Annotated in this window: 52 protein-coding genes, 2 pseudogenes and 1 riboswitch (1 of these 55 running past the window's edge); of the genes and pseudogenes, 22 read left to right on the top strand and 32 right to left on the bottom strand. The window is 65.9% G+C overall.

Annotation, left to right across the window (positions count from 1 at the left end):
* A partial coding sequence (locus ABZW16_RS15990; RefSeq protein WP_354956429.1) for a glycosyltransferase family 4 protein occupies window positions 1-1,209 on the bottom strand: 1,209 nt, incomplete at its 3' end.
* Entirely contained in the window at window positions 1,206-2,282 is a 1,077-nt protein-coding gene (locus ABZW16_RS15995) for a glycosyltransferase family 4 protein (protein WP_354956531.1), read from the bottom strand. The genes ABZW16_RS15995 and ABZW16_RS15990, both read right to left, overlap by 4 nt.
* Window positions 2,283-2,437: 155 nt before the next feature.
* On the opposite strand from ABZW16_RS15995, the gene ABZW16_RS16000 reads away from it, so the two are divergent.
* The 6 genes and pseudogenes from ABZW16_RS16000 to ABZW16_RS16025 all read left to right on the top strand — a co-directional run bounded on the left by ABZW16_RS16000 (window position 2,438) and on the right by ABZW16_RS16025 (window position 7,714).
* On the top strand, window positions 2,438-2,818 hold the full coding sequence (locus ABZW16_RS16000; protein ID WP_354956431.1) for a hypothetical protein: 381 nt from the start codon (window positions 2,438-2,440) through the stop codon (window positions 2,816-2,818).
* A gap of 114 nt (window positions 2,819-2,932) precedes the next feature.
* On the top strand, window positions 2,933-4,285 hold the full coding sequence (locus tag ABZW16_RS16005) for a polysaccharide pyruvyl transferase family protein (RefSeq protein ID WP_354956433.1): 1,353 nt from the start codon (window positions 2,933-2,935) through the stop codon (window positions 4,283-4,285).
* Window positions 4,286-4,291: 6 nt separating this feature from the next.
* Entirely contained in the window at window positions 4,292-5,128 is an 837-nt protein-coding gene (locus ABZW16_RS16010; protein WP_354956435.1) for a glycosyltransferase family 2 protein, read from the top strand.
* Window positions 5,091-5,192: pseudogene (locus tag ABZW16_RS16015) on the top strand (hypothetical protein); the annotation flags it as partial. The gene ABZW16_RS16010 and the pseudogene ABZW16_RS16015, both read left to right, overlap by 38 nt.
* 80 nt (window positions 5,193-5,272) lie before the next feature.
* Window positions 5,273-6,508, top strand: a complete 1,236-nt coding sequence (trpB, locus tag ABZW16_RS16020; RefSeq protein ID WP_354956437.1) for a tryptophan synthase subunit beta — start codon at window positions 5,273-5,275, stop codon at window positions 6,506-6,508.
* Window positions 6,509-6,547: 39 nt separating this feature from the next.
* Window positions 6,548-7,714 carry a hypothetical protein gene (locus tag ABZW16_RS16025; protein WP_354956439.1) on the top strand — a complete coding sequence of 389 codons (1,167 nt, stop codon included), beginning with the start codon at window positions 6,548-6,550 and terminating at the stop codon, window positions 7,712-7,714.
* Between the two features lie 65 nt (window positions 7,715-7,779).
* Here ABZW16_RS16025 and ABZW16_RS16030 read toward each other — a convergent pair whose 3' ends face one another.
* Together ABZW16_RS16030 and ABZW16_RS16035 are read right to left on the bottom strand one after the other, a co-directional pair.
* Entirely contained in the window at window positions 7,780-8,415 is a 636-nt protein-coding gene (locus ABZW16_RS16030) for an MspA family porin (RefSeq protein ID WP_354956441.1), read from the bottom strand.
* A 100-nt stretch (window positions 8,416-8,515) separates the two neighbouring features.
* On the bottom strand, window positions 8,516-9,625 hold the full coding sequence (locus tag ABZW16_RS16035) for a methyltransferase domain-containing protein (protein WP_354956443.1): 1,110 nt from the start codon (window positions 9,623-9,625) through the stop codon (window positions 8,516-8,518).
* Window positions 9,626-9,639: 14 nt separating this feature from the next.
* Between ABZW16_RS16035 and rfbC the strand changes: the two genes are divergently transcribed.
* Window positions 9,640-10,215 (top strand): dTDP-4-dehydrorhamnose 3,5-epimerase, encoded by a 576-nt coding sequence (gene rfbC / locus ABZW16_RS16040; RefSeq protein WP_354956445.1) that lies wholly within the window; start codon window positions 9,640-9,642, stop codon window positions 10,213-10,215.
* Here rfbC and ABZW16_RS16045 read toward each other — a convergent pair.
* Genes ABZW16_RS16045 through ABZW16_RS16060 form a run of 4 tightly spaced genes read right to left on the bottom strand, consistent with a single transcriptional unit; the run spans window position 10,178 to window position 13,936 of the window.
* Entirely contained in the window at window positions 10,178-11,227 is a 1,050-nt protein-coding gene (locus ABZW16_RS16045) for an SDR family oxidoreductase (protein WP_354956533.1), read from the bottom strand. The two genes, rfbC and ABZW16_RS16045, sit on opposite strands and share 38 nt — an antisense overlap.
* A gap of 17 nt (window positions 11,228-11,244) precedes the next feature.
* Window positions 11,245-11,895: a PIG-L family deacetylase gene (locus ABZW16_RS16050; protein ID WP_354956447.1), complete on the bottom strand. Its 651-nt coding sequence runs from the start codon at window positions 11,893-11,895 to the stop codon at window positions 11,245-11,247.
* Window positions 11,892-12,671 (bottom strand): glucose-1-phosphate cytidylyltransferase, encoded by a 780-nt coding sequence (locus ABZW16_RS16055; RefSeq protein ID WP_354956449.1) that lies wholly within the window; start codon window positions 12,669-12,671, stop codon window positions 11,892-11,894. The genes ABZW16_RS16050 and ABZW16_RS16055 overlap by 4 nt, the downstream gene beginning before the upstream one ends.
* The gene (locus tag ABZW16_RS16060) at window positions 12,668-13,936 is read right to left on the bottom strand and encodes a class I SAM-dependent methyltransferase (RefSeq protein WP_354956451.1); all 1,269 of its coding nucleotides are present in this window, start codon (window positions 13,934-13,936) and stop codon (window positions 12,668-12,670) included. Before ABZW16_RS16060 ends, ABZW16_RS16055 begins: the two co-directional genes overlap by 4 nt.
* 486 nt (window positions 13,937-14,422) lie before the next feature.
* Between ABZW16_RS16060 and ABZW16_RS16065 the strand changes: the two genes are divergently transcribed.
* Window positions 14,423-15,934 carry a sugar transferase gene (locus ABZW16_RS16065; RefSeq protein ID WP_354956453.1) on the top strand — a complete coding sequence of 504 codons (1,512 nt, stop codon included), beginning with the start codon at window positions 14,423-14,425 and terminating at the stop codon, window positions 15,932-15,934.
* Between the two features lie 42 nt (window positions 15,935-15,976).
* Here the strand turns inward: ABZW16_RS16065 and ABZW16_RS16070 are convergent, their stop codons facing one another.
* Window positions 15,977-16,639, bottom strand: coding sequence for a biliverdin-producing heme oxygenase (locus ABZW16_RS16070; RefSeq protein ID WP_354956455.1), 663 nt, complete (start codon window positions 16,637-16,639; stop codon window positions 15,977-15,979).
* A 66-nt stretch (window positions 16,640-16,705) separates the two neighbouring features.
* Window positions 16,706-18,268 (bottom strand): threonine/serine exporter family protein, encoded by a 1,563-nt coding sequence (locus ABZW16_RS16075; RefSeq protein WP_354956457.1) that lies wholly within the window; start codon window positions 18,266-18,268, stop codon window positions 16,706-16,708.
* Between the two features lie 178 nt (window positions 18,269-18,446).
* On the opposite strand from ABZW16_RS16075, the gene ABZW16_RS16080 reads away from it, so the two are divergent.
* Window positions 18,447-19,301, top strand: coding sequence for a TIGR03619 family F420-dependent LLM class oxidoreductase (locus ABZW16_RS16080; protein WP_354956459.1), 855 nt, complete (start codon window positions 18,447-18,449; stop codon window positions 19,299-19,301).
* 54 nt (window positions 19,302-19,355) lie between these two features.
* Here the strand turns inward: ABZW16_RS16080 and ABZW16_RS16085 are convergent, their stop codons facing one another.
* The 4 genes from ABZW16_RS16085 to ABZW16_RS16100 all read right to left on the bottom strand — a co-directional run bounded on the left by ABZW16_RS16085 (window position 19,356) and on the right by ABZW16_RS16100 (window position 24,652).
* Window positions 19,356-21,272 carry a VWA domain-containing protein gene (locus ABZW16_RS16085; protein WP_354956461.1) on the bottom strand — a complete coding sequence of 639 codons (1,917 nt, stop codon included), beginning with the start codon at window positions 21,270-21,272 and terminating at the stop codon, window positions 19,356-19,358.
* Between the two features lie 178 nt (window positions 21,273-21,450).
* The gene (locus tag ABZW16_RS16090) at window positions 21,451-23,088 is read right to left on the bottom strand and encodes an ABC transporter permease (protein ID WP_354956463.1); all 1,638 of its coding nucleotides are present in this window, start codon (window positions 23,086-23,088) and stop codon (window positions 21,451-21,453) included.
* The gene (locus ABZW16_RS16095) at window positions 23,085-24,017 is read right to left on the bottom strand and encodes an ABC transporter ATP-binding protein (RefSeq protein ID WP_354956465.1); all 933 of its coding nucleotides are present in this window, start codon (window positions 24,015-24,017) and stop codon (window positions 23,085-23,087) included. Before ABZW16_RS16095 ends, ABZW16_RS16090 begins: the two co-directional genes overlap by 4 nt.
* On the bottom strand, window positions 24,017-24,652 hold the full coding sequence (locus ABZW16_RS16100; protein ID WP_354956467.1) for a TetR family transcriptional regulator: 636 nt from the start codon (window positions 24,650-24,652) through the stop codon (window positions 24,017-24,019). The genes ABZW16_RS16095 and ABZW16_RS16100 overlap by 1 nt, the downstream gene beginning before the upstream one ends.
* A 246-nt stretch (window positions 24,653-24,898) precedes the next feature.
* On the opposite strand from ABZW16_RS16100, the gene ABZW16_RS16105 reads away from it, so the two are divergent.
* The gene (locus ABZW16_RS16105; RefSeq protein WP_354956534.1) at window positions 24,899-26,836 is read left to right on the top strand and encodes an acyl-CoA dehydrogenase; all 1,938 of its coding nucleotides are present in this window, start codon (window positions 24,899-24,901) and stop codon (window positions 26,834-26,836) included.
* An 18-nt stretch (window positions 26,837-26,854) separates the two neighbouring features.
* Here ABZW16_RS16105 and ABZW16_RS16110 read toward each other — a convergent pair whose 3' ends face one another.
* From ABZW16_RS16110 to ABZW16_RS16125, 4 genes are all read right to left on the bottom strand, one after another.
* Window positions 26,855-27,523: a phosphatase PAP2 family protein gene (locus ABZW16_RS16110; RefSeq protein ID WP_354956469.1), complete on the bottom strand. Its 669-nt coding sequence runs from the start codon at window positions 27,521-27,523 to the stop codon at window positions 26,855-26,857.
* Window positions 27,524-27,720: 197 nt separating this feature from the next.
* Window positions 27,721-28,623 carry a nuclease-related domain-containing protein gene (locus tag ABZW16_RS16115; RefSeq protein WP_354956471.1) on the bottom strand — a complete coding sequence of 301 codons (903 nt, stop codon included), beginning with the start codon at window positions 28,621-28,623 and terminating at the stop codon, window positions 27,721-27,723.
* Between the two features lie 90 nt (window positions 28,624-28,713).
* The gene (locus ABZW16_RS16120) at window positions 28,714-30,162 is read right to left on the bottom strand and encodes a DUF2252 domain-containing protein (protein WP_354956473.1); all 1,449 of its coding nucleotides are present in this window, start codon (window positions 30,160-30,162) and stop codon (window positions 28,714-28,716) included.
* A 176-nt stretch (window positions 30,163-30,338) separates the two neighbouring features.
* A complete protein-coding gene (locus ABZW16_RS16125) occupies window positions 30,339-32,033 on the bottom strand; it encodes a GMC family oxidoreductase (protein WP_354956474.1) in 1,695 nt (564 codons plus the stop codon).
* Window positions 32,034-32,326: 293 nt separating this feature from the next.
* Between ABZW16_RS16125 and ABZW16_RS16130 the strand changes: the two genes are divergently transcribed.
* The 7 genes from ABZW16_RS16130 (at window position 32,327) to gcvP (ending at window position 39,623) form a co-directional block, all read left to right on the top strand.
* A complete protein-coding gene (locus ABZW16_RS16130; RefSeq protein ID WP_354956535.1) occupies window positions 32,327-32,911 on the top strand; it encodes a CDP-alcohol phosphatidyltransferase family protein in 585 nt (194 codons plus the stop codon).
* 116 nt (window positions 32,912-33,027) lie between these two features.
* Window positions 33,028-33,426: a glycine cleavage system protein GcvH gene (gcvH, locus tag ABZW16_RS16135; protein WP_354956476.1), complete on the top strand. Its 399-nt coding sequence runs from the start codon at window positions 33,028-33,030 to the stop codon at window positions 33,424-33,426.
* Window positions 33,427-33,596: 170 nt separating this feature from the next.
* Window positions 33,597-34,082 (top strand): FHA domain-containing protein, encoded by a 486-nt coding sequence (locus ABZW16_RS16140; RefSeq protein ID WP_354956478.1) that lies wholly within the window; start codon window positions 33,597-33,599, stop codon window positions 34,080-34,082.
* A gap of 73 nt (window positions 34,083-34,155) precedes the next feature.
* A complete protein-coding gene (locus ABZW16_RS16145; protein WP_354956480.1) occupies window positions 34,156-34,992 on the top strand; it encodes a MerR family transcriptional regulator in 837 nt (278 codons plus the stop codon).
* A 160-nt stretch (window positions 34,993-35,152) separates the two neighbouring features.
* The gene (locus tag ABZW16_RS16150; protein ID WP_354956482.1) at window positions 35,153-35,626 is read left to right on the top strand and encodes a bifunctional nuclease family protein; all 474 of its coding nucleotides are present in this window, start codon (window positions 35,153-35,155) and stop codon (window positions 35,624-35,626) included.
* 187 nt (window positions 35,627-35,813) lie between these two features.
* Complete coding sequence (locus ABZW16_RS16155) at window positions 35,814-36,413, top strand: MerR family transcriptional regulator (protein ID WP_354956484.1); 600 nt, start codon at window positions 35,814-35,816, stop codon at window positions 36,411-36,413.
* 133 nt (window positions 36,414-36,546) lie between these two features.
* Window positions 36,547-36,647: riboswitch (glycine riboswitch) on the top strand.
* Window positions 36,648-36,818: 171 nt separating this feature from the next.
* Entirely contained in the window at window positions 36,819-39,623 is a 2,805-nt protein-coding gene (gene gcvP, locus ABZW16_RS16160) for an aminomethyl-transferring glycine dehydrogenase (RefSeq protein ID WP_354956486.1), read from the top strand.
* Window positions 39,624-39,676: 53 nt separating this feature from the next.
* On the opposite strand, the gene ABZW16_RS16165 is transcribed toward gcvP, so the two are convergent.
* The 4 genes from ABZW16_RS16165 to ABZW16_RS16180 form a co-directional block, all read right to left on the bottom strand.
* Entirely contained in the window at window positions 39,677-40,159 is a 483-nt protein-coding gene (locus tag ABZW16_RS16165) for an SRPBCC family protein (RefSeq protein WP_354956488.1), read from the bottom strand.
* The gene (locus tag ABZW16_RS16170) at window positions 40,156-40,491 is read right to left on the bottom strand and encodes a metalloregulator ArsR/SmtB family transcription factor (RefSeq protein WP_354956490.1); all 336 of its coding nucleotides are present in this window, start codon (window positions 40,489-40,491) and stop codon (window positions 40,156-40,158) included. The genes ABZW16_RS16165 and ABZW16_RS16170 overlap by 4 nt, the downstream gene beginning before the upstream one ends.
* Window positions 40,492-40,971: 480 nt before the next feature.
* Window positions 40,972-41,652 carry a hypothetical protein gene (locus ABZW16_RS16175; RefSeq protein WP_354956492.1) on the bottom strand — a complete coding sequence of 227 codons (681 nt, stop codon included), beginning with the start codon at window positions 41,650-41,652 and terminating at the stop codon, window positions 40,972-40,974.
* Window positions 41,653-41,700: 48 nt separating this feature from the next.
* Window positions 41,701-42,288: a TetR/AcrR family transcriptional regulator gene (locus ABZW16_RS16180; RefSeq protein ID WP_354956494.1), complete on the bottom strand. Its 588-nt coding sequence runs from the start codon at window positions 42,286-42,288 to the stop codon at window positions 41,701-41,703.
* A gap of 60 nt (window positions 42,289-42,348) precedes the next feature.
* Here ABZW16_RS16180 and ABZW16_RS16185 point away from each other — a divergent pair.
* Both ABZW16_RS16185 and ABZW16_RS16190 read left to right on the top strand, forming a co-directional pair.
* A pseudogene (locus ABZW16_RS16185) lies at window positions 42,349-42,486 on the top strand (hypothetical protein); the annotation flags it as partial.
* A 298-nt stretch (window positions 42,487-42,784) separates the two neighbouring features.
* Entirely contained in the window at window positions 42,785-43,744 is a 960-nt protein-coding gene (locus ABZW16_RS16190) for an ATP-binding cassette domain-containing protein (protein ID WP_354956496.1), read from the top strand.
* A 925-nt stretch (window positions 43,745-44,669) separates the two neighbouring features.
* On the opposite strand, the gene ABZW16_RS16195 is transcribed toward ABZW16_RS16190, so the two are convergent.
* The 6 genes from ABZW16_RS16195 to ABZW16_RS16220 form a co-directional block, all read right to left on the bottom strand.
* Window positions 44,670-46,334: a VWA domain-containing protein gene (locus tag ABZW16_RS16195; protein ID WP_354956498.1), complete on the bottom strand. Its 1,665-nt coding sequence runs from the start codon at window positions 46,332-46,334 to the stop codon at window positions 44,670-44,672.
* A 119-nt stretch (window positions 46,335-46,453) separates the two neighbouring features.
* Window positions 46,454-46,723: a WhiB family transcriptional regulator gene (locus ABZW16_RS16200; RefSeq protein WP_354956500.1), complete on the bottom strand. Its 270-nt coding sequence runs from the start codon at window positions 46,721-46,723 to the stop codon at window positions 46,454-46,456.
* Between the two features lie 27 nt (window positions 46,724-46,750).
* On the bottom strand, window positions 46,751-47,296 hold the full coding sequence (locus tag ABZW16_RS16205) for an HNH endonuclease (RefSeq protein WP_354956502.1): 546 nt from the start codon (window positions 47,294-47,296) through the stop codon (window positions 46,751-46,753).
* A gap of 238 nt (window positions 47,297-47,534) precedes the next feature.
* The gene (locus tag ABZW16_RS16210) at window positions 47,535-48,431 is read right to left on the bottom strand and encodes a cutinase family protein (protein WP_354956536.1); all 897 of its coding nucleotides are present in this window, start codon (window positions 48,429-48,431) and stop codon (window positions 47,535-47,537) included.
* A 405-nt stretch (window positions 48,432-48,836) separates the two neighbouring features.
* Window positions 48,837-49,103: a hypothetical protein gene (locus tag ABZW16_RS16215; protein ID WP_354956504.1), complete on the bottom strand. Its 267-nt coding sequence runs from the start codon at window positions 49,101-49,103 to the stop codon at window positions 48,837-48,839.
* Between the two features lie 13 nt (window positions 49,104-49,116).
* Window positions 49,117-49,335, bottom strand: coding sequence for a hypothetical protein (locus ABZW16_RS16220; RefSeq protein WP_354956506.1), 219 nt, complete (start codon window positions 49,333-49,335; stop codon window positions 49,117-49,119).
* 531 nt (window positions 49,336-49,866) lie between these two features.
* Between ABZW16_RS16220 and ABZW16_RS16225 the strand changes: the two genes are divergently transcribed.
* Window positions 49,867-50,244, top strand: a complete 378-nt coding sequence (locus ABZW16_RS16225) for a DUF4232 domain-containing protein (protein ID WP_354956508.1) — start codon at window positions 49,867-49,869, stop codon at window positions 50,242-50,244.
* Window positions 50,245-50,249: 5 nt separating this feature from the next.
* Here ABZW16_RS16225 and ABZW16_RS16230 read toward each other — a convergent pair whose 3' ends face one another.
* From ABZW16_RS16230 to ABZW16_RS16245, 4 genes are all read right to left on the bottom strand, one after another.
* Entirely contained in the window at window positions 50,250-51,539 is a 1,290-nt protein-coding gene (locus ABZW16_RS16230; protein ID WP_354956510.1) for an acyl-CoA dehydrogenase family protein, read from the bottom strand.
* A gap of 2 nt (window positions 51,540-51,541) precedes the next feature.
* Window positions 51,542-52,168 carry a TetR/AcrR family transcriptional regulator gene (locus ABZW16_RS16235; protein ID WP_354956512.1) on the bottom strand — a complete coding sequence of 209 codons (627 nt, stop codon included), beginning with the start codon at window positions 52,166-52,168 and terminating at the stop codon, window positions 51,542-51,544.
* A gap of 158 nt (window positions 52,169-52,326) precedes the next feature.
* The gene (locus ABZW16_RS16240; protein ID WP_354956514.1) at window positions 52,327-53,376 is read right to left on the bottom strand and encodes an alcohol dehydrogenase catalytic domain-containing protein; all 1,050 of its coding nucleotides are present in this window, start codon (window positions 53,374-53,376) and stop codon (window positions 52,327-52,329) included.
* The gene (locus ABZW16_RS16245) at window positions 53,373-54,122 is read right to left on the bottom strand and encodes a glucose 1-dehydrogenase (protein ID WP_354956537.1); all 750 of its coding nucleotides are present in this window, start codon (window positions 54,120-54,122) and stop codon (window positions 53,373-53,375) included. Before ABZW16_RS16245 ends, ABZW16_RS16240 begins: the two co-directional genes overlap by 4 nt.
* A 262-nt stretch (window positions 54,123-54,384) precedes the next feature.
* Between ABZW16_RS16245 and ABZW16_RS16250 the strand changes: the two genes are divergently transcribed.
* Together ABZW16_RS16250 and ABZW16_RS16255 are read left to right on the top strand one after the other, a co-directional pair.
* Window positions 54,385-56,568, top strand: a complete 2,184-nt coding sequence (locus tag ABZW16_RS16250; RefSeq protein WP_354956516.1) for a malate synthase G — start codon at window positions 54,385-54,387, stop codon at window positions 56,566-56,568.
* Window positions 56,569-56,988: 420 nt separating this feature from the next.
* Window positions 56,989-57,452, top strand: the 5' portion of a protein-coding gene (locus ABZW16_RS16255) for a hypothetical protein (protein WP_354956518.1). 94 nt of this gene lie beyond the right edge of the window; the window shows 464 of its 558 coding nt (coding positions 1-464); its start codon is at window positions 56,989-56,991; its stop codon lies beyond the right edge, outside the window.

The following is a 57,452-nucleotide window of genomic DNA, read 5'->3' on the forward strand; positions in this document are numbered from 1 at the left end:
GGTAGCGGAGCGTAACCACGTAGGGCCCCGCGAGCGCCGCCGATTCGATACAGCGCCGTTGCGTTGGGTGGTGACGGAGTCGAGAAATTCTGCGACTGTGTGCGCCGATTTCTCGATGTCGAAATCTCTGGCTCGGATGCGGCCCGCCGTGGCGAGGCGGGTGCGCAGGGCCGGGTCGCCGATGAGGGTGTCGAGTGCGGTGGTGAGTTGGTGCTGGTCGCCGCCGTCGACGAGCAATCCGTTGATGCCGGATTCGACGATTTCGGCGGGTCCGCCGGGACCGGAGGCGATGACCGCGCAGCCCGCGTGCATGCCCTCGACCACGACCTGTCCGAACGGTTCGGCGAGTACCGAGGAGTGCACCAGGATATCGGCGTCGCACAGATTGCGGCCGGGGTCCTCGACGTGTCCGGTGAAGGTCACCGGCAGCCCGAGTTCGGTTGCCATCCGTTCGAGTTCGGCGCGGTAGGGCTCCTCATCGAAGAAGGTGCCGCCGATGATGAAAACGTGCCGCGGTGGCACTTTCGCCGCCGCGATCGCGCGCAGCAGCACATCCTGGCCTTTCCACGGCGTCAGCCTCCCGACGGCAGCGAGCACCGTTTCGGTCGGTGCGCGTTGTGGCGCGCGCTCGGTGTCGTCGCCGAATTCCACACCCGGGTACGCCACTACGGCGGGGCGGCGTCCGATCCGCAAGGTGTGCAATGTGGTTCGGCTATTGGCGATATATCCGCGCGCCATCAATCTGCCGAGCAGCTGGATAACCATGGTCGGCAGTCGGCCGAAGTAGTCCACCGCGATCCGGTCGTGTACCTGCCAAACCAGCGGAATGCCTGCGCGCCGCGCCGCCACCGACCCCATCACCAACGCCTTGGTGCTCTCCGCGACGAGCACATCGGCACCGAGTTCGCGGGCGGTCGCGCCGAGGGTCCAGCCCACCCGCAGCAGTGCCGCGAATCCGGCGAGCAGGCGCAGCGGACCGGACCCGATGGTCATGGCGCGGCTGTCGAATCCGCCACGCAGCACGCGGGTATCGACCCCGCGTGCCCGCATGCGTTCGACCATCGGGCCGTCCTCCGTATAGATCTGTGCCACGTCGATGAGCCGCATCGTGCGCAGCGCGGCCAGCAACCGCAGCGTCGCCAGTTCGGCGCCGGAAGGCGCCGCGGTATGCGCTAGGAAGAGGGCCTTGGTCGTCCTCGATGGGGTCATCGCCTTAATTCCTCATACATCGTCAGATGGCGCTGCGCTGTGACATCCCATGAGAAAGTTTCTGCGTGCGAGCGACATTGCTCGGGTGTGGGTAGCGTGCCGTTGAGTGCGGCCACAATTCGCGCGCCGAGTGCGTCGGCGTCGCGGGCGGGCACGATCAGTGAAGAATCCAGTCCGCGTACCGAATCCGGCAGTCCGCCACAGTCGGTGACGATCGGGGGCCGCCCCGCGGCCAGGGATTCCAGGGCGATGAGCCCGAATCCTTCCAGGGCGGTGGTCGGGACAACGGTGAATTCGGCCTGTTCGTAGTGCTCGGTGAGCTGTTGGTCATCGACGTTGCCCGCGAAGGTGATCGAATCGCCCAGTCCGGCGCCCGCGGCCTGGGCACGCAATTCGGCTTCGGCGCCACCGGTTCCGACCAGGACCAGGCGGGCATCCGGATGTTCGGCGACCACGCCCGGCCAGCAGCGCAAAAGGGTATCGATGCCCATGCGGCGCTCGAGTCTGCGCACACACAGGACGGTCCGGTGGGGGCCGGCCGGTATCGGCGAGACGCGGAAACGCATCAGGTCGACACCGGGCGGGATGACCCGGATCCGATCGGCGGGCACGCGATAGTCGAGGCTGAGTACGTCGCGAAAGTGGTTGGACAGCACCACGAATCGGTCCGCGCCGGCGTAGCGGATCCGCTCGAGCAGATACTTCGCGCGCGCGCCGAGTTCACCTTGTCCGGTGAGTCTGCTCTCGGCGGCCCATGGTCCGTGGAAGTGCACCACCAGCGGCACCCGCCCGGCGCGGGTGCGGGCCGCGGGACCGTAGAGCGCGAAGTGTCGATCCAGCACATCCGCGCGGTGCAGTTCGGCCCGCTCCAGAAATGCGGTGCGGGCCCGGGCGATGGTCGAACCGCCGGTTGGCCCCCATGACCGCGCGCCGGGCGGATCGTCGGGGGCGACCGCACCGAACGCGGACGCCGATATCGCTACTTCCGGTTGCCGCGCGAGTGCGTGGAACAGTTCGGTGAAGTATCGATTGAGTCCGCCGGGGGCCGTTGAGAACCATTCTGAACCCGTCATATGCACACGCAGTGCCCCGGTTGCTGCCGTCACCGCGGCCCCCTACTCCTGGCGATGCTGGGGCGAGTCCGCCACCTGAACTCGCTTCCCGCGCAACAGTGTAGGGGAGTTCGGTGCGCCCGGTCCGGCGTAGAGATCATCTGCGATCAGGGCGAATGACCAGTTTGCTGCCGGTCGGCCGCCCTCCAACCGACCGGCCGCAGTCGCCGGCCGAGATCGAACAGATTCGGCTGCCCGGCCCGGTAGCGCGCGGCGTCCTGTTGCCCATGGTCCTGGTGCTGGCCACGTACTACGAGGTGCTCAACGGCCCGACCAATGCGGCCTGGCTCGATCGTCCGGATGATCGGCCGCCCGCGGAGATCATCGATATCTTCGCGCTGTCGGTGGTCGGCATGTTGGAGCGGGTGATCGTCGAGAAACAGGGGGATCGTCTCGACGTGCCGATCGACGATCTCATCGACTATTGCGCCGACTTCGCCGCGGCATCTTTGCCTGCGGTCTACAAGGGCCAGATATCCAAGCGCCCAACGGATTAGCGAGTGGCCGACATCTCTCGGGTGCGGTAGATTTCACATCGAGTTCGTGCCCGGCACGGACCGACCCGCGGGGGACCAGCGGGAGGGACTAGGACAGTGGGGACCACGGGGTCTGTGGCTGAGCGCAATGATATCGCCGAGCGCGAGATACGGGTGCTGGTCGAGAACGGCGAATACTGGCTACGTAATCGCGGCGATATCGCGATGATGGTCATCACCGTCGAGCGCATCCGCGCGCGGTGGCCGCGGGCGCGCATCGGCGTGCTCACCCATCAGCCCGGCGTATTGCGGGCTTTGGTGCCGGAGGCCGAGCCGATCTGCGGCCCCGAGTGGAGTTGGGGTTCCGACGGCTGGCACGGATTGTTGAACCGCACGGCCGGAACGAAATTGGTCGGACCGGCGGCGCTGTGGTGGCGGGCGAACACCGACGGACCTAAGGACCGATTGCGGGCGATCCGCGCGCGCGGACGCGGCGAGACCGCGGACCCGCAGGAGCATGCGGTGGCACCGGAACTCGAATTTCCGGTGGAGATCCCCGCGGCGGTCGAACAGGCGTCGCTGGTGCTCGCGAACGGCGGCGGCTATCTGACCGATGTCGACCGCTACCAGGCCCAGCGCACCCTGAATCTGCTGGAATACGCATCTGCGCTCGGCATTCCGACGGCGCTGATCGGGCAGGGCATGGGGCCCGTGCGTGACCCATATCTGGTACGGCGAGCTGCCGGGGTGCTGCCGAAGGTCGACTTCGTGGCCTTGCGTGAGGGGCGGCGCGGCCCGGAACTGCTCGCCAAATTCGGTGTCGCGCCGGACCGGATACTGGTCACCGGCGATGACGCGGTGGAATTTGCCTATCGCAGCCGCGATGCCAGGATCGGCGCCGATATCGGAGTATGTCTGCGCGTCGCGGACTACGCGCAGGTCAGCCTGGAGGCGCAGGGAATTGTCGGGCAGGTGGTGCGCACCCGCGCCGCGGAATTGGATGCCGGACTGGTGCCGCTGATCATCTCCGAATACGCCTCCGAGGATCGGCTCTCGACGTTGCCACTGCTGGTGGGCGCGGCCAAGCCGCTGCCGCCGATCGGTCGCGGCGGCACCCCGGCCGATGTGGCCCGGCAGGTCGGGCGGTGTCGGGTGCTGGTGACCAGCGCCTACCATCTGGCGGTCTTCGCACTGTCGCAGGGCATTCCGGCCGTCGGCATCACGGCCTCGGAGTATTACGACGATAAATTCCACGGGCTGGCGCAGATGTTCGGGACCGGTCTGCGGGTGGTGCACCTGAATGATCCCAAACTGGAACAAGAACTGACCATGGCGCTGGACGAGCTGTGGGACGATGCACCTGCGCTCCGGGATCCGCTGCAACAGCGGGCCGTCGACCAGATCGACGCGGGCCGGAGCGGATTGGAACGAGTTTTCGGATTGGTGGAAAACGGACCGGTCCGGCCGGTGCAACGATCAGGGGGATAGACTGTCGTGACAACGCTGTCGGTGTGTGTGCCCGCCTACAACTCCGGCCGGACGCTCGCGACTACCCTGCGTTCGATTCTCGATCAGGACGCGGAGTTCGAACTGGTCGTCCTGGACAATGCGAGCACCGATGACACCTCGGAGGTAGCGAAGTCCTTCGACGATCCACGAATCCGGTTATTGCGCAATGACATCGTGCTGAATATCGGCGATAACTGGGATAAGGCGATCCGCGCCTGCACCGGCGAACTGGTCAAGGTCGTCTGCGCGGACGATGTGCTGCGACCGGATGCCATCACCACACAGCTCGCGGTGATGGCGGATCCATCGATCGCCATCTCCTCCAGTCGCTTCGAGGTGATCGACGAGGCGGGGGCGGTGCTGGAGACCGGCCTCGGCCTGGCCGGTCTGCTCGGCAGGCAGACCCCGCGCACGTTGGCCCGGACCATCGTCCGCCGCGGTCCGGCGGATTTCGGCCCGACCGCCGCGGCCATGTTCTACCGCGAGCACTACGACCGAGTCGGCGGGTTGCGCGGTGATCTGGTGTTCCCCATGGACGTCGACCTGTTCGCGCGGGTCTCGTCCTTCGGCGTCTTCTTCGGCATGACCGAAATTCTGGCCGCCTGGCGCAACTCATCCTTCAACCTGTGCAGCCGAACCTCCACGGTCAGCAAGCTGACCGATATGTACCGCTTCCACCACCGCATCGCCAACGACTATCCGGATCTGGTCCACCGCGGCGACGTACTGGCGGGTGACGCCCGGCTGGCCCGGGCGGCGCTGCACCGCCTGCGGGTCCGCACGGTGGCCACCGTCCGCAAGCGCCCGGATCTGCTGGTCTGATATCGAAGTTCGCGTAGCGGCGCGGTGTATGACGTATCCACTACCTAAAGAAACCGTTAACTAATCCGTTGCGGGTGCGCGCGATCCGGCGAGACGAAGTAGAACAAGGGGGCGGGGGTCTCGCGGCAGGAAGCGTTGATGTGGATGGTTATTGATCATGTATCGCATGGCACCCTGCTATCGGGCCGACTCCCGGATGAGCGGGGGCGTTTCGGTGAATTCGGCGGCAGGTATGTGCCCGAAGGCCTGATGGTCGCGTTGCTGGAGCTGGAAGAGGCGTATGCGCTGGCGCGCACCGATTCCGGATTCCGTGATGAGCTCGGCGAATTGCTGCGCACCCGGGTGGGTCGTCCGACGCTGCTGCATCAGGTACCGCGCTTCGCGCGATCGCTGGCGGTGCCGGGGGTGCGGGTGTATCTGAAGCGCGAGGATATGACGCATACCGGTGCACACAAGATCAATAACGCGCTGGGACAGGGTTTGCTGGCCAAGCGGATGGGTAAGACGCGGATCATCGCCGAGACCGGTGCCGGTCAGCACGGTGTGGCGGTCGCGACCGTATGCGCGATGCTCGGACTGACGTGCGTCATCTATATGGGCGCCCACGATATGCGGCGACAGGCCTCCAATGTCATGCGAATGACCCTGCTCGGCGCCGAAGTGCGTCCCGTGGAGACCGGCAGCCGCAGGCTCAAGGAAGCGATCAGCGAATCGGTGCGCGACTGGGTTTCGAACCTCGGTACCACCCACTACCTGTTCGGCACATCGGCCGGACCCGCGCCCTATCCGATGATCGTGCGCGATCTGCAAACGGTGATCGGCAAGGAAACCAGGACCCAGATCCTGAAATCCGAAGGCCGACTGCCGGATTACCTGGTGGCCTGTGTCGGCGGCGGCAGCAATGCCATCGGCCTGTTCCATCCCTTCGTCGACGATCCGGCGGTCCGCTTGATCGGCGTCGAGGCCGCGGGCCTGGGTGTCGAAACCGGTCAGCATGCCGCCACGCTCAGTATGGGCAGTCCGGGCGAAATGGACGGCGCCTACAGCTATCTCCTCCAGGACGACGACGGCCAGGTCACGCCGACGCACAGCATCGCGGCGGGCCTGGACTATCCCGGCGTCGGCCCCGAACTCAGCTACCTCAAGCACACCGGTCGCGTCGCCTACCGCGCGGCCACCGATGCCGTGGCCCTGCGCGGCCTGCATACCCTTACCCGCACCGAAGGCATCATTCCCGCCCTCGAATCCGCCCATGCCGTCGGCTATCTGCTCGAACTGGCCGAACACGGCGAGCTCCCCACCGACTCGATCGTTGTGCTCGGTCTGTCCGGGCGTGGCGATAAAGATCTCGCCATCGCGGCGGAACGGTTGGTCGGATAGACGGTTCACCGATCGGCCGCCGCATGCCAGGATGGCCGAATGACCAACGGGGTGAGCTGTATTGCCGAGCATACGGTCGAGCTGATGATGGATTACGGCCAGTTCTACCTTGATGGCGGCTTCGGTGATCCGGATTCCGAACTGGCCCTGCTCGATCAGGCGCACGCTGCGCAACCCTGCGCGGGAGACGGCGCCATGCTGGTGGTATTGAGCCCGCATCAGAACAATTTCGAGATGTCCATCGCGGTGCAGGTGTGGACCGGCAGGCCGCCGCATGATCGTGCACAGTGGCAGCAGGTGTGCGAGGGGCGCTTGCGGGTGGATTCCGATGGGGTACTGAGTATTTCGTCACCGACCGATGGTTGGGCGGACCCGTGTCCGGTTCCGCCGGGGGACTATCTGATCGAAGTGAGTGGTCGCGGATTCGTGAATTACGGATGGCCGGGTTCGACCATGCCCGGCGATGTCTGGCGGATTCGGCTATGGCCCGATGACGGTGGCGACCTCCTGCCGCACCAACAGTGGGATATGCCCGGGTATGGCATTCCCGAAAATGTGCCGATACCCGAGCGAACCGATACCGAGGAGGACCCGGAGTCGCAATGGGTCGCCGTGATGGACTCCGAAGGCACCCGGTATCTGACCGTCGGCGAGCTGGCGGCGGAGGGGGTGGCGGCCGAGCGCGCGCAATGGGGTGGTGATCCGATACCGGAACTGCGCGAATACTTTTCGGCTCCAGAGCTGGCCGGTTTCGATCGCCCGCTGGTCGAGGCGATCGCTGCCATGGACGAGCCGACCTTGCGGCGGCTGGCTCATCGGTGCGCCGTCAAGGCCTGCGAACTGGCCGCGATCGCCGAAAGATCCTGGGTGGCACCGGCATTGGCGGCATTGCGGGAGGGACGGCCGCTACCCGCGCCGTTCGATGACATGCAGACCGCCTTCGACCGACTGCACGACGAGGAGTTCGGAGCGGTCGAGGACGAATCGCGCCAGCTCGTCGCGACGATCGGTCGACCGGTGCGGTCGGAGTCGAATCCCTTCGATATCGGGCCCGTGCATCGACCTTCCTTCGCGCTCGGCGCCATTGAACACGCCACCGATCCCGACTCATTGGCGGCGGCGATAGAAACACTGCATACCGCCGCCATCACTTTCGGCGCCGATGCCCGCGTGCTATTCGCCGAAATCGGCGACGAGTTCCGCTGATCGATGGTCGGCAAAGGCGTTGTGGCACCCGAAGCTCAGGCGCCACAACGCGTTTCGTCGCTTGCTCAGATCGTCCAGAGTCTGCCGTAGGTGTAGACCGCATCACCATTGGCGCTGATCACCCGTACGAACGGACGAATCGTGGTCTGCCCGAGGACACCGGTAATGGTGCCATGGAAGCCCGACATCCGAATGAAGCCTTCCGCGCCGAAGACATCACCGCCCGTGCACTCGAAGGTCTGGATGCCCGGACCGAAGCCGACCTCGAGTTCGACGCCGGCGCGCGGGATCAGACCGCCCAGCTTGAGCACCGCGCCGTCGGCGCCGCCGAGATCGACGCCGACATCCGGTGTGTACCACTGGAATCTGATCCGCCCGTTCACCGTGGCCGGATATCCGACCTGATAGCCGATGGTGATGTGGCCCGACCAGTCCTGGGCGTTCGCCCCGGTGACGCGGTAGGCGGCCTCGCCGTTGTGAAACCACTCGCGGGTCAGCGGGTTGCCGTCCAACGGTGGCACGAAATCGATCCGGGTATCGGATTGGATCGCCTCGACCGTGCGATCCTGCCGGTCGACTATCTGACTGCTGCTGTCGATTGCCGCGGATGCGGCGCCCGTGGTAAAGGCCAGCCCCGAGGCCATTACCGAGGCCAAAACGAACGCGCACAGACTCCGACTACGGAGTGTTTTCTCCCTCATCAGGTATTTCCCCTTGTTCCCCAATAACAGATGTCTTGACAGCAAAACGCGCGGCGCCGACGACGAACCCCGCTGCGGCGCAGCGAATTCACAGCATTTGTCACCGCCCTTCCGAGGGGCCGGCCGGGTCATCGAGGACCCAGCGGCCGTCGAGTTCGGGAAACCTGGCACGGACTTCCGGGAGCAGATCGCGCAAGGCCAACAGCACGAAATCCGGTTGGGCGCGGACGAGTTCGGCAGGGGAGATGATCGGTATATCGGTGCCGGGCATCCGGCGGCCCTGTTTCGCGGGCGAGGCATCGGCGACCGCGGCGATGAGCCCGCGGTGTACCCCGGCGAGGCTGAAGAGCGCGACCGCACGAGAGGCCGCGCCATAGGCGTAGACCCGCCTGCGACGCGCCGCCATCGCGTCGAGCCAGTGTCGCAAGAGCCGGGCATGCTGGTCGGTCGTGCGCTGCAGGCCCTGCAGCGCACCGAGATCGGTGTGCTCCGACTCCGCGGCGCGGACGGCGCGCACAGCATCATCCGGTTCCACCGCACCGTGCACCGCGCCGATGAGCACCGTGCCGTCGTAAAGATCGAACTGCCACGCCATCGCCACGCTCATTCCCACGGCCTCCAGTAGGCGCTGCAGCGCCGCCACCGAGTAGTACGCGAAATGCCCGTGCCGCAACGCATTCCACTGACCGGCCGCGACAATGGTGGCCAGCGAGTGATACTGGAGCAGCAGCACGCCGGTCGGCGCGGTGGCGGCGGCCCGCTGCGCGAAGGCGGCCCGCTGATCGGGTTCGTGCATGATGCCGAAGCAGTCCAGCACCACATCGGCGACGCCGTCGACGTCTGCGAATCCGCGCTCGACGAGTAATGGCAACCAGGTCCCACCGTGCGGACTGCCGAATTCGCGCACGGTGCGCCCGCGCAACAATCCGGCGCGCGCGACCCGCGCCACGGCGTCGGCGGCCTGATCGCGCAGCGCCTGCGGTTCGATACCGCGCGGCTCCTCGGTGCGGGTGTCGTCCTCGGCCAATTGCGCCAGCCCGCAGGCACCGCACACATCCATGCGCAGCGGATGTGCGATCTCCGCGCCGTCGATTGCGCTCCCGGCCAGCGGGAAGTGGTCGGCGGCGGGGACCTTGCCGAGATCGAGCACCGGGGTGAGTTCGGTACCGCGGCAGCCCCGGCAACCGCGACCCATGACCGTGCCGTTCATGTCACGATGGCCTGGTGCGCATCGAACAGACCGATCTCGCCGATGTCCTGGTGCTGGTGCCCGAACCGTTCCGGGACGAGCGCGGCCTGTTCACCCGCACCTTCGACGCCACCGAATTCGATGCCTACCTCGGCGCACCCGGAATCGCGGCCGCGTTCGTGCAGGATTCGCAATCCCGTTCGGCGCGCGGGGTGATCCGGGGCATGCACGGGCGGTCCGGGCGGGGTGAGACGAAGCTGGTGCGCTGCGCGCATGGCGCGGTGCACGACGTCCTCGTCGATATCCGGCCCACCTCGCCGACCTTCGGACGCCAGCAGGCGTTTCGGCTGGACGACACCGAATTCCGCCACCTGTATGTGCCGCCGGGCTTCCTGCACGGCTTTCAGGCGCTGACCGCCACCGCCGACGTCTGCTACCGCATCGATCGCCCGCACGATCCGGCCGAGGATATCGGCGTCGCCTACGACGATCCGGATCTGGCCATCGCATGGCCGCTGCCGGTCACCGTCGTCTCCGCCCGCGACCGGGCCGCGGGCAGCTGGCGGCAGTTGTTCACGAAGGTGCGGGCAGCTCTGCCGGAGGGGCGCTGATCCGGCGCATCGACGCATCGAGCACCCCGGTCTGTCGCAATTTCTCCAGATGCGGCAGCCGGGTGAACCGGCGGAAGAAGTCGTCACTGGTCAGTCCCCTGGCGGTGTATTCGCGAGACAGCTGCTCGGCTCCGGCGGCCACCGTCCATGTCGCGTGGTAGCCGAGAGCCGAACGGGCAGCGGAGAAATCGACGCGGTAGGACCTCGGGTCCGCGCCGCTTTCACCGGTGATGGACAGCCGGGAACCCGGCACCGCGTCCACGACGGCCTTGGCGATATCGGCGACGGTGAGGTTGTTCGCCTCGGTGCCGATATTGAATGCCCGACAGTTGATCGCGGCCACCGGCGCGGTCAGACAGGCCGCGAAGGCGTCGGCGATATCGGCGGCATGCACCAGCGGCCGCCACGGTGTCCCATCGGAGAGCACCTTGACCTCGCCGGTGAGTACCGCGTACCCGACCAGATTATTGAGCACGATATCCGCGCGCAGCCGCGGCGAGAAGCCGAATGCCGTTGCGTTGCGCAGGAATACCGGTGTGAAGTCGCCATCCGCGAGTGCGGCGACATCGTCCTCGACGCGCACCTTGCTCTCGGCATAGGGCGTGATCGGGTGCAGCGGTGCGTCCTCGGTGACGAGTTCGTCGCCCGCGGCGCCGTATACCGAACAGGTCGAGGCGTACAGAAACCGCTGCACCCCAGCGTCTTTCGCGAGTCGGGCCAGTCGGACCGACGCGTGATGATTGATGGCATAGGTGATTTCGGGATCGAGTGCGCCGAGCGGATCATTGGACAGCGCCGCGAGATGGATCACCGCATCGAATCCGGTGAGCTGCTCGACGGTCACATCGCGCAGATCGACCGCGAGCCCGGGCGGATCATCCGGCAGTCGACCGAGTACGCAGTCGGCGAAGAATCCCGTATCGAGTCCGATCACCTCATGCCCCGCGGCGCGTAGCACCGGAGCCATGACCGTGCCGAGATAACCCTGATGTCCGGTGAGCAGAACGCGCATGCCCGTGTCTCCAGTTTTCATGACAGCTCGAAACCGACGACAACTTTGTCGACAATGAATGCTTCGGCATGCTGAGCCCGGCATTGCACCCCACGCAGCCGGGACAGACCGGTGAACGACTGCCCGTCGAACCAGTCCCGCCCCACTTGTGAAGGGTAGTGCTTCTGCAGCAGCCGCGCCTTTTCCTCGGCGAATTCCGTTGATATCGGAACGAATACGGTCGGGTGTGGCGTATCGGTCTCCCATTTGAGGATCTCGTAGCCGAGCACCAGATGGTCGCGGAATTCGGTGGGTACGAGTTCGGCGAGGAGCCGATGGTCCTGATGCGCGTCACCGCGCTGCGGTGCGAAGACCAGATCCGGCTCGGTGCCCGCGCGAAAGGTGGACAGCGCCTGTTTGATCCGATCCCAGTGCGCCGGAGCGCGACCATCGGGCAGATCGAGCACCGTCACCTCGAGTTCGGCGCCGGGACAGAAGGCGGCCAGTGCGGCGCGTTCCTCGTCCGCACGCACCGTGCCCGCGCCGGAGAGCACCAGCGCGCGCACCCGAAGTCCGCGGTACCGGTGCGCCAGCGTGCGCAGCGTCGCGCCCATTCCGATCGCGATATCGTCGCAGTGCGCGCCGAGTATCGCGATTTCGTGCAATGGCCCGGTGGTCAGCGCGATCATGCGAACTGCTTCTCCCAGACCATCCACGGCCGGATGCCGGACCGGTACGCGGCGTCGAGTTCGGCGCGTTCCTTGAAGGTGTCGGCGGGCTTCCAGAAGCCGAGATGCTGATAGCCGTAGAGCCGTCCCTGCCCGGCGAGCCTGCCGCACGCGTCGGCCACCAGATCGCCGCCGGGCGGCAGCAGATCGAGCACCTCATGGCTGAGCACGAAGTATCCGCCGTTCTCCCACAGCGGCATCGACGAGACCGGGCGGATCTCCTTGACCTCGCCATTGGGCTTGATATCGACGCAGTGGAACGACTGCTGCGGCGGTACCACCATCATCGAGGCGGCCGCGCCGGAGGCGGTGAAGCGCTCGATCATCTCGTCCAGCGGTGCGTCGGTGAGCACGTCGGCGTAGTTGGCCAGGAAGGTCTGCTCGCCCTCGAGATGCGGGCGCACCCGGCGCAGCCGCTCGCCGATGGCCGAGTCCAGGCCGGTGTCGACGAAGGTGATCGACCAGTCGCTGATATCGGTGCGCAGCAGCTCCACCGAGCCATCGCGGATGACGAAGTCGTTGGAGACCGACTCCTGGTAGGTCAGGAAGAAGTCTTTGATGTGCTCGGCGCCGTAGCCGAGGCACAGGATGAAATCCTTGTGGCCGTAGTGCGCGTAGTAGCGCATCACATGCCAGAGCAGTGGCCGCGGACCGACCAGTTGCATCGGTTTCGGGAGCATGTCGGAGCCGTCGCGCATGCGCATCCCATAGCCGCCGCAGAACAGCACAACCTTCATCGTGCGTGCCTTCCCCTCGTTTCAGCGTTATTCGATTCCCCGAGCACCGCGCTGTGCAGAGTTGGTAGTGGATAGACCAGTTCGCCGCCCCACTCGGCGATATGGCCCAGTTGTGCGGAGATCTCGGCTTCGAGGTTCCACGGCAGGACCAGCACCACATCGGGTCGATCGAGATCGATGCGTGCGGTCGGATAGATCGGGATCCGGGTGCCCGGGGTGAATCGCCCGTGCTTATAGGGATTTCGGTCGACCGTATAGCTCAGCATGTCCGGACGGATCCCGCAATAGTTGAGTAGTGTGTTGCCCTTGCCGGGCGCGCCGTAGCCGACCACCCGTTTGCCCTGGGCCTGTGCGTCGAGCAGAAAACGCAGCAGCTCCTGACGCACATGCCGGGCGCTGGACTCCAAATGCTGGTAGCCCTCGACCCGGTGCAGGCCCGCGGCCTGCTCGCGCCGCAGCACCTCGTGCACCCGGGGGCTCGGCGCATCCGCGACCGCCTCCGGGCGGGCCCACAGGCGGATCGAACCGCCGTGTGTGGCAAGCAGTTCGACATCCACCACGGCCAATCCGGCCGTTGCCAGTGCACGCTGGGCCGAGAGCACCGTGTAGTACTGGAAGTGTTCGTGATAGATGGTGTCGAACTGGGCCAGTTCCATCAGGTTCAGCGCATGGTGCACCTCGATCGAGAGCCAGCCGTCATCGGCCATCAGCTCGCGCAGTGCGCGGGTGAAACCGCGCAGGTCGGGGACGTGCGCGTAGACATTGTTGGCGACCACCAGATTCGCGGGCCCATGCTGGCCGCGGATCCGCTTGGCGAATTCCTCGTCGAGAAACGCCGTTTCGGTCGGCACGCCGATCTTGCGAGCGGCCGCGCCGACATTCACCGAGGGCTCGATGCCGAGGCACGGTATGCCCGCGGCGACGACGTGGCGCAGCAGATAGCCGTCATTGCTCGCGACCTCGATCACGAACGAGTCGGTTTGCAGGCTCAATCTTTCGACGGCCTCGGAAACGAAAACTTCGGCATGTTCGACCCAACTATCGGAATATGATGCGAAATATGCGTACTCGGTAAAGGTTTCCGCTGGTGTGATCAATGCGGGGATCTGCAACAGTAGGCAGTCATCGCAAATTCGCAGATGTAGCGGGTAGGTCGGCTCCGGAAGATCGAGTTCGTCCGCCGCGAGAAACTTCTCACACGGCGGTGTGGCCCCGAGGTCGAGCACGCTCGAAAGACGCTCGGATTCACAAAGTCGACAACGCATCCTGGCCCCTGCCTCCCGCCGCGTGGGTCGTCCGGCGAATAACCGGCATGCCCAGCACGTCGCTGCGATCAAGTGAGACGTTACAACGAATCGCTTGCGTATCACCCCCCAAATCGATTGGGGGGTAGCGGTTTCCGGACGATTTTGGGGCTATTCCGAGGGATGGCATTCGAGTGGCAAACAGTTCGATGGGGGGTGGATCCCCCACTATCGCTTCCGGATGGTCGGGCTGCGGGTGCGCCACCTGCCGACTTTCTGCATGTTGCCTTTCGATCACGGGCCCAAAAAACCGACCGTCCGAATGTTGGCTACTGCGTGGAATACGCTGCGGCCCTTTCTGTTCGGTGGATGAATGGGATTGTGTTCTGTAACAATCGCGTTCTGGCCGCCGACTGAAGGAACACCCCGGGCGGTCAGATTGCGTCGAGGGGACCGGTCGACGGGGATCGGGGGCAACAAATACTCCCAGGGGGAGGTGCGTGTTCAATGAGCTTCGAGCTCACCGATGATGACGACCTGGACGTCACGGGTCCGTCCCGAACACTGCCGCGCTCGGAGCGCGAACGCTGGCAGGCAGAGTATGTAAGGCGCTTGGCCACAACGGATTTCGCGGTGATCGCCGCGTCGGTCGGCCTGGCGCAGCTGATCCGATTCGGCGGCCCCGTCGCGCCCCCGCTGGCATGGCCCATGCCGTACGAGGTCGGCTATACCGTGGTTTCGGTATTGCTCGCGCTCACCTGGCTCGCCTTCCTGGCCGCATGCAATACCCGATCGCCCCAGGTGGTCGGGAGTGGGGCAGAAGAATACCGCCGGTTGGTTTCGGCCACCCTGCGGCTGTTCGGGGCATTGGCGATCATGTCGCTGATATTGCAGATCGAGTTCGCGCGTGGATATCTCGCGATCGCGCTGCCGCTCGGTCTATTCGGATTGATGTCGAGCCGATTGCTGTGGCGGCTGCACACCCGGCAGCGGCGCAGCGTCGGCGAGTACCGGACCTCGGTGCTGGTGGTCGGCTGTGCGGAGGCGGCGCAGGCGATGGCGGCCGCATTCTCCCGCGATCCGGCCTCCGGATATCGAGTTGTCGGGGTGTGCCTTCCGGATGGCGGCACCGATACCACCGAATACGCGATCCGGGCGTCGGGAAAATCGTTTTCGGTGGTCGGCGACGACCGCTCGGTACTCGACGCGGTGCGCCGCAGCGGTGCCGATACCGTCGCGGTGACGGCGACCGATCACCTCGGGCCGGTCGAATTGCGCCGGATGGCTTGGGATCTGGACCCGCTTGGTGTCGAGCTGATCGTCGCGCCCGGTGTCGTCGATATCGCGGGCACCCGGTTGACGAACCGCCAGGTCGCGGGCATGCCGATGCAGCACATCGCCAAACCGCAGTACGACCGTGCGAAGTCGACCGGTAAGGCGGTATTCGATGTGTGCTTCGCCGGTGGGGTGCTGCTCGCCATCCTGCCCGCGCTGCTCGCCATCGCGATCCTGGTCAAACTGACCAGTCCCGGGCCGGTGTTCTACCGTTCGGAACGAATCGGCCGCGGCGGCAAGCCGTTCCAGATGATCAAGTTCCGCAGCATGTACTTCGACGCGGACCGTCAGGTCGCGGCACTCATCGAATCCCATGGCGGCAATCCGGTGTTCTTCAAGATGAAAGACGATCCGCGAATCACCCCGATCGGTAAGATTATTCGCAAGTTCAGCCTGGATGAGCTGCCGCAGTTCCTGAATGTGCTGCGCGGTGAGATGAGCGTGGTCGGGCCGCGCCCGCAGGTGCAGCGCGAGGTCGACACCTACGACGGCGATATGCGGCGCAGGCTGCTGGTGAAGCCGGGCGTGACCGGCCTGTGGCAGGTGAGCGGACGATCCAATCTTTCGCTGGAGGATTCGGTGCGCCTGGATCTGTCCTATGTCGAAAACTGGTCCATGATCCTGGATCTGCTGTTGATCGCCAAGACCATCGGCGCCGTCGCGCGCGGCGAGGGGGCCTACTGATCACGCCCCGGGGCGAATCGCCTGGGGCGAGCGCGTATCCGATCAGCAGGGGCGGCGGGCCGGGAATTCGGCGGCGAGTTCGGCGAAGACCGCGGTATTCAGTGCGAAGGCCCGCTGTCCCTCGTCGAGTACGCGACGGCGCTCGAGATCATCGAGCGGCAGTTGGTCGAGCAGTGCGCGATATTCGCGTTTGAAGGCGGCCGGATTGCCGACGCCGTCGAAGACGTAGAAGCGGACGCCGTCGCCGCGATGCGGCAGGTTCCAGAGCTTTTCGGCGGTGCCGCGGATGACCTGGCCGCCGGAGAGATCGCCGAGGTATCGGGTGTAGTGGTGGGCGATATATCCGGCGGGCCAAGCACGGGCGCACTCATCGATGCGCTCGGCGTAGGCGGCGGTGGCGGGCAGTGCTTCGAGCGCGTCGCGCCAGTGCGGGCCGATGAGATGGGCGAGGTCGCGCTGGAGTTCCGCGGTGCGGGCCAGTTCCGGTCGAATGAACGGGCCCGCGACCGGATCATCGGCGAGCGTTTCCCAGCGGCCCTCTAGCGCGCGGTAGATGAACCAGAGCTGGGTGGTGTAGCGATGATAGGAATCGATGCCGAGCGAGCCGCCGAGCATGTCACTGATGAACGAGGAGTTCTCGGCCTCTTCATGCTGTTGTGCGGTGGCGGTACGGATCGCCGTGGAGAACGGGACGGTGTCCGACATTCCTGAACCACCTCGCTATCGCTCAGTGCTTTGGGAACCCTTACCAGTCGGTACAACCATACCGGCTCACTCCCGGTGCGTCTCTCGAGATCGACTCGTGTCCCGACGTAGGGGATGGCGCGGTGGGCGGCGTCGGCGCACGATGACCGGCCTGCGGATCGAGCCGAACCGGCTCGTAATGCGCGGCCTGCGCACGGTCCGGTCGATCCATTCGCCGAGGGTCACACCCGCGGCCAGCGCACAGCCGACACCGACCGCGGCGAGCACCTGATTGGCTCCGATCAGCAACTCGTCATTGAGCAGTGCGTAGAGCCCGCGGTACACCTTCAGACCCGGTAGCAGCGGAGTAATGCCCGCGACCGCGACGACCAGCGGGGGAGTCAGTGACCGGCGTGCCATCAGACCACCGGCCAGGCCGACCAGTGTCGCGGCGACCGCGGAGGAGATCACCGGGCCGAAGCCGAGATGCTGCACCAGTAGAAAACAGATCGTGCCCGCCGCGCCGCCGAGCGCGGCGGCGGCCAGTGCCCGGCGCTCGGCGTAGCAGGCGAGTGCGAAGGTCAGCGCGGCCACGGCACCGGCGGCGATCTTGATCGGCAGATCGGTGATGTCGCGGCCGGAGGTGAGATAGACCGGCGGCACCGTGGCACCCGCGAGCTCTCCGACCCGCAATGCCAGCGCGATGCCCGCGATGATGCCGCCGGTCATCATCAGCACCTCGAGCATGCGCGCGGTCGCGGTGATCGGTGCGCCGGTTATCCCGTCCTGCACCGCGCCGACCAGTTGCAAACCACTGAGCAGCACGGTGATCCCGGCGGCGATGATCAGCGTCGGGTCGACATTGATATGGACGGTCGCCGCGAGTGTCGCCAACAGCAGCGCCGGTGTCGCCGCGATCGCGCCGCCCACCACATGCTGGAAGAAGAACGGCAGCCCATAGCGATTCAGGACGCGATTGGCGCGATCGATCGCCAGCGTGGTGCCGAAACTCACCGCGGCGACGAGCCAGCCGCCGCCGAGCAGCGCCGCGATCGATGCGGCAAGCAGTGACCAGCCGAAGGTGGCGATCCAGCGGTGGTACGGATGCGGTGCCGAGGTGATCGCATCGAGCTGCGCCCGGGCATCCTCCGGCGACACGACCTCATTGCGGATGCGGCGGGTGAGCCGGTCGACCGCGGCGAGGCGGGTGAAGTCCAGGGACCGATACTTCACCACGCGCATGGTGCTGGCCGGTGGCAGCTGCGGGCCGCGGTCGGCCCAGATCCTGATCGCGTCGTAGGTGACATCGATATCGCAGCGGGACAGGCCGTAGGTGGCGGCGATGAAGCGCACCTGGGTGGTCGTATCGTTGACACCGGTACCCGAGGCGAGCACGACCTCTCCAACCCGCACCGCCAGGTCGAGGACCTCGGCGACCCGGGCGTCGTCGGTCAGATCGATCGGCTGCAGCGGTGTCGGCGCGGCCACAATGGTGTCCGCGGTGGCCGGACGGTCGGCGACCAACAGGTCGACCGCCTGTTTGACGACGGGGATGCGAGGTGCTCGGAAGAAACGCAGTCGGGGCCGCTTGCCCAGGGGGTCGTCCGGGGTTGCGGCGTCGTCTCCTTCTGAGAGTGTTTCCAGACCCATGTGCGTGACCGTAGTCATCCGGTGCCGATGTCGCATCAGCTGTGGTCGCGGAGCACTTCGATTGCCAGACGGTTGTCCGGACACTTGGTCGGAGCTGGCAAAAGTGATAGAACTTGTTCTAATTTGCTGATACTTCGAGCGGCCGGGCAGCAGTCGCGAGCGAATGGGAGCGAGTACGGTGCGGTACGGAATTGTGTTGTTCACCAGTGACCGGGGCATAACGCCCGCCGATGCGGCCGCGGCCGCCGAGCAGGCCGGATTCGACGCGTTCTACGTGCCCGAACACACCCATATCCCGGTGATCAGGGCGGCCGCGCATCCGCGCACCGGGGATGCCACCCTGCCCGATGACCGCTATCTGCGCACGCTGGACCCCTGGGTCGCGCTGGCCACCGCTGCGGCCGTCACCAGTCGGATTACGCTGTCCACCGCGGTCGCACTGCCCGCCGAACACCATCCGATCACCCTCGCCAAAACCCTCGCCTCCCTGGACCATCTGTCCGGCGGTCGGGTCAGCCTCGGCGTCGGATTCGGTTGGAACACCGACGAAATGGCGCATCACGGGGTCCCCGCGAACAAGCGCAGGACGGTGCTGCGGGAACACCTCGATGCCATGCGCGCCCTCTGGTCCGATGAGGAGGCCAGCTTCGCGGGTCAGTTCGTGAACTTCGGACCGAGCTGGTCCTGGCCCAAGCCGGTGCAGAAACGGATTCCGGTGATCCTCGGCGCGGCCGGGACCGAGCAGTCGTTCACCTGGCTGGCCAAGAACGCCGACGGCTGGCTCACCACCCCCACCGAGGACGGGCTCGGCGAGAAGATCGAACTGCTGCACCGGGTTTGGCGCGAGCACGAGCGCGAGGGCAGTCCGGAGATCATCGCACTGGCCGGACGCCATGATGCGGCGCAGCTCGCGCAATGGGCCGAATTGGGTGTTACCGAGGCGGTTTTCGGGCTGCCGGATCGTGATGCCGATGACGTGCGCGCGTACTTGACTCGCCTGGCTGGGAAGCTGGGTATCGCAGCGGCAGACTGAGCGCTCGGTCGAAAGCCCGCTGACATCGAGATGTCAGCGGGCTTTCGTGCCGCACTAACCCAGCCGCCGCCGTGCGACGACGAGTCCGATGACCACGCCGATAGCGCCGATGACCGCGACGCCGATCAGGGCGATCACGATCCGGCCCGTAGACGAATTCGATTCGGACGCAGTCGATTCCGTTGCTACGGCAGTGGTGTCGCGGCTCGTCGGCGTCTTCGACGCGGTGGAGTTCTCGCCGAAAACGCCATCGCCGACGGTGGTCGCGTACGTCGGGCCGCTTTCCGTGGCGCCGGTCACGGTGAGATCCAGCTGCACTGAAACCGGCTGGTTGTCGCCCTTGTCAGTGAAGCTCGAGCCGAGCTTCACCGCGATGTAGTACCAGCCCGCCACCGCCTCGTTGCGGGTATCGAGCACATCGGATTTGCGGTTGTTGTACCGAATCGGCACGGTGGCCATCGCCTCGTTCGTCGGCAGCACGGTGTCGCTGCCGGTGTAGGAGGAGAAGTCCGAGTCGATCGCCTCGCGGATCGGGCTGTACAGGGTGGTGCGGACATTGGAGATGTTGTCGACGCCGTGTCGGCCGTTGCCGCCGTAGTGGACTCGATACGCCAACCCTTGGCCCCAATCCAGCTTCACTCGATAGAACACGAACTCACCCTGCCGGATGGTGTCGGTGTAGCGGCCGCTGCCGGACAGGGTGCTGGCCGCTGTGAAGGACGGGCCGCCGGAGACGGGGGTGCCCGTGCCGCTCGGCTCGGTGAAAGCCGTGAACGGCGCGACTGCGATCGGACCGGCATCGGTCACCGCGGGTTCGATACCGACCAGCAGCTCGATCGGAAGTCGTTCCGGCACACCGGCCGAGACTCTGTCCCAGGTCAGCTGGAAGTAGTAGCGGCCGCCGCCCTTGCACTTATCGGAGCTGCCGCCGGTGGGTTGCTTGGTCGCGCCGTCGAACGCCTTGGCCACCGTGAGCGCGACGCCGTCGCTGGAACTGGTCGCCTGCTCGGATTCGAAGACATTGCAATCCTGACCGTCGGCGCCGTAGATCCGCAGCTGCAGCGTGTTCATATCCTCGGTCGAGGAGATATTGGGCAGGCGCGGGAAGGACAGGGTGCCGCTGAAGTACGCGGTCGCTCCGGCGGGGACATCGACTGCCCAGTAACGCTTTTCCTTCTGACCGAGGGTATCCAAATACTGGCCAGGGGTGGCCACCGGAGCGGTGTCGTATTTTCCGGTGCCCGTGATCGGTGTGCCGACCGCCTTGTAGTTGCGCAGTGCGGCGGAGCTCACGCGTGGCAGGGTCCGCTCGAGTGCGGGGCCGTCGGCGGCGTCGCTGTACGTGCCGCCGGTTGCCTGGGCCATGCAGGTGAGTTGGGCGCGAGCCTTGGCGTCGACCGCGAACCCGATGGCGTGCACCACGAGGTCGAGGCCCTGCTGCTTCAATTCTCGTGCCACCTCGCACGGATCTGGTGGGGAGCAGGTGTCGTCGCCATCGGAAACCAACACGATGGAGCGCGGACCGGACTTCGGGAGGGTGTCGGCGGCTTGGCGCAGTGCGGTACCCATGGGCGTCCAGCCGCTGGCCTTGATCCCATCGACCGCGCTGGTCAATGCGGTCCGGTCGAGAGTCTCGGGTTTGTGCAGGACTTGCACGTCACGGCAGCCGGATGTCTTCTCCGCCTCGCTGTTTCCGGTACTCGTGCCGTAAACAGTCAGTCCCACTTTGGATTCGGCGGGTGCGGTGCCGACGAACGAACGCACGGCATTCTTGGCTGCGTCCATCATGGTGCCCGCCGGATCCGGTCGCTGCATGGAGCCGGAGGCATCCAGGATCAACATGGTTGGCGCATATTGCGGTGATTGCGGACCCTGCTGTGCCTGTGCGGGTAACGCGGCCACGGCGAGTCCGAGCAACGTTGCGGCGGTCGCCGCGGTCAGTCGGATAACGCGTTGGGAGAATATCGACATTGCCTCATCTGCTTGTTTCGCTCCGATAAGCAGCAGAGGTTACCCATCGAATGCCGTTGTTCCCATTCTTGAAACGCCCGTCGACATAACCGGTCGTCTGACCACCGGCGGGTCACGCGGCAGCAAGAAAGCAGCCCCGTCACGAGCTGTAACTCGTGACGGGGCAGTATTTTATCGGTCAGCGCAGGTCGCGGCGGCGGAAGGCCGCGATCCCGACCGCGAGCAATGCGCCCGCGATCCCGAGTAGCCACAGGATCGGGGTGGCCTCGAAGGGCGCACCGGGGAGCTTCGGCGGATGGACGAAGGGGACCAGGTCGCGGACCCACTGCGGCAGTCCGTCGAGGGAGCCGATGACGAAGATGGCGATCATCGTGCTGAGTACGCCCCAGGCGACCGGAGTGTAGCGCGGCGCGAGACCGTAGATCGTCACGGCGATGCCCGTGAGCACCCACACGGCGGGCACTTGAACCGCCGCCGCGCCCAGGCAGTCGCCGAGCTTGCCCGCGAGATTGCCGTCCGATATCCCGTAGATGATGCCGACCGCCGCGCCCGCGACGAGCAGCAGTACCACGGGGCCGACCAGTGCGATGCCGATGTGGCTGAGCGCGTAGCGCACTCGGCTCACCGATCCGGCCAGGGTGGCCTCGGCGCGCTGGCTCGACTCCTCCTCGTGCAGCCGCAGCACGGCCGAGATGGAGTAGGCCGATGCCGCGATGGCCAACATGCTGAGGGCGAAGGTGATGAACGAATTCTGCAGCACATCCGTGCCGCCCATCCGGTTGATCACATCGCGGATCTGCTTACTGTTCTCGAGCATGTCGCCGACGCTGTTGATGGCGCCGCCCATCAGCGATCCGTAGAGCAGGAAGCCGATGGACCAGGCCAGCAGCGAGCCGCGCTGCAGCCGCCACGCCAGCCCCGATGGACCGGACAGCGTGGGCGCCGCGACCGGCGCGCCGGGCCGCTCGGCGAGCAGGCCCGAGCCCGTATCACGCTGCCGCAGAAGCATATACGCGACTGCGGTGGTCACAATGGCGACGGTGAGCAGTGGGATCAGTATCCACCAGCGCTCATCCGCATACGGCCGCATATTGATGCACCAGCCGAGCGGCGAAAACCACGACAGCACACCATTTCCCGCATCGCCGACCGCGCGCACTGCGAAGGCCGCGCCGAGCGCCCCGAACGCCACCCCGCGCGCGACCCGCGCGCCGACGCTCACCTGTGCCGCGATGGCCGCGACCCCGGCCCAGGCCAGACCGGAACCGCCGAGCGTCGCACCGTAGGCCAGCGAACCGGCGGCGGGCAGGTCACTGCCATAGAGCGCGAGGGCGCTCAGCACGGCGACGATCAGACAGCCGGTCGCCGTCATGATCATGGCGGCGGTCAATCCCGCGTAGCGGCCGATGCTGGTGGCGCCCACCAACTCCGCGCGACCGGTCTCCTCCTCGACCCGGGTGTGCCGGATGACGGTGAGGACCGTCGCGATCGCGATCATCGCGTAGAACGGCCCGGCCTTCCACAGTCCGACCGAGCCGAGGTCGGTGCTGAAGACCGGCCCGTACATGGCAACGAGGGCCGGGCTTTCCATGACCGACTTCGCCGCATGATCGAGGTCGGCCTGCGTGGTGTAGACGGCCTTGGCGCTGCCGACATAGAAGGCGGGCAGCAGTCCGAAGGCAAATACCCACAGCGGCAATACGATTCGGTCGCGCCGCAGGAACAGTCGCAGCATCTGGGTGGTACCGGCGAAGTCGGCCGACCCGCGCGCGGCGGGCGCGGCGTAATGCCTGCCGCCCGCGGTTGCGGTTGTCATGATCCCACCTTCTGCATGGTCGCGCTCGCCTGCTCGGAGGTCGCGCCGTCGACGTGGTAGTGCCGCAGGAACAGCTCCTCCAGCGTCGGCGGCGCACTGGTGAGGCTGCGTACTCCGACATCGCCGAGGATCCGGATCAGCGCACCGAGATGTTCACCGTCGACCTGGCAGCGCAGCGTCGAACCGTCGCGTTCGATGTCCTCGACACCCGGGACACGGCTGAGGTCGCCCGGGTCGCCGAGCAATTCGGCGGTGATGGAGGTGCGCGACAGATGCCGCATATCCGATAGCGACCCGCTTTCCACCGTGCGCCCGGCCCGGATGATGGTCACCCGGTCGCACAGCACCTCCACCTCGGAGAGGATATGGCTGGAGAGCAGGACCGTGGTGCCGCGCTGTTTGGCCTCTTCGACGCATTCGCGAAAGACCTGCTCCATCAATGGATCCAGGCCCGAGGTCGGTTCGTCGAGCAGCAGCAGACGCACATCGGAGGCGAGCGCGGAGATCAATGCGACCTTCTGTCGGTTGCCCTTCGAGTAGGTGCGCGCCTTCTTGCGCGGATCCAGGTCGAAGCGCTCGATGAGTTCGGTGCGGCGCTGCGGATTGATTTCCCCGCGCATCCTGGCGAGCAGGTCGATGGTCTCACCACCGGACAGTGACGGCCACAATGTGACATCTCCTGGTACATAAGCGATTTCGCGATGCAGCTCGACCGCATCGGTCCACGGGTCGCCCCCGAGCAGCCGGACCTCGCCGGAGCTGGCGCGCAGGATCCCGAGCAGGATCCGGATGGTGGTCGACTTCCCTGCGCCGTTCGGGCCGAGGAAGCCATGGATTTCGCCATCGCTAACCGCGAGATCGAGCCCATTGAGGGCAGCGAAGTGGCCGAAGTTCTTGTGCAGATCGCGAACTTCGATGATGTCGGACATCAGGTCTCCTTGGTGAGTATGTCCAAGATCGTTGGGTCGGTCAGGAATCCCTGGGCGTAGAGCTCCGCGGCGGGCATCATGAACTCTTCGGTCATGGTGCGAACGAGCTTGCGGTAGTCGATCTTTTCGCCGCGTTGTTGCAGCAGGGTGAAGTACAGGACGGTCGCGCCGACGTTGACCATCGTCAGATATCTGGCGCGCGCGGCCGGATCGCGACTCGGCTTGATGGTGCCCGCCTCGACGCCTGCCTGGATGTACTCCTCGGCATCCGAGATCATGTGCTCGAGTAGGGATTCGGCCAACGGCCCACCCGCCTGCAGGCTGCGCACCATATAGGCGACCAGCGGGCCGTATGCCTCGATCTCGGACATCGCGGTGAGCATGCTTTTCGCGACGTTCGTCTCGGTGGCGGTCTTCCACTTCTGGTCCCGGATCAACTCCAGCACCCGCTCGTCGCAGGCGGCCCGCAGGCCGTCCTTGGAGCCGAAGTGATGGTTGACCAGTCCAGGGGAGACACCGGCCGCTGTGGCGATCGCACGCACTCCGATCTGGAATCCGTTGTCACCGAACACCTCGATCGCAATATCGCGTATGCGGGCGGCGGTGGTGAGATCCGAATTCGGGGTCGACGTCACGTGGCGCCTCCTAGTTCGGCGGATCCTTTCGGTACGGCTCTCTGGTTGAACACATGTTTAGTATATTAAACGCGCGTTCAGCCGCAAGGCAAGAGTTCGGCGAAGATGTCGTGTCACGATATTTGCGACTACCGAATCCGCTGGTCAGAGCGTTGGACGCAGTCACTGGGGGTGATATGTCTTCGGTGTGAACCGGTCGCTGGACGTCGGTGAAACGCTAGTGTCGGTCCCATGGTTGACACCGAGATTCCCTCGACATCGGACCACCTGCGCGATGCACTCGACGGCCCATGGCGTGCGGTGCGCGCCGAAGCCCGGGTGCGGCTGGCCGACGACCGGTTTTCCGGCGACCCCTATCTCGACTACCGCGCGGCCCGAGCCCGGGTGCTCGAGCAGATGCGGGTCATCGCGACGATGGGATACGCGGAGGCCGGTTTCCGGCGCGAGCACGGAGGTACGGGGGAGCCGGGCGCGGGCGTGGTCGGGCTGGAGATGCTGGCCTATGCCGACCTGTCGCTGTGGGTGAAATCGGGAGTGCAGTGGGGGTTATTCGGCGGCGCCGTGGAAAACCTCGGGACCGAACGGCATCGCGATGTGGTCGAGCGGCTGATCTCACTGGATCTGCTCGGCTGTTTCGCGATGACCGAATCCGGACACGGCAGCGATGTCGCGAATCTGGAGACGACTGCGACCTACGATCCGGCGACCCAGGAGTTCGTCGTGCAGTCGCCGACGCCGTCGGCGCGCAAGGACTACATCGGCGGCGCGGCCGAACATGCCAGGATGGCAGCGGTTTTCGCGCAGCTGATCACCCAGGGGAAGAGCCAGGGCGTGCACTGCTTCCTGGTGCCGATCCGCGATGCGCACGGCGCCGATCTGCCCGGCGTGACCACCTACGACGACGGCCTCAAGGGCGGTCTGCTCGGCGTCGACAACGGACGCATCGTCTTCGATCAGGTCCGCATTCCGCGCGAGAACCTGCTCAACCGCTATGCCGATGTCGCACCGGACGGCACCTACAGCTCCGATATCGAGAATCCGAGCCGCCGATTCTTCACCACGCTCGGCACTTTGGTGCGCGGGCGGGTCAGCGTCGGCGGTGCGGCGGCGGCCGGTGCGCGGGTGGCGTTGAGCATTGCGACGCGGTATGCGCTGAAGCGTCGCCAGTTCTCCGATCCGGACAGCGGTCAGGAGACCCTGCTGCTGGACTACCGCAGTCATCAGCGGCGGCTGCTGCCATTGATCGCCCGGTCGTATGCACTCGCATTCGCTCAGAATGATCTGGTCCGCCGGATGCATCTGGTGCAGACCGGTCAGGATCTCGATCCCGGCGCGCAGCGCGCCCTGGAGAAGCGGGCCGCCGGACTCAAGGTGGCGCAGACCAGATTCGCGACCCGCGCCATCCAGGAATGCCGCGAAGCCTGCGGCGGCGCGGGCTATCTCACCGAGAACCGCCTGGTCACGCTCAAGGCCGATACCGATGTGTTCACCACCTTCGAGGGCGACAATGTGGTGCTGACCCAGCTGGTGGCCAAGGAACTGCTGACCGCCTATTCCGATGAGATCCGCGATCTGGACGCGCTCGGCTGGGTGCGCTTCGCCGCGACAATGGCCGGTGATGTGGTGCGCAAGCGGTCCGGTGTGCGCCAACTGATCCAGACGCTGCGCGACCGCGGCGACGATAGCGTCGACGACGGGGACCTGTCCCGCCGGTCGGTGCAGCTGCAGCTGTTCGCCGACCGTGAGGACTATCTGGTTCGCACCGCAGGGCACCGGCTGCGTGCCCGCGCCAAGGACACCACCCCGTTCGAGGCATTCAATAACGCACAGGACCACATCCTGGCCGCGGGCACCGCGCATATCGACCGGCTGATTCTCGAGGAGTTCATCGAAGGCATTGCCGGCATCGCGGATCCGGCGGCGCGCGAACTCGCCGAAACCGTCTGCGACCTCTACGTCTACTCGATGCTCGAGGAGAACCAGGCCTGGTTCATCATGCACCGGTTCATGTCGGTCGATCGCGCGAAGGCGGTGCGCCGCGGCGTCAATGAACTCGTCGACCGGCTGCGCCCGGACGCGCTCGCCCTGGTCGAGAGCCTGGGTGTGCCGGAGAGCATGCTGCGGGCGGCGCTGCTCGATGATGCCAGCGTCTTCGATCGGACGACCATCCGGACGACCATATAGCGGTGCGGCACACCGCGATCAGCGCTGGGAGCGGCTGCGAGCGGCCGGGCGAACCCGTCCGGTCGGCTCGAGCAGGCGGTCGGCCGGTCGCCAGCACGCGGTGACCAGTGCGATCGCTGCGGCTGTTCCGCCGAGGATATCGGTGGGCAGGTGATAGCCGAGTCCGATCATGCCGACCGCCGCGCAGAGCAGCGCGACGGTGGCGATCACGACGGTGCGCACCCGTGCTCGCATCGAGTCGATCAGCAGCACGAATGTGGTCGCGATCGCGACCAGATGCACCGTATGTCCGCTCGGATACGCGAGATAGTCGTGCAGCGGTCGATCCCAGAGTGGTTTGAGCACCCAGCTGTTGATCCCGACTACAACCTCCGGAAGTACCACCATCGCCGCGGCGCGCCGCCACTGCCCCCGATTGCCGAACCAGGCGGCGGCCGCGAGCAGTAGCGGGATCAGAATGTAGCCATTGCTCGGGATCACCAGCGCCTGGTAAATGCCGGGACGGTCGTCCATCGCCGAATGGATCGGCTCGGCAAGCGCGCGATCGAGATCGGTGGAGCCGCCATCGCGGGGAAAGGTGAGCGGGAGCGTAACCGCGATGCCGATGCCGATGAACACCACGCACAGCGCGACGAGGTTCGCTCGGACCCGGCCGAGCCACCCGGCCACCTTCCACTCCACGATCACCGCTCGACGATAGGGCACCCGCGCACCGACGCCGCCGGTCGCGGACGCACCCGCGATCGTTTCCGTAGGGATCGAACGCGATCAGGACCCGCCGCCGACAGTGCCTTGGCCCGGTCCGATCCGGCGACCTCCGCGTCCATGGTCCGCTGCACCGCGGCGGCCAGTTCGATACTCTCCGGGATGCGACCGGCGCGGACTCACCCCGGCCCGTAAGTCAATACCGCGGTGATCACGAACCAGATCACCCATGCGAAAGCAACGAGCATGCCCGCCACCAGGGCGATGCGCATGAACGCGCGTCCGAGGTCCATATCGCCCGCCTGCCGCGGATACAGCTTCCACGGGCTGTACCAGGGCGCCTCGATGACGATGGCCGGTGAGTCGGCATTCTTCTCGGCCTCCGCGAGTTCCGCGGCATACGCCTCTGCCTGGGCCTGTTGCGGACCGCCGTGCCAGAGGGAGATATCGATCGGGCCGAGGAAACCCTCGTTGATCAGATCCTGTGGGGCGGGCAGATAGGGCAGGATGCCGAGGCTGCGGAAGGCCACCGCGACATCGTTGGCGGTCCACAGGTGGATGTTCTTCTCGGAGTCGGCCAGCGTCTCGAAATAGTGTCGCAGCCGATCGGGTTCGGTGCCGAGGATCACGTCGAAACTCGGATCGCTCCACTCCTGCTTCACCGAAAGCTCGGCGCCGCGCAGCGGAACGATCAGCGCGACACCGTGCACCGCGCGCTGGCCGAGACCACGCGCGGCCAGCCAGTTCTGCAGCGCGAGTGTGTGTTCGCGCGATTTGTCCAGCGGGGTGCGGCGATCGCGGGCCTCGATGGCGATGGGCTGGCCGGAGATCGTCCACGGGCCGCTGAGCGGCACCTCCAGCACCCCGTCCTGGCGTGCCACCAGTGCCTCGGCCTCGATCACCACACAACTGGTCGGGGTCCAGACCACGGCGTCGAACTGGTGCAGCCGATCATTGTGGAACAGACTGCAATTGACCGTGGCGACCCCGTGCGGGCTGGCCGGATCCTTCCAGGTGCGCAGCCAGTCGATCAGCGCCCGCTCGGCATTGGTGCCTGCCGGGTTCTGTACTCGCACGAGCATTCGCGACCGCCCTTCACGTCGTCACTCGATGGTGGCAAGGATACGGACAACATGGCCCGGTTCGCCGCGCCTGTGACCAGATGCGGCGTGTCACTGCGGATGTTCCACTGCGATCTTTCCAGCCCGCACCGCCTCGACCAATGCGGCGTGATCGGACTCGGTCCGATCGGCATAGCGGATGGCGAAGCGCGCAATGGCGTCCTCGAAAGCCGCGTCGCCGTCGAGGTACCCGGCGAGCAGCCGCGGATCGAGGGAGCGCGAATGCGCGCGGGCCAGCAGCGCACCGGCCAGCCTGCCGTAATCGTCGAGATCCTCCGATGACAGCTCCGTCGGGTCGATACTGCCCTTCATATTGCGGAATTGTCGCACCGTGAACGGCAGTTCACCGGTTACCAAGCGCAATGTGGTCCACCCCAGCAGGATATCGGTCTCGGACTGAACCAGTCTGGCGCCCTGCACAATTCGTTCCCCCTCGTGCCGCGGCGCCGATACCGGCAGGAACGGTCGCAAGGCGGAGGGATCGGCCTGCTTGAGCTGCAGCACCAGCGCTTCACCGTCGTTGCCGTGCAGCAGCGCGACATAGCTGTGCAGGCCGACGCTGCCGGTGCCGACGATGCGAAAGGCGATATCGGACACCGCGAATCGGGCCAGCAGATTGCGCCGGGACTCGCGCAGGGTGTCGCCGTAGCGTTCGAGGCCGTCGATGATCTCCTCGGCGATCTTATCGTCGACGGGTGTGAGAATCGGTGGGTCACTAACGAATCGGTGCCTGCTGATCCCGGTCTGGTGATCCTCGAGATGTTCGGTCCACTTCTCGACCACCTTGGCGCTGGTGTTCTTGCGCGCCTTCTTCGCGGCCTTCTTGAAGTCGTCGAGCAGATCATCGGCCCTGGCCCGGCTCAGGATCGACTCATCCGGCAGCGCACTCCAGGATTCCATGAACGGTTGGTCGGCGAGATGATCGATGGTGAGCCGATACGACCGCGCGGCATCACGGGCGGCTCGCACGCAATCGTCTTCCGCTGCACCACCTTCGCGGCCCGCCAGGACCAGGCTGGCGGCCAGCCGCTCCAGATCCCATTCCCATGGGCCGACAATGGTTTCGTCGAAATCATTGATGTCCATGACGATTTCGCCGCGCGGCGTGCCGTACAGGCCGAAATTTGCGGCGTGTGCGTCACCACAGAGCTGTGCGGACAGACCGCTGTCCGGACTGCCCGCGAGATCGGCGGCCATCAGACCGGCCGCGCCGCGATAGAAGGTGAACGGCGAGGCGATCATCCGGCCGATCCGCAGCGGCACCAGATGCGGCAACCGGCCGGCATTGCTGGCCGCGAGGAATTCCAGCACATCCGGCCGCCCGGATCCGGTGGCCGCCCGGTCCCGCGCGGTGACCGGAACCCGCTGCCGCAGTGCACGACCGCGGGCGCGCACCTCCTCGGCAGGGACGTACGAGCGAAGATTGATACCACCGTCCAACACTGTGACATTTTGCCGCACCTGCGGCGCGGCGTGTTCGCGGCCCCGAATATCCAGCATCGCGTAGCGATTCGATGAGGGGGGCTGGTCGGGCGACGGGTGAGCCTCGCGTCCGAGCGACCGAGACTCGCGCCTGTGGCGCATGCGCTTCGCCCACTCGGCCGGGTTGATGGCCGCGCCTTCGCGTGGACGCGAGACGGGCCCTCGTAAGACTCGCTCCGCGCGCGTCAGCTCGGTCAGGTCGCGGGGACGACCGGATCAGCGGGCGTGATCGGCAACCGCAACGCACCGGGTGCGGCCGCTGGCACCGCGGGATGTTTCGGCGCGACGGGGGAGATCCGCCGGTACTGCGAACCGAGTTCCGGACGCGGATCGGCGTCGTTCTTATTGGGCCAGAACGCCATCGCGCGCTCGGCCTGTGCGGTGATGGTCAGCGACGGATTGACCCCGAGGTTCGCCGTGACCGCGGAACCGTCGGCAATATGCAGCCCCGGGTGCCCGAATACCCGCTGATACGGGTCGACGACACCGGCCTCGGGACCCGCGCCGATCACGCAGCCACCGATGTAATGCGCGGTGGCCGGGATGTTCAGTACATCCATGATCAGGCCGTGGGTATCGCCGTTGACCTTGGCGCCGAATCGGCGGCCGATATCGTGGGCCAGCGGAATCCAGGTCGGATTCGGTTCGCCGGTGCCCTGTTCGGTCTTCAACTTCCCGCGCCTGCGGTAGGAGGTCAGCGAATTGTCCAGCGACTGCATGACCAGCAGGATCACCGACTTCTCCGAGGCGTGGCGGGCATTGAGGCTGCGCAGGAATACCAGCGGATGCAACACGATCGCCAGCAGGAAACGCAGGAATCGGAATGCGCCGCCGTCCGCGATCGGCACCGACATCGGGAACAGTGCGTTCTGCCCCTTGCCGTAATGGCATACCTCGATATGGGTATCGGCCTCCGGATGGATGGAGGAGGTGATCGCGATGCCCTCGGCGAAATCGCGGCGTGAGCGGCTCACCACATTGAGAATCGCCTCGGAGTTGCTGCGGGTGAGCTCACCCAGGCGCGGCGACAGGTTGGGCAGCACGGCCTCATCGCGCATCTTGTGCAGCAGCTTCTGGGTGCCGAGCGCGGCACCGGCGAATACCACCTGCTCGGCGGTAAAGGTCTTGCGCTGCTTGCGGATCCAGCGATCCGAGCGCTCGGTCTCGACCGCGTAGCCGCCACCGGACAGCGGACGCACCGCGGTCGCGGTGGTCAGCGGATGCACTTCGGCCCCGGCCTTTTCGGCCAGGTAGAGGTAATTCGTCGTGGTGGTGTTCTTGGCATTGTTCGGGCAGCCGGTGAAACATTGCGCGCAGTGCACGCAGCCGCGCCGCCGCGGGCCAGCGCCGCCGAAGTACGGGTCATCGACCTCGGTGCCTGGATCGGCCTCGTTGAAGAACACACCGACATTGGTCGGGTGGAAGGTATTGCCGACACCCAGATCGTCGGCGATCTCCTTGATCACCTCATCGGCCGGTGTCATCCGCGGATTCGGCGCCACCCCCAGCATGCGTTGGGCCTGGTCGTAGTACGGCGCGAGTTCGGCCTTCCAGTCGGTGATATGGGCCCACTGCTTATCGGTGTAGAAGTTCGGCAGCGGCTCGTAGAGGGTGTTGCCGTAGATGAGCGAACCACCGCCGACGCCAGCGCCGGAGAAGACCGCGCATTTGCCGAGGATGCTGATCCGCTGCGGTCCGGTCAGACCGAGCCGCGGGGCCCAGATCGATTTGCGCACATTCCAATTCGTCTTCGGAATATCCTCGGCGGGCCAGCGGCGACCCGCCTCCAGTACGCCGACCCGGTAGCCCTTCTCGGTGAGGCGCAGCGCGCTCACGCTGCCGCCGAATCCGGAGCCGATCACTACCACGTCGTAGTCGAATGCGGGCATGGTTTCCCTCTCTGAACCGTGCGACAGCCTGTTCGCAACCAGATGAGATGGTTTCACACTCATTCTGTCACCGGCTGAGGTGTGGCGTAATGCGCTGTTGGCGACTGCTTGCAGGTCGCTCGAAAAACCAGCCTGCCCGTGCGCGAAACTGTCCGCAACCGGCGTGCCCGGATGGCGTGAACCGGGGTCGGTGCGGTATGCACGGGGCTGTGACAACCGAATCGGGGAAGACGGAACCGGGCGGACGCGCCGACTCCGGCACGGGCGATACGGACGACCCGGCCGTCGGCGGTATCTTCGCCGACCGCATCCTCACCGTCCCGAATGTCCTGAGCGTGCTGCGACTGGTCGGCGTTCCACTGTTCCTGTGGCTACTGCTGGTGGTGCGGGCCGACGGCTGGGCGTTCGCATTGCTGGTGGCCAGCGGCGTCACCGACTTCCTGGACGGCAAGCTGGCCCGGCTGCTCGACCAGTCCTCGCGGCTCGGCGCGCTGCTCGACCCGTTCGTGGATCGGCTGTTCCTGGTGACCACGCTGGCCGCCTTTGTCATCCGCGGGCTGCTGCCCTGGTGGGTCGCGGTGATCCTGATCGGTCGGGACGCGATCCTCGCGCTGACTCTTTCGGTGTACAAACGCCGCGAACTCGACCCGCCGGAGGTCATCTACCTGGGCAAAGCGGCCACCTTCGGTTTGATGTCCGCGCTGCCGTGGCTGCTGGCCGGTCAGATGGACTGGGCGCTGGCAGGTTTCGGCCGTGCCTTCGGTGGGGCATTCCTGGTCTGGGGCACGGCGGTGTATGTGTGGACCGGCGTGCTCTATCTATGGAAGGCTTTCGCCGTCGCGCGAGCGATACCGGCTGTGCCACACCGCAGTGAGTAGCGATTAGAGTTGCCTTGTACACCCGTAGCGACCTGTTGCGGGTCGCTCGAAACGATCAGTGGCGACTGCCTGCAGGTCGCTCGACAACGATCTGCCGATCGAGGAAAGGACGGCCTGTGACCCAGACCCCCGAGGATCTGCGCTACACCGAGGAACACGAATGGGTGCAGCGGATCGGCCCGACCCGGGTTCGGGTGGGTATCACCGACTACGCCCAGTCTCAACTCGGTGACGTTGTGTTCGTGCAGCTGCCCGATGTGGACAAGGACGTGGCCGCGGCGGACAGCATCGCCGAGGTGGAGTCGACCAAGAGCGTCTCCGACATCTACGCCCCGCTCGCCGCGAAAGTCGTTGCGGTGAACGAGGATCTGACGTCGACGCCGGAAACGTTGAACAGTGATCCCTACGGCGACGGATGGATCTTCGAGCTCGAATTGAGCGACGAGGCCAGCACGGATGCGGCACTCGGTGCACTGCTGGATGCCGCGGGTTATCAAGGAGTTATCGGGGGCTGACCAAGCCTTCCCGGTTCTACCTGCACGGGTACGCCCTGGCAGGGTACGGTCAAAGCCAACAGATGTGCCGGTGCTTAGCGGCCGGTGTTCTAGCGTCAGGATCCCCAGGTCGTGGCGGTGAAGGCAGCACCTGCTTGCATGGATAATCAGGTTCGAGGAGGAGAGAAACGGTGAGCGAGAACAAAGACCCGGGTTACGGGGAGACCGCGGCCGAGACGACGTCGGTCTTCCGCGCGGATTTCCTGAACGAGGTCGACGCGTCGCGCTCCGCTGAGGTGACCGGCGAACAGCCGGTCCAAGGGGTCGAGGGTCTGCCCGTCGGTGCAGCCCTCTTGGTCGTCAAGCGAGGCCCGAACGCGGGCTCGCGGTTCCTGCTCGATCAGCCGACCACGTCGGCGGGGCGCCATCCCGATAGTGACATCTTCCTGGACGACGTCACCGTCAGCCGTCGGCACGCCGAGTTCCGGCAGGACGACGATTCCTTCCAGGTGGTCGATGTGGGCAGCCTCAACGGCACCTACGTCAACCGGGAGCCGGTGGACTCCTCGGAGCTGCAGAACGGTGACGAGGTACAGATCGGCAAGTTCCGCCTCGTGTTCCTCACCGGACCACGGGCCCAGGTGAACGAGCCATCGGCGGGTGCGGGCAGCCTGTGACTCCTGCGGCACGGATCATGCGTGTCGACGGTGTTGACAGGGAAGAACGCTGTGTCATGAAAGACTCGGTGCTATGACGGGCGCGGCGCAGTGGGCTCGCGGAGGCATGTCGATCGGCTCCGTGCTGGACCTGCTGCGACCGGACTTTCCGGACATCACTATTTCGAAGATTCGCTTCCTCGAGGCCGAGGGGCTGATCAGACCCGAGCGCACACCGTCGGGTTATCGCAGGTTCTCGATCGCGGACTGTGAACGGCTCAGATTCGTTCTGACCGCACAGCGCGATCAGTACCTACCTTTGAAGGTGATCAAGGAACAGCTCGAAGCGATCGACAGCGGTGCGGCGACGCTCGGTGTGCGGGAAGCCCGCGCCCGGGCGCACTCCGGCCGCAGCGGTGCGCCGGAGGCCGGGCATTCATTGCCCGACTCCGCGCCCACCGCAACGCCTTCGGCGCATACCGCGCCCCGGACCGCGGCGCCGCGCAAACTCGGTGTCGTACCCGGTGAGATCTCGCCCGACGAGCTGCGATTCGATCACGAAATCCGACTCACCCGCGCGGATCTGCTCGCCCAGGCCGAGATCGACGAGAAATTCCTTACCGACCTGGTTCGGGCCAATCTGATCACGCCGGGCGCCGCGGGATTTTTCGATGCGGACGCGGTGACGCTGGCCAAGACCGCCAAGGCGATGGCCGAATTCGGGCTGGAGGCACGGCATTTGCGCGCCTTCAAGCTGGCCGCGGATCGTGAGGCCGCGCTGGTGGCGCAGATTGCGGCCCCGATCGCCAAGAGCCGCGACGCCGGTGCGCGGGCCCGCGCGGAGGAGACGGTGCGCGAACTCGCGGCGCTGTCGCTGACGCTGCACACCTGCCTGGTGAAGGCTTCGGTGCGGTCTTCGCTCGGCAGCTGAGACTTCTAGCGGGTTTCGCTTTGCGTTCCAGAGGGGCAACACGCCGATTTCGGCTGTGCACACGGAATGCTTGACGCCTCGCGGTTCGCTTAGACTCGTGGTACGGCGAGCCCTGCAGCGGTCATGCCGGGCGGCCGGCGAGTCATTGGGAGGCAGTGCGATGAGTGAGATGCGCGTTATCGGCATTCGTGTCGAGCAGCCACAGAACCAGCCCGTGCTGTTGCTCCGTGAGGTGTCCGGAGACCGGTATCTGCCGATCTGGATCGGGCAGGCCGAGGCGACCGCGATCGTGCTCGAACAAGAGGGGGTGACCCCGATCCGTCCACTGACCCACGATCTGATCAAGATCCTGATCGCCGACCTCGGGCACACTCTCAAGGAAGTGCGGATCGTCGATCTGCAGGAGGGCACCTTCTACGCGGATCTGGTCTTCGACAACGATCTGCGGATCTCGGCCCGGCCGTCGGATTCGATAGCGATCGCCTTGCGGGTGGGTTGCCCTATCTATGCCGAGGAACCGGTGCTCGAAGAGGCCGGGCTGGTTATGCCGGACGAGCGCGAGGACGAGGTGGAGAAGTTCAAGGAGTTCCTCGAATCCGTTTCGCCGGACGACTTCAAGGCCACCGACAGCTGAGCCGCTGCGCCAGGGCGGTGGGTTGGTCGAGCTCTTTCTTCTAGAGGTGAAGTAGAGGTCGAGACTTCTACCGCGCGTCGCGTTTGGTCCGACGATGCCGCTCCCGGGAGAATCACAGGGAGTAATCTCGATAGTTGGGCCACGTCCGTTACGGCCGGTCGTTGGTCGTGACGGAGCCGGGTCATCGATGAGGCTAGGCGTCGGCGAAGCAAGGGAGTGGTCAGTGGCAGAGCAATCGCAGGATGTGGTACAGCCAGGCCTGTTCCCGGATGATTCGGTCCCCGACGATTTGGTGGGCTACCGCGTACCGAGCGCGTGCCAGGTGGCCGGGATCACCTACCGGCAGCTCGATTACTGGGCGCGCACCGGATTGGTCGTTCCGTCCATCCGTGGGGCTGCGGGTTCGGGCAGCCAGCGCCTGTATTCGTTCAAGGACATTCTCGTCTTGAAGATCGTGAAGCGACTATTGGACGCGGGCATCTCGTTGCAGAACATTCGCATCGCCGTCGACCATCTACGCAGTCGCGGCGTGCAGGATCTAGCGGGCATTACGTTGTTCTCCGATGGGACCTCGGTGTACGAGTGCACCTCGCCCGAGGAGGTAGTCGATTTACTGCAGGGTGGGCAGGGCGTCTTCGGAATCGCGGTCAGCGGCGCCATGCGGGAATTGACCGGAGCCATCGCCAACTTCCCGGCCGAGCGGGCCGTGAGCGGCAGCGCGAGCGAGCGGCCGGAGGATGAGCTTTCCTTCCGTCGTAAGGCTCGGATGAACCAGAAGACCGGCTAGGGATCGATTTGTCGAGTGCCTGTCGCTGCGGCGGCGGGCACTCGACTGTCCGGCCGAAGTGATGAGCGCTACACGCCCATCCGGGGTCCGGTGGCGTCATTCGTTGCGCGCGCGGCATAAACTGACGGTGCGTCGCCGCCGTGCGGGAGAGTTCCGGACTTCACAAGAGTTCGGGCGCCGAAGGAGCAGCACCTCCCCGTCAATCTCTCAGGCAAAAGGGACCGTACGGGCTTCGACGTCTCTGGAAAGTGGCAACTCCGCACAACGCGGCGGTTGCCCGCCCATGGGGAAAGGGGTCTCGGCACCTGCGTCGCGGCATCCGAATCTCTCAGGCTCCACGACAGAGGGGGAGGCCGGTATCCGTCGACCGCCGTTGGTCGACCCGCCCGACCTTGGGAGCTTGTCGTGACTCGATCATTCGCCGACCGCCATATCGGACCCGACCGGGATGAACTCGCCCGGATCCTGGACGTCGTCGGCGTCGGCTCGCTGGCCGAGCTCGCCACCGCGGCACTACCCGCGAGCATTCTGGACGGCTCCGGACTCGAGGTGCTGCCGCCCGCCGCGACCGAGCACGAGGTGCTCGACGAACTGGCCGCGCTCGCGCATTCGAATACCGTCGCCACCTCGATGATCGGGCTCGGCTACTACGACACGTTGACTCCGCCGGTGCTGGTGCGCAGCCTGCTGGAGAATCCCGCCTGGTACACGGCCTATACCCCGTACCAGCCCGAGATCAGCCAGGGGCGGCTCGAGGCACTGCTCAACTTCCAGACCATGGTCTCGGATCTGACCGGGATGGAGGTGGCCAATGCGTCCATGCTGGACGAGGCCACCGCCGCCGCCGAGGCGATGACGCTGCTGCGTCGGGCTGGCAAGTCCACCTCCGCGCGCCTGCTGATCTCCGATGATCTGTTCCCACAGACCAAGACCGTGCTGCACACTCGCGCCGAACCGCTGGGAATCGAGATCGTCGAGGCGGATCTGTCGGGCGGTGAACTGCCTGATGGCGAGTACTTCGGTGTGCTGGTTCAGGTTCCGGGCGCTTCGGGTCGGATCGTGGACTGGCGGCCGGTGATCGAGGCGGCGCACGAGCGGGGCGCGTTGGTCGCGGTCGGCGCGGATCTGCTCGCGTTGACGCTGATCACGCCGCCGGGGGAGCAGGGCGCGGACGTATGTTTCGGCACCACACAGCGTTTCGGTGTGCCGATGGGGTTCGGCGGTCCGCACGCCGGATATCTATCGGTGCACGCCGCGCATGCGCGTCAGCTGCCGGGTCGACTCGTCGGGGTGTCGGTGGATGCCGATGGCCATCAGGCGTATCGACTCGCACTGCAGACCCGCGAGCAGCATATTCGCCGGGAGAAGGCGACCTCTAATATTTGCACCGCGCAGGTGCTGCTGGCGATTGTGGCCGCGATGTACGCGAGCTATCACGGACCCGATGGACTACGCGAGATCGCTCGGCGCGTGCATCGGCGGGCGGCGGCCATTGCGACCGGACTCGATGGTGCCGTGGTGCACGACAATTACTTCGATACGCTGCTGGTGCGGGTGCCCGGTGGCGCGGAAGCCGTAGTGGCGAAGGCGAAGTCGAGCGGTATCAACCTGCGGTTGGTCGACGCAGACCACGTCGGTGTCGCCTGTGATGAGGCGACCACCGAGACCCATGTCGCCGCCGTGCTCGAATCCTTCGGCACCGCACTGACTTCCGAGGCGAGCGGTCCCGCGGCGGCGGTCTCCGTCGAAACCCGTACCTCGGACTTTCTCACCCACCCGGCATTCACCAGCTACCACACCGAAACCGCGATGCTGCGCTACCTGCGGCGGCTCTCCGATAAGGATATCGCGCTGGACCGCAGCATGATTCCGCTCGGTTCCTGCACCATGAAGCTCAATGCGACCGCGGAAATGGAGGCAATCACCTGGCCCGGCTTCGCCCGCGTGCATCCGTACGCGCCGGTCGAGGATGCGCCCGGTCTGCTGAAGGTGATCACCGATCTGGAGAACTGGCTGTCCGCGATCACCGGCTACGACTCGGTGAGCCTGCAGCCGAATGCGGGCAGCCAGGGCGAATACGCCGGACTGCTGGCGATCCGGCGCTACCACCTCGATCGTGGTGACGCGCACCGCGATACCTGCCTGATTCCCTCCAGCGCGCACGGCACCAATGCGGCCTCGGCGACCATGGTCGGCATGCGGGTGGAGGTCGTGAAGTGCCGCGCGAACGGCGACGTCGATCTGGACGATCTGCGCGCCAAGATCGCCGATCACGCCGAGCGGCTGGCCTGCATCATGATCACCTACCCGTCGACGCACGGTGTCTACGAGCACGAGGTCGCCGAGCTGTGCGCGCTGGTGCACGACGCCGGTGGCCAGGTATACGTCGACGGGGCGAACCTGAACGCGCTGGTCGGCCTTGCCCGTCCCGGTCGCTTCGGTGGTGATGTCAGCCATCTGAATCTGCACAAGACCTTCTGCATTCCGCACGGCGGCGGCGGTCCCGGTGTCGGCCCGGTCGCGGTGCGTTCGCATCTGGCGAAGTACCTGCCGGGCGATCCGCTGGAGTCGGCTTCGCACGCGGTGTCGGCGGCCCGCTACGGTTCGGCCTCGATTCTGCCGATCACCTGGGCCTACATCCGGATGATGGGCGCGGATGGTCTACGCACGGCGACGTTGACCGCCATCGCGTCGGCCAATTACATCGCGCGCCGCTTGAACGAGTACTTCCCGGTGCTCTATACCGGCGAGAACTCGATGGTCGCGCACGAGTGCATTCTCGACCTGCGTGATATCACCAAGCGGACCGGTGTCACCGTGGATGATGTGGCAAAGCGGTTGGCGGACTATGGATTCCACGCGCCGACCATGAGCTTCCCGGTCGCTGGCACGCTGATGGTGGAGCCCACCGAAAGTGAAAACCTCGCGGAGCTGGACGAATTCATTCGCGCGATGATCGCGATCCGGGCCGAGATCGACCAGGTCGCCGCGGGAGTGTGGCCGGTGGATGACAATCCGCTGCGGGGTGCGCCGCATACCGCGGCCTGTCTGGTCGGGGAGTGGGACCACCCGTACAGTCGGGAGATCGCGGTATATCCGCACGGTATTGATCCGTCGCGCGGCAAGGTGTGGCCAGCGGTGCGTCGCATCGATGGCGCCTACGGTGACCGCAATCTGGTCTGCTCCTGCCCGCCGCTGGACGCGTACTGACGGCTGCCGAGCCGCACCTCGACCCCGTTGCAGGTGCGGCTCGGTAACCGCATCTATTGTGCGGCAACCGCTTTGCCGTAAATGTTGATCAGATCGGGCCAGCCGCCCTCGCTTTGCACGCTGTCTCGCATGGATTCCCAACCCGCGCCGTGGTTCTCGAAGCCGGAGTGCACCAGGGTGACCGCGGTGCGCTCGGGCGTCACCGCATCGAATGTGACATCGACGCGGCTGGCGCGGTCCGGATTCGTCTCGTGCTGCCAGTCCAGGCCGATCTCCCAAGAGAATGCGAAATGCCGCGGCGGATCCCAGACGAGTACCGTGCCCCAAGGACATTCGGTGCCGTCGGCCTCTCTGCCGAAGCAGCGCCCGCCCTCCCGTGGTTCGATAACCTCCTGCGCCAGTTCACCTTTGCCGATGTGGTGCGCACGCGGCCACCAGCTATCGATCCCAATGGTGAACACGTCGTAGGCCTTATCGATCGGCGCATCGACGCCGAGCTCGACCCGAACTTCCTTATCGCTCAACTGCTGTGTCATGGCTTGTCCTTTCTCGAGGCGTCGGCTGCCTGCCTGTTCACCTCGTCCTGAAAGGCCGACATCGCCGTCGACCAGAACTGCGTGAAGTACACCCGAAGCCCATCGATTCCCGGTGGGTTCAGCCGATACACCCGCCTGGTCCCCATCGCCTGGTCGACCACCAGCCCCGCCTCCTTCAGCACCTTCAGATGCTGGGAAACCGCGGGCCGACTGACCGGCAGCTCATCGGCCAACTCGCCAACCGCACACGGCCCCTTCCCGAGCCGTTCGAAGATCGCCCGCCGCGTCGGATCCCCCAGCGCGTCCAACGCGGCATTTCGGTAAGCCTTCACGAACCGTAAGTTTATACTTACCGATAGCAGCTGTCTATAGGCGGTCGCTTCTGGACTGCTCGAATACGCGGTCTGACCAGGTCTGACATTCGCGAGCCGGGATGTTCTCACGACATGTCAATGAAGCCCTTGACCGCGCAGCGCGGGGACACGACGCAGTGGTGTTCGGGGGTCTCGAGGGGCGGCTGCGGGCTGGGACGAGTTCGGATCATGCTCGCGAGCGTCGTAGTGCATGCGAACCGCGCTTACGCCGAGGCGACCCAGCTCGGTAAAGTTCGGATCGCTGCGGCGCTGCGCTGGGCGTGGCCATGTGGCGGTCATCTTCGCGAGGACGGCATCCTCGTTTTCGACCTGCAGCCGAGGGGCTGATGGTCGGGTGCGGGGGTTGGGTGTGTGATGTTGCTGTGGGGCAGCGGGTTTGCCGGATCTGCGCGGCCGTCGTGGTATTTCGACCGGAATCCGAGCCGCCCCACGCGGGGTTTACGCCGGGTCCGGTGCGGCCTCGGGTTCGAGTTCCGGGATTTCGCTGAGGGCTTCGATTCCTAGTTCCGCGCGGGTTGCATCGATGACGGCCCGTTCGTCTTGGACGGTGTTGGCAATTGCCTTGTGCCACAGTGCGCGGATGGCGTTGACATCGTCCATGGTTGCCTCCTCGTCGAGTTCGACCTTGAGGCGCTGCACGGTGATGCTCTGGGCTGCGGTGAGGGTGCGGAGGAGATCTTCACAGCGATGTGGGATTTTGGGGTTCGACAGTACGCGCAGTCGGGTGATGTAGCCGTTGCATGCGGAGATGCTCTGCTGTACTTCCTTGCCGAAAGTGTCCACCTCCTCGACGGATTCGGCCTTCCAATCGAGGGTCTCCCACAGGGTTTGGCGGACGTCGGCGGCGGCGAGCAGTACCGAGGAGATCGCGGTCAGGATCGATTCGCGTCGCCATTTATCCTGTTCGCGGCGTTCTGCGGCGGCATTGGCGTTGTCGATGTTGTGTTGTGCGGCGGTGTGGGTTGTCTCGATATTGCGCTGTGCCGCATCAAGTGTGGTCCGGTTGCGCTCGTCGGCTGCGGTGATCGCGTTGCGGTTCGTCCGGTTGTTGATCAGGACGCCGATGAGCGCCGCGGCGGCGACGATGAGCGAGCTGAGAAGCGGAAGCCAGGAAGTCACCGGGTCATCATTGCACTGCGCGGTGCTCCGCTGTGCCCCGATCGGCCCTCAGATCGCGCCCGCGCGCGCAGCCGCCAGTGCGGCATCGGCCGCGCGGAGGGTGTCTTGCGTGGTCACCGGTTCGTGAGTGATGAACAGGCGGTAGTAGATCGGCGCCACGGCGAAGCGAATTACCTCCTCCGCGTCGATGGTGTCGGGGAGGTAGCCGCGGGCGATCGCGCGGCGAACGACCTCGGCGGACTGGGTGTGCCGGACCGCGTAGAAGTGCCGGAGGGCTTCGGCCGCCGTGGAATTCTGCACTGCCGCAGCGATAAACGCACTCGCGACCGGTCCGGCGTCGGGGTCGGCGAATCCGGTGCGCACCAGGTCGGTGATGGCGCGCAGATCGTCGTCGAGTGAGCCGCTATCGGGAATCGGCCACGGCTCGTTCTCCGCGAGTTCGAGGGCGTCGACGATGAGTCCCTCGGGGCTGCCCCAGCGGCGGTACACGGTGGTCTTGTGCACACCAGAGCGCTGGGCGACGTTATCGACGGTCAGGCCCGGATAACCGCGCAGGGTGAGCTCGGCCAGGGTGGCCTGGCGCACTGCGTCGCGGACGCGGGCGCTCCGGCCGCCGGGGCGTTTCTGCGTCTCCAAAGACAACTCCTGTTGCATTAGTTGGAGGGGTTTGTTAACTTAAAGCTACACATGTAGCGATTGGAGAGCCATCTGACCACCCAACTGACTCTGCGCGGCGTATCGAAGTCCCATGGACAACGAGTCGTCCTCGAGTGCGTCACGCTGTCCATCCGGCCCGGCGAGCGGGCGGGCATCGTTGGCGAAAACGGTTCTGGCAAGTCGACTTTGCTGCGGATCCTGGCAGGCATCGAGAGTTTCGATGACGGCGAGCGCGCCGTGCGTGCGGCGGGCGGCATCGGACATCTGGCGCAGACGGTGCCCGGCCGCACTGTTGCTGAGGCCATCGATCTGGCGCTGGCCGAGTTGCGTGAGCTCGAGCAGCGGATGTACGAGGCCGCGGAAGCCGAGGATATGGCCGAGTACGGTGAATTGCTCACGGCGTTCGAGGCGCGGGGTGGGTACGAGGCCGACGCTCGGGCTGGCATGTCTGCTCGCTGCCTCGCCCGAGGTGTTATTGCTGGACGAGCCGACCAATCACCTCGATGCGGCGGCCCTGGTCTGGCTGGAGGAGCGGCTGCGGACGCATGCGGGGACGGTGGTCGTGGTTTCGCACGACCGGACGTTCCTGGACCGGATGGCGACCGCGATCGTTGAGGTCGAGGACGGCGGCATCACCCGATTCGGTGGCGGTTACAGCGGCTTCCTCGCCGAAAAGGCCGCGGCGCGGGCGCGTTGGGAGCAGGCGTACGCCCAATGGCAGGACGAGATCGCGCGACTCGAGGAGTTCGCGAATACGACGGCACATCGGGTGGCGGTGGGGCGGGCGATGAAGGACAACAACAAGATGGCCTACGACCGCAATGCCGGTCGGGTGCAGAGTTCGGTGGCTTCGCGGGTTCGGCAGACGGCGGAGCGGTTGCGCAGGCTCCGGGATGATCCGGTGCGGCGGCCGCCCGAGCCGTTGCGGTTTCGCGGTAGATTCGGGACCGGACGGACCGCATCGTTCGGGATCGGTGCGCTGACGCTCGGGCCGCGGGATCGGGTGCTCATCCATGGGCCGAACGGTGCTGGCAAGTCGACACTGCTGGACAAGATCTACGACAGTGCGCGTGGCCGCGTCGGATATCTGCGCCAGAATGTGGTTTTCGATCCGGAGCCGACGGTGGCCGAGACCTATGGGCACGGTCGAGAGGCGCTGCTGTCGACCGGACTGTTCCACCGGGACGCGCTCGATACTGTGGTGGGCGCACTGTCGGAGGGGCAGCGGCGCAGGCTGGCGCTGGCCGAACTGCTGGTGGGGGACTACGACCTGCTGCTGCTCGACGAGCCGACCAACCACTTGTCGCTGACATTGGTCGAGGAATTGGAAGGCGCGCTGCGTGATTACACCGGTGCGCTGGTGATCGTGACGCACGACCGGGCGCTGCGGGCCCGGTTCGCCGGAATACAGATCGGAGTGGAACAGATTGATTGAGCTTTCCGGTGCGCCCTACGGGTTGACGACCGGCCAAGACGGTGCGCTGTGGTTCACACTGGTATCGCGGGGCGCGATCGGGCGTTGTGTCGCAGGCGAAGTCGAGACCATCCAGCTCGATCCGGCCGATGGACAGCCGACCGTCATCGTCACGGGGCCGGATGATGCCCTGTGGTTCACCGAGTTTCGCGGGAATCGGATCGGGCGGGTCACGTCGAGCGGTGAAATCGTTGTTTTCCGAGCGGATTCGCCGTACGGCATCACCACCGGCCCTGATGGCGCGATGTGGTACACCGAACTGCAGGCGAACCGGATCGCCCGCCGCGACCTGAGCGGCGAGGTGACGACCTTCCCGGTCGAAGGCATGCCCTCCATGATCACATCCGGCTCGGACGCGGCCCTGTGGTTCACCCTGAACCAGGGCAACGCCATCGGCCGGATCACCACCGCGGGCACGCTGAGCGTCCACCGGCTGCCCACCGAAGCCGCCATGCCCGTTGGCATTACGGCTGGCCCGGACGGTGCCCTCTGGTTCGTGGAGATCGCCGCGGGCCAGATCGGCCGCATCACCACCGATGGCAAGATCAACGAATACCCGCTTCCGGACCGCGCCGCTCGCCCGCACGCCATCACCACCGGACCCGATGGCGCCCTGTGGTTTACGGAATGGGCGGCCAACCGCCTCGGGCGAATCACCACGACCGGTGAGATCACCGAATACGAACTCCCCGGTGCTGAGCCGCACGGACTTACCGTGGGTCCCGATGGCGCCATCTGGGTGGCAATGGAATCCGGCGCATTGGTGCGAGTGCCGACCCCTGGAGTCTGCCTGCCGCGGTTCACCGTCGGGGCGGCAAGGGATTCCGTGTGTGCCGGCCGCCGCGTCGGAGAAGTCCGTACGGGACAACAGGACTCACCGCAGCCCTCACGGCGTCGTCAGCGCATGTACCACCGCGGTTCCGAAGCTGATGTCGTCCGAGGTCGAGAGGCGAGTGTAGGTGCCTCCGGTGTGCTGGGCGGCGGTTTGCAGGGTTTCGGTGCCATTGCCGTTGATGACGATCACATCGATACGGACCGGGTGGGCGGGGTCGGTGGCGGCGGTCAGGTCGGTGAGCAGCTTGGCTCCGGTAAGGGTGGAGTCGTCGTCGGGGCCATCGGTGATCAGCAGGATCGAATTGGTGCGTCCGGCGGTATATCCCTGGACTGCGGCGCGGTAGGCGGCCAGTAGTGCCGGGTAGGCCTGGTCCGGGCGAGAATCGGCGGGCTGCACCGTATCCAGCGCCGTATCGAGTGTGGTGCGCTGCTCGTTGCTCAAGGCCGCGGTGGGAGTTTGGATCTTGTACGGCTTGGTCCCGTCCAGATTCTTGCCGAAGGTCCAGACGCCGAGTCCGAAGTCCGGTGGCATCACATTCACCGTGGAGCGTAGGGCGCCGAGGACATTCGAGAGCCGGGTAGTGGATCCATCGGTAGTGCCCATCGAGGACGAGACATCGAGCAGTACCGTGGCCTGCACTCCCAGCACAGGATTGGCGAGCGTGGCACGCACCTTGTCCAGTGCGGTCCGTGACGGCGCGGGTGTGGCGGCCGCCGGGGCCGCGGCGAATCCCGCGGCGGTGAAGGCCGCGGACTGTTGGGGCGCACGCAGGTAGTCGGCGAATATCGACGCGATCAGATTCTGCGTCTTGTCCACCCAGGCTCCCGACATCAGCGCGGCCGGATGATCGGCGACCGGTGCGGTTCCCGCGGGCCGGAATGTGGAAGTGCCACCGAGCGCCTTCAATTGCTGTTCAGTAGCGGCAACCGCATGGACGGTCGAATTCGCACCACCGAGACCGGCCAGCGCGGCCGCGGTATCGGCCGCCTGCGGAGCCTTGGCGGCGAGCCCGGATATCGCGGCGACGACCTGACCGGACTGTGCGGCCCCGTCACTGAGCGGATCGGTACCCGACACCGCCGAGCCGACCGCGGCCGCCGCGGCGAGGGTCGCGTCACCGGAGGGCAGTGCCATCCGCAGTCCACCCCAGCCCGACAGCCCGAGATCGTCGAGCGAACCCTGTTGCAGCCGGGGCAGATCCGCCCAAGTGATCTTGGCCTGTTCGAGTGCGTGCTGTAGCTCATCGGGTACCGCGAGCACGAGGGGACTCAGCGCGACGGGTGCCGGAGTGCCCTCGATGAGGCCGGGCACGCGCATGGATTCGATGGAGCGCATCGAATCGGCGATCCACAGTCCGGGCTGCGGTCCGAGCGCGCCGTTCCACGGCTTGCCGGCGGTGAATCCGGCGACGATCGCGGCGGACGGTTGAGGGGTAACCACCACCTTCGCGCAGTGATCGCGCACCTTCGGATCGGTCGCATTGTACCGGTCGGCGGCGGCGCGCACCGGGTCGGCGAGTTCCGGATCGACGGTGACGAACAGCGTCGAGGGACCTTCCTTGCACTCGGCCGCGGCCGACTTGTCGCGATTCGCCGCGCGATCGCTGAGTTGTAAGAACGCGAAGACCGCCGCGACCAGCAGCAGAACGGCGATCACTGCGATAACCGGACCTTTGCTGACGCCCCGGGACCTGGTTCCGCTGCGATGTGTGCCCACGGGCATCAGTGTATGGTCACGCGTGATTTGCCGTGCCGGTGCTCCCGGTGATGGGTGCATCGGCACGGCGAGACGGGCCGTCGGGACCGATTGCGGGTCGGTCGAGCGAATCGGCCCGATTAGGGCCGGATCATCCGTCCGCGATCGAACTCGTGTCCGCCCCAAACACCGGACTGTCCGGTGTGCGCGGCGAATTCACCGCAGGCATCCCGGATCGGGCAGCCAGCGCAAACCTCACGCGCGTACGCGAAGTCCTGCGACGGGTAGGGGAACCACGCCTCGTGATTCGGGTCGCCGCGGCAGGCCGCCCGATGCCACTCCCGGGAATCCGAGAGCGGGAGCAGGTCGGTCAGATCGACAACTGCGTTGATCTCCAATTCGACGGTCATTTCGAGCCTTCTCCTTTCTCTCTCGGCTCAGGTGGCGGCCAGCTGCTTCCAGATCCGCTGCTGTCGCTTGGCCATATCGTTGGGCGCCTTCGGCTCCCATAGCAGCCGCATGCCCGCCTCCGCCGGCGTGCGGTCGGCCTTGGTCGAATTGCACGGCGCGCAGGCGGCGATGAGGTTGTTCCAGGTGTTCGGACCACCGCGGCTGCGTGGCCGGATGTGGTCGACGGTGCGTGCCCAGGACGCGCAGTAGCCGCAGCGGTGGTTGTCGCGGCGCAGCACACCGGCCAATGTCGCGGGGCTGCCGTCGTGTACCCGTGTCACGTGGTCGAGGTAGACATACCGCAGCAAGCGGATCGTCTCCGGCAGCGCGAGCTCGAGGTGCTCGGCCCGAATCGGGAAGTGCGGATCCCGGTCCGCGATCGACTCCGCGGCGCCGTCGATGAGCAGCACCACGGCCCGTTCGGCGTTGATCTCGGTGAGCGCCTCGTAGCTGGCATTGAGCACCAGTACTCGGGTGTGTATCCAGTTGTCGACAGTCAACACCACCGGATCGGTGGCACGGTGGAACGTCATGGGAATCACCATGTTTCGGGGGGAGCGAGCGAATCGGGAGGAGGCGGCGGTCGGTCAGTTACCGGCCGGGAGGCGGCGGGTTACCCGCTCTACGCGCGCGTCATGTCGACGCTGGCTCGGTACGACAATGGTCACGGCCGCCTCCTCCTTTCCGAAGCTCTTCGATCACCCGCGGTATCGGGTGATCATCATCGAAATCCATGGTGGCACAGCATGCCCACCGCTGGCGACGGGTTTTTCAGGCCAGGCCGACCAGCCACTGCCGCAGCCATGTGGTGGCGGTCACGCCATCGGAGTCCACGACGTAGGCGGGGTAGCTCTGGTGCACGAACGAGTTATAGAACCGCTCGAATTCCTGTTTGCGCTCGTTCATTTCCGGATCGGCAAGTTGGTTCTGGATCAGCGGGACCACCCCGGCCGCCGTCAGGTCGTCGATGATCACATCCGCCTCCTGCTGATAGCGCCACAGCTGCGCCGGATCGGGATCGGAGGCCTGGGCCAGGAATCCGGCGAAGCGGGTGGCGAAATCGGTGGGTGGTGCGGCGCAGTACAGGTCGCCGACGGCGCAGATGGTCCTGGTCTTCGGGGTGAGCAGGCCGAAGCCGCCGATGCGCGGACCGCCCGCACCGGAGCCGTCCACCGGCGGACCGATGAGTGCGTCGGTGGGGGAGCGGCGCGGATCGGAGATGAGGCCGACCGCGACGATGCGCTCGGGCTGGATGGGGCTCGAGCCGGTGCCGATTTCGGCGGCGAGATCGCCCGCCGCGTCGGCGCCCTGGCTGTAGCCGATCAGCGCGATCTTCGTCGCACCGCATTGCTGGATCATCGTGGTGACCAGGCCGCGGGCATTATCGATGGCCTGTCGCTTCGAGCGCCCGTAAACATCGGTCTCCCACGGGAATGCGGTCGCCGCATAGGTCACATAGTCGGTGCGGGTGTTGCGCGGCAGGCTATCGGTGACGCTCGCGAGCATGCCCTCGCCGGGATTGGTGTCGGAGGTCTCCCAGGTGCCGGGTATCGCCACGACGTAGAGGTCGGGACATCCTGGCGCGGCTGTGGCCGCACCCGCACTGCCGACCGTGGCCGCCGCACCCACCATGACGGTGCCCGCCACTGCTCCGATCATCTTGCGCATGAACATGGTCCACACCTCGGGGTTGCTGGTTACGAAGCGGCCGATGGGCCGTACGCGACTGCTGCTGTCGCGTCGGAGACAACCGTACGGTCTGACCAGGGGTTAATGCGGGAACGACCCAAGGTAAGGCTGGATAATTTTCGCCGAATGCGGCAATGCCGACTGTTATCTCGGTGTGGCGGCGGCGGCTTTCGCAGCCGGTGTGGACCGGGAGATGAAGGAGCCGCGGGCGAGGGTGCGCGGCTCCTTCATCGTGGACCGGGCAGCATCGGTCGCCTGGTCCACGATTGTGGGTTCGACAGACACCAATGGCTTCCCCTCCCACGCATCATCGTGTGAGGATCCATTGAACCCTCTCGACGGGCGTTCGTCCCGCGTTCGGGAATTCCGGCCGAGCGGGTCGGGTCAACCGATCGGTGTATTGCCCAGCAGTACGCGCCCGGTGAACCGGGTCTGCCTGGCCCGCGGCAGCGGATGGAACAGACAGTCGTGGATGTCGCTGTACCACATCTCCAGCGCGCAGGTGCGCGAAAATCCGGCGCCGCCAACGGTTTCGATGGCCAAGCGGACCGTGTCGACGAGTGCGTCGGCGGCGACGGTCTTGCGGCTGAGGGTGCGCGCGGTGTGCGCGTCGGTATTCTCGAACCGCAGATCGTCTGAATCGGTGAACATGGCGGCGGGACCTTCAGGACCGTTGGTAGATGTAGTAGCGGTAGATGCCGTCTTCGCGATCGGCCCACAGCGGGCCTGCGCCGTCGGCGGCGACTTCCCACGCCAACGCCAGACCGGCGTCGTGTTCGGCGGCCGTCTTCGCTTCGTCCAATGTTGTTCGGGTGGTGAGGGTCTCGTCTTCGGTGCCGCAGAACTCGCAGCTGTGTACCTTTCGTACCTCGTAGACGTGCACTCGATCACCTCCGGATAATTCAGGGTAAGCCGCCCGGCTCGATCGGATTGCGGTACCTCTCGCGTGCTGGTTGCGGGGCGTGGCGATAACGCGCGGCGGCAGTGGGCGATAAACAGCTCGACAAGCTCGTCCGGCCGGGGGGTCGTGCGTGTCGATCGGAGATATCCATCGGGGCACCGCACCGAATACTGTTGCGGCGCTGCCTCGGCCGACAGCGCAAGGAAGTGCTTCATGTCGAAACGGACAGCATCGAAACTGACACGGCGGTGCATCCCGCTGTTCACCTGCGGCGTGCTCGCACTCGTCGGATGCGCGAACGAGTCCGCAGGCGATCACGCACCGATGTCGGCAGCGAACCAGCCCACGAGCAGCGGAACGACAATCGGCCAGCCGCCGACGGGCCAGTCGTCGACCGGCGGCTCGACTGCAACTCGACCTACGACCGGTGGGCCCTCGAGTGGGGAGCCGACGAGCGGCCAACAGATCGCCCCGCCCTGCGTCGACGGCCAGGTTCTCCTGGGCGCGGATCCGATGTCGCCGGGGCTCGGTCACCGTGGCGTCCGCTTGCACTTCTGGGTCCCCACCGCCAGCGGCCCGTGCACGCTCACCGGATACCCCGGCGTCGATACCGGAGCGGGCGGGCCGCTGGCGCACGCGACCCGAACCCCGCGTGGCTATCTGGGCGGCCTCCCGAGCGGTGCCGACACCCCGCCCACCATCGTGCTCGATCGCGATCACAATGCGGAAGCGGTCGTCGAGGGTGTCGCGTTCGACGCCGCGGGGAACCCGTGCCCGACCTACACCGATCTGCAGGTCACCCCGCCGAACACCACCGCTACGGTTCGGCTGGTGACCACGATCGACACCTGCGAACTGCAGGTCCACCCGGTCACTGAGCCGACAGCCTGAGTGGACTACAGGTTCCCGACGATGTGCTCCAGGCGGCGGGCGACGAGTTCGCGTGCCTGTTCGCGCAGCGCTGGGCGGTAGCCGCTGGGATACACCGGGTCGCCCGGGGTGTAGTCCTTCAGGACTTCCTTGGCGAGGGTGATCTTGTGCACCTCGGTCGGGCCGTCGGCAATGGCCATGACCTCGGCGTAGTTCATCATGTCGACGAAGGGCAGGTCCTGGCTGACGCCGATCGCGCCGTGTAGATGCAGTGCGCGCTGGGCGATATCGTGCATGACCTTCGGCATGGCGACCTTGATGGCGGCAATGTCCTTGCGCACCTTCAGATAATCCTGCTCCTTATCGATGCGCCAAGCGGTGCGCAATACGAGCAGGCGGAACTGTTCCATCTCGATCCAGCTGTCCGCGATGCGTTCCTGGGTCATCTGCAGTCCCGCGAGCGGTCCCTTGCGCATGGGCCGCGAGACGGCACGTTCGGCCATCATGTCGAAGGCCTTGCGTACCAATGCGACTGTGCGCATGGCGTGGTGTACGCGACCGCCACCGAGACGGGTCTGCGCCACGATGAAGCCCATACCTTCCTGGCCGAGCAGATGGTCGGCGGGCACCCGGACATCGGTGAAGCGCAGGTGACCCTCGTGCTCGCTGAAGCCGTGTACGTGGAAGTTCTTGACGATCTCCAGGCCGGGGGTGTCGGCGGGCACGATGAACATCGACATGCCCTGATACGGGCTGACATCCGGATTCGTGACCACCATGACGATGTGGAAGCTGGCGAACTGCGCGTTCGAGTTGAACCACTTCTCGCCATTGATGACCCAGGAGTCGCCATCGCGCACCGCTCGGGTCTTGAACAGCGTCGGATCCGAGCCGCCGGTCGGTTCGGTCATCACGTAACAGGAGCCGATCTCACCGGCCAGCAATGGCTCCAGGTACTTGGCCTTCTGCTCCGGCGTACCGTAATGTGCGAGGATCTCCGCATTACCGGAATCCGGTGCCTGGCAACCGAATACCGACGGCGCCCAGACCGACGTGCCGAGCACCTCGTTGAGCAGTGCGAGTTTCAGCTGCCCATATCCGGGGCCGCCGAGTTCGGGTCCCAAATGGCAGGCCCACAGCCCCTGCTCCTTCACCTTCTCCTTCAGCGGCCGCATCAGCGCCATCGCCTCGGTATTGGTGCGGTCATAGGGATTCGGGTAGAGCAGGTCGAGCGGCTCCACCTCGGTGCGGACGAACTCCGCCGCCCAGTCGAGTTTGCGCTGATATTCCGGATCGGTTTCGAAATCCCAAGCCATGGTCAGCCTTTCGTCGTCGTGGTCACGATGCCGTCGAGAACGGTGGATGCGAGGATGTCGGCGATCTCGCTGGGGGAGTGGCCGCCGTGCGGGCGATACCAGAAGGTCACCATATTGAGCATGCCGAGCACGCTATTGGTGACCACGTGGTCGTTCGTCCGCAGCACGCCCATTGCGTGGCCCGCATCGATGACGCGCTGCCAGCACTCCTGCACCCCGTCGCGCATCTCCTGCAACTCCTCGCCGCGGTCGCCGGTCAGCGCGGTCACATCGCGCAATTGGATGGCGACCTCGCGGCGGTGCTCGATGATCAAGCCGACGTGACTGTGGATCAGCTTGCGCAGCTTGCTGATCGGTTCGTCGGTGCCGCGGGCGATCCGCTGCGCGTCGGTGAGCATCAGGTGGATGTAATCACGCAGGATCTGCCAGAGGAGTTCTTCCTTGGATCCGATGTGGTAGTACAGCGCGCCTCGCTGCACCCCGGCCCGGTCTCCGATTTCGGCAACGCCAGTGCCGTGGAAACCCTTCTCCGCGAAAAGTTCCACCGCGGCCGCCACGATGCGTCCTCGGGTTGCTTCGGCTGTGGTCTCCGCGGCGGGTGGACGGCCGCGGCGTCGGGGCGAAACCATCTCGGGCCCACCCGTCCCCCGACCATCGCCCATCATCGAATCGCTGCGCGATGCCGGCCCGCCCGTCTCCCGGCTGCCACCCCCCATCGAATCGCTGCGCGATGCCGGCCCACCCGTCTCCCGGCCGCCACCCCCCATCGAATCGCTGCGCGATGCCGTCATTTTTGGGGATCCAGGACGACTTTGGACACCCCGTCGGCCCGATCGGCGAACATGCGGTAGGCGTGTGCTCCCTCCGACATCGGGAACCGGTGTGTGACAACGGCTTCGGGCCGCATCCGGCCAGCGGCGGTGAGCCGCAGCAGCGCGGGCAACTCGTATTGGATCGAGCACAGTCCGATATGGAATTCGAGTTCCTTGACCTGTGCCAGCTGCATATGGAAAGGGAAGGCGCGGTTATGGCTGACGCCGACCACGCTGACTCGCCCCCGATGTCCGACCGCGCTGATGGCCAGCTTGATGGTCTCATCCGCACCGACCGCCTCGATCGCGACATCCGCACCGCCGCTCAGCAATTCGCGAATCACGGTCTTGGGCTCATCGGATTCGACCACCTCCGCACCCAATTCGACGGCGCGCTTGCGGCGCTCGGCGACCAGATCCACCCCGAGCACCCGCGACGCACCCATGGCGAACGCCGACTGCACGGCCATCAGCCCGACCGGTCCGAGCCCGATCACCACCACCGTCTCACCGGGTGCGATGCGGGCGCGGCGCGCGCCGTACCAGGCGGTCGGCGCATTGTCGGTGAGCACGATCGCGGCCTCGTCGCTGACCGTATCGGGCAGGCGCACCAGATTTCCCTCGGCGTGCGGGACCGCGAGATATTCGGCCTGTGCACCCGCCAGGGATCCACCGAGGCCGTAGCAGGCGTCGACCGGCAGCGGATGCCGTTCGCAGGCCGCCACGATGCCGGCCTTGCACTTCGCACAGCGATTGCAGCCGACCGAGGCGGATACCAGTACCCGGTCACCGAGTGCGAATCCCTGGACATCCGAACCCAATTCGACGATTTCCCCGACCGCCTCGTGCCCGACGCTGTACCCGGTGCCATTGGTGAACCCGTGCCCGGCGTAGATGTGCAGATCGCTGCCGCAGATCCCGGCCGCGGCTACTCGGACGATCGCTGCGTCCCGGCCGGGTAGCACCGGATCGGGTACGTCGGTGTAGGAGATCTGTTGCGGGCCAGCGTAAGTCAGTGCCTTCATCGCCATCCTCCGTCCAGGGCCAGGGTGGCGCCGGTGCAATAGGCCGAGGCGTCCGTCGCGAAGAACAGTGCTGCGCCGACGATCTCCTCCGGCTGTCCGACCCGCCTCAGCGCCACATGCCGGGTCAGCTCCGCCCGCAACTCATCGGGCCACGCCTTGGAGATATCCGTGGCGAACGGACCGCACTGGATCGTATTGACCCGCACCGTCGGCCCGAAGCTCTGCGCGAGACCGCCGGTGAGATTGGACAATCCGGCCTTGGCGGCCGCATAGGGGACCGCGAGCGGTTCCGGTCGCACCGCCTCGAGCGAGGAGATATTAATGATCGAGCCGCCACCGGCGGCGGCCATCCGAGTGCCGATCGAGGTCGACAGCCGGAACGGGCCCTTGAGATTGACCGCGATCACCTTGTCGAACATTGCCTCGCTCACCTGGTCCAGGCTCGGATACAGCAGCGACATCCCGGCATTGTTGACCAGCACATCGACCCGGCCGAATTCTGCGTACGCGGCCTCGGTCAGTGCGTCGCACTGGGCCCACTCGCTGACATTGCATGCCACCGGCAGCGCGCGCCGCCCGTATGTGTTCTTCACCTCATCGGCGAGTTCGACGCAGCCGTCGAGTTTGCGGCTGGCGATCACCACATCCGCTCCGGCCGCGGCGAAGGCGCGCACCATCTCCCGGCCGAGGCCCCGGCTGCCGCCGGTGACCAGCACGACCTTGTTCGCTAACGGCTGTTCCGGCAATGCCACGTTGCACTCCATTGATCCGATGCGGAGAAATGTTCCAGTCAGTACATTAATTGGACCGACCGATACAATCAAGGGGTCCGGGCGATCCCCATACGACACCCATCGCGACTCGCTGACGAACCGGCATCCAAGGTTCGGCGCGGCGGCAGACAACGGAGCCGCACGGCGATCGACCCGACGCACCGTCACATCACTACCGACGGGTAACATTGGTTGCGATTTTTCCCACCCGGCTTTCTCAAAAGTGAGGCAGTAGATGACAGAGCGGATTCAGGTCGGCGGGCTCCAGGTGGCCAGCGTTCTCCACGAGTTCATCGAGAACGAGGCGCTCCCCGGAACCGGCGTAGATTCCGCCGCGTTCTGGGCCGGAGCCGAGCAGGTCATCAATGACCTCGCCCCGCGCAACCGCGCCCTGCTGGCCGAACGCGACGAGATCCAGGGCAAGCTCGATGCCTGGCACGCCGAACACCCCGGCGCGAACTACGACAAGGCCGCCTACAAGAGCTTCCTGGGCGATATCGGCTATCTGCGCGCGGCACCGGCCGACTTCAAGATCGCCACCCAGAACGTGGACGCCGAAATCGCCACCACCGCGGGCCCGCAGCTGGTGGTGCCGGTGATGAACGCCCGCTTTGCGATCAATGCCGCGAATGCGCGCTGGGGCTCGCTCTACGACGCGCTCTACGGCACCGACGCCATCTCCGAGGCCGATGGCGGCGAGAAGGGCACCGGCTACAACCCGGTCCGTGGCGGTCGCGTGATCGAATTCGCGCGCAAGTTCCTCGATACTGCAGCCCCGCTGGCCAATGGCTCGCATCTGGCCTCGACGCACTACGCGATCGATGGCGGCAAGCTGGCCGTCACGCTGAGCAACGACGAGGTCACCACCCTGGCCGCCGACGGTGCGGAATTGGTCGGCTACCTGGGCGATCCGGCCTCGCCGACCTCGATCCTGTTGCAGCACAACGGTTTGCACGTCGACATCCAGATCGACCCCGCCTCGCCGATCGGCAAGACCGATCCGGCGGGTGTCAAGGATGTGGTGCTGGAGTCCGCGGTCACCACGATCATGGACTTCGAGGATTCGGTCGCGGCGGTGGACGCCGAGGACAAGGTGCTCTGCTACCACAACTGGCTCGGCCTGATGAAGGGTGAGCTGGCGGAGAAGGTCACCAAGGGCGATAAGACCTTCACCCGCACCATGAACCCGGACCGCGTCTACACCGCGATCGGCGGCGGTGAACTGGTGCTGCACGGCCGTTCGCTGCTGTTCGTGCGCAATGTCGGTCATCTGATGACCTCCGACGCGATCATCGACGCCGAGGGCAATGAGGTGCCCGAGGGCATCATGGACGGCCTGATCACCTCGCTGATCGCCAAGCACAGCCTGCTGGGCGATACGCAGTTGAAGAACAGCCGCACCGGTTCGGTCTACATTGTGAAGCCAAAGATGCACGGCCCCGACGAGGTTGCCTTCACCAACGAGCTGTTCGGCCGGATCGAGGATGTGCTCGGGCTGCCCCGCAACACCCTCAAGGTCGGCATCATGGACGAGGAGCGCCGCACCACGGTCAACCTCGCGGCCTGCATCCGGGCCGCGTCCGAGCGCGTGGTGTTCATCAACACCGGCTTCCTGGACCGCACCGGCGATGAGATCCACACCTCCATGGAGGCCGGGCCGATGGTCCGCAAGGCCGAGATGAAGACCCAGCAGTGGATCCTGTCCTACGAGGATTGGAATGTCGATACGGGTCTGGCCACCGGCCTGCCCGGCAAGGCGCAGATCGGTAAGGGCATGTGGGCCATGCCGGACCTGATGCACGACATGCTCGAGCAGAAGATCGGCCACCCGCGCGCTGGCGCCAATACCGCGTGGGTGCCCTCGCCGACCGCGGCCACCCTGCACGCGACGCACTACCACCAGGTCGACGTGTTCGAGCGGCAGCAGGAGATCGCCGCCGTTGGCCGCCGCGCCACCGTCGACCAGATCCTGGAGATCCCGCTCGCGGCGAATCCGAACTGGACCGCCGAGGAGAAGCAGCAGGAGTTGGACAATAACTCCCAGGGCATTCTCGGCTACGTGGTGCGCTGGATCGACCAGGGCGTCGGCTGCTCCAAGGTGCCCGATATCCGCGATATCGGTCTCATGGAAGACCGCGCGACCCTGCGTATTTCGAGCCAGCTGATGGCGAACTGGCTGCGCCACGGTGTGGTTTCCGCCGATGAGGTGGTGGCCAGCATGGAGCGGATGGCGCCGGTGGTCGACAAGCAGAATGCGGGCGACCCGAACTACCGGCCGATGGCGCCGGACTTCGCCAGCAGCATTGCGTTCCAGGCCGCGAAGGAGCTGGTGCTCGAAGGCACCAAGCAGCCCAACGGCTACACCGAGCCGATCCTGCACCGGCGTCGACGCGAGGCCAAGGCGCTGGCTTGCGTGTAAGTCGCTGCGCGTCCGAATAACTCGTGAATCCCCTGCTCCGGTTCTCGCCGGGCAGGGGATTCCTTTACCACATGGACGGCCCCCGGTGAGGCGGCCGACCGGTTTCGGCTCAGATAACGGTCCGTTACCCTTGGCGCTGCATGGATAGTCGGACGTGAGGAAGTTTTATGGGAAGCGTTGTCCTTGATGTGGTCGCCCTGCTCGTCAATCGTGTAGCGCAGTTCTGGAACTGGATGGCCACCGGTTCGGCCGGTTTCCCGCCGCTGTAATCGGCGAACCGAACATCTTGTGCGATCAACCCCCGGTCATGGCTCCATAGCGGATGCCGCGGCCGGGGGTTTTCCCTTTGCCCGGCGATAACCTCTGCGCCGCCGCGCCGATTCCCTTCGGGAATGCGGACCGCCGACGTATCTTCTTGACATGAGCAGCGGCGGCCCCGGACGGATACCGCTCTGGTTCGAGCTCTGGATGGGCGTCATCACCACCGTTATCGCGCTACTCTGCGTGGCGCTGTGCTGGGAGATCGCCGCGCAGGGCAGCTTCCCGACCAAAGTGCTGCTGTGGGTGGGGCTTTCGGTCGTCGGCGGGGTCGCCGTGTGCTTCGGGATCCTGGGCCTGATCCGCTACCACGCCATCCTCGTCAGCCTGGCCGCCCCGATCCTCATCGCCACCCTCGCCGCCCTTGTCTGGTACGAGGTCCCCGAATCCGCAGGTTGGCGCCTGTCTCGCCCCATCCTCGAGGACCAGGCCGCCGCCTGCGCCAACCCCGGCCACCGCACCCGCCTCGGCATCTACGCCGTCACCTATATCACCCGCCGCGACGGTGGCTGCCTGTTCTACATCGCTGGCGGATCGACGAATTCCGAGGGCCTCGCCTACTTCCC

This window comes from Nocardia sp. NPDC004604 (genome assembly GCF_040609795.1).
In the GTDB taxonomy this organism is placed as follows: Bacteria; Actinomycetota; Actinomycetes; order Mycobacteriales; family Mycobacteriaceae; genus Nocardia.

What these genes read in the sequence shown, in the direction of transcription:
- ABZW16_RS16240 (WP_354956514.1), bottom strand. Translation starts at nt 53,376, where the DNA reads ATGAAGGCACTGACTTACGCTGGCCCGCAACAGATCTCCTACACCGAC.
- ABZW16_RS16090 (WP_354956463.1), bottom strand. Translation starts at nt 23,088, where the DNA reads ATGACAACCGCAACCGCGGGCGGCAGGCATTACGCCGCGCCCGCCGCG.
- trpB (WP_354956437.1), top strand. Translation starts at nt 5,273, where the DNA reads ATGGTTATTGATCATGTATCGCATGGCACCCTGCTATCGGGCCGACTC.
- ABZW16_RS16065 (WP_354956453.1), top strand. Translation starts at nt 14,423, where the DNA reads ATGAGCTTCGAGCTCACCGATGATGACGACCTGGACGTCACGGGTCCG.
- ABZW16_RS16125 (WP_354956474.1), bottom strand. Translation starts at nt 32,033, where the DNA reads ATGCCCGCATTCGACTACGACGTGGTAGTGATCGGCTCCGGATTCGGC.
- ABZW16_RS16030 (WP_354956441.1), bottom strand. Translation starts at nt 8,415, where the DNA reads ATGAGGGAGAAAACACTCCGTAGTCGGAGTCTGTGCGCGTTCGTTTTG.
- ABZW16_RS16050 (WP_354956447.1), bottom strand. Translation starts at nt 11,895, where the DNA reads ATGATCGCGCTGACCACCGGGCCATTGCACGAAATCGCGATACTCGGC.
- ABZW16_RS16145 (WP_354956480.1), top strand. Translation starts at nt 34,156, where the DNA reads ATGACGGGCGCGGCGCAGTGGGCTCGCGGAGGCATGTCGATCGGCTCC.
- ABZW16_RS16115 (WP_354956471.1), bottom strand. Translation starts at nt 28,623, where the DNA reads ATGCTCGTGCGAGTACAGAACCCGGCAGGCACCAATGCCGAGCGGGCG.
- ABZW16_RS16075 (WP_354956457.1), bottom strand. Translation starts at nt 18,268, where the DNA reads ATGGGTCTGGAAACACTCTCAGAAGGAGACGACGCCGCAACCCCGGAC.
- ABZW16_RS16055 (WP_354956449.1), bottom strand. Translation starts at nt 12,671, where the DNA reads ATGAAGGTTGTGCTGTTCTGCGGCGGCTATGGGATGCGCATGCGCGAC.
- ABZW16_RS16085 (WP_354956461.1), bottom strand. Translation starts at nt 21,272, where the DNA reads ATGTCGATATTCTCCCAACGCGTTATCCGACTGACCGCGGCGACCGCC.
- ABZW16_RS16070 (WP_354956455.1), bottom strand. Translation starts at nt 16,639, where the DNA reads ATGTCGGACACCGTCCCGTTCTCCACGGCGATCCGTACCGCCACCGCA.
- ABZW16_RS16215 (WP_354956504.1), bottom strand. Translation starts at nt 49,103, where the DNA reads ATGTTCACCGATTCAGACGATCTGCGGTTCGAGAATACCGACGCGCAC.
- ABZW16_RS16235 (WP_354956512.1), bottom strand. Translation starts at nt 52,168, where the DNA reads ATGGTTTCGCCCCGACGCCGCGGCCGTCCACCCGCCGCGGAGACCACA.
- ABZW16_RS16120 (WP_354956473.1), bottom strand. Translation starts at nt 30,162, where the DNA reads ATGCTGGATATTCGGGGCCGCGAACACGCCGCGCCGCAGGTGCGGCAA.
- ABZW16_RS16250 (WP_354956516.1), top strand. Translation starts at nt 54,385, where the DNA reads ATGACAGAGCGGATTCAGGTCGGCGGGCTCCAGGTGGCCAGCGTTCTC.
- ABZW16_RS16205 (WP_354956502.1), bottom strand. Translation starts at nt 47,296, where the DNA reads ATGACGTTCCACCGTGCCACCGATCCGGTGGTGTTGACTGTCGACAAC.
- ABZW16_RS15995 (WP_354956531.1), bottom strand. Translation starts at nt 2,282, where the DNA reads ATGACGGGTTCAGAATGGTTCTCAACGGCCCCCGGCGGACTCAATCGA.
- ABZW16_RS16060 (WP_354956451.1), bottom strand. Translation starts at nt 13,936, where the DNA reads ATGCGTTGTCGACTTTGTGAATCCGAGCGTCTTTCGAGCGTGCTCGAC.
- ABZW16_RS16045 (WP_354956533.1), bottom strand. Translation starts at nt 11,227, where the DNA reads ATGCGCGTTCTGCTCACCGGACATCAGGGTTATCTCGGCACGGTCATG.
- ABZW16_RS16165 (WP_354956488.1), bottom strand. Translation starts at nt 40,159, where the DNA reads ATGACACAGCAGTTGAGCGATAAGGAAGTTCGGGTCGAGCTCGGCGTC.
- ABZW16_RS16230 (WP_354956510.1), bottom strand. Translation starts at nt 51,539, where the DNA reads ATGGCTTGGGATTTCGAAACCGATCCGGAATATCAGCGCAAACTCGAC.
- ABZW16_RS16095 (WP_354956465.1), bottom strand. Translation starts at nt 24,017, where the DNA reads ATGTCCGACATCATCGAAGTTCGCGATCTGCACAAGAACTTCGGCCAC.
- ABZW16_RS16200 (WP_354956500.1), bottom strand. Translation starts at nt 46,723, where the DNA reads ATGACCGTCGAATTGGAGATCAACGCAGTTGTCGATCTGACCGACCTG.
- ABZW16_RS16035 (WP_354956443.1), bottom strand. Translation starts at nt 9,625, where the DNA reads ATGAACGGCACGGTCATGGGTCGCGGTTGCCGGGGCTGCCGCGGTACC.
- ABZW16_RS16025 (WP_354956439.1), top strand. Translation starts at nt 6,548, where the DNA reads ATGACCAACGGGGTGAGCTGTATTGCCGAGCATACGGTCGAGCTGATG.
- ABZW16_RS16155 (WP_354956484.1), top strand. Translation starts at nt 35,814, where the DNA reads ATGAGGCTAGGCGTCGGCGAAGCAAGGGAGTGGTCAGTGGCAGAGCAA.
- ABZW16_RS16150 (WP_354956482.1), top strand. Translation starts at nt 35,153, where the DNA reads ATGAGTGAGATGCGCGTTATCGGCATTCGTGTCGAGCAGCCACAGAAC.
- ABZW16_RS16210 (WP_354956536.1), bottom strand. Translation starts at nt 48,431, where the DNA reads ATGCGCAAGATGATCGGAGCAGTGGCGGGCACCGTCATGGTGGGTGCG.
- ABZW16_RS16225 (WP_354956508.1), top strand. Translation starts at nt 49,867, where the DNA reads ATGTCGCCGGGGCTCGGTCACCGTGGCGTCCGCTTGCACTTCTGGGTC.
- ABZW16_RS16000 (WP_354956431.1), top strand. Translation starts at nt 2,438, where the DNA reads ATGACCAGTTTGCTGCCGGTCGGCCGCCCTCCAACCGACCGGCCGCAG.